Below are 57,671 nucleotides of genomic sequence, written 5' to 3'. Positions count from 1 at the left end.
ATCGGGCGCGAGCGTGCGGGCGATTGCGGCCGAGGCGGGGGTTTCCGCGGGGCTGGTCAACCACTACTTCGATGGGGTCGATGCGCTGGTCGCCGAAGCCTACGCCGAAACCGACCGCATGGTGACGCAGCATCTGGTCGACGCGGTGGAGGCCGCAGGCGAGAACCCGCGCGACCGGCTGGCCGCGTTCGTGACCGGCAGCTTTGCGGCGCCGATCGCCAGCCCCGATCTGCTCGCCACCTGGATCGCGTTCTGGTCGCTGGTCTCTGCCCGGCCCGACATCGCCGAACGGCACGAAATGCACTACGCATCCTTCCGCACGCGGCTGGAAGGGCTGCTGGCGGATTGCGGCGTGCCCGCCGACCGGTTGCGCGGCACCGCCATCGGGGTGACCGCGCTGGTCGACGGGCTGTGGCTGGAGCTTTGCCTTTCGGCCGATCAGTTCGATCCGGCCGAAGCCGACGCCATCGCCCGCCGCTTCCTGGACGCGGTCATTGCGACAGGCGGGTGAATAGCGTGTTGAAGTAGACGAGGCCGGGACGCACGTTCGACAGGCGGACGCGTTCGTTCAGTCCGTGCGAGAAGTCTTCGCTGTCCTTGGTCATCGTCGGGCTGGCGCCATAGGCGGCGACGCCGACGCTGCGATACCACATCGAATCCGATGCGCCCGACGCCTGCGCCGGGATCACCGCGACGCCGGGATAGGCGGCATGGATCGCCGCTTCCGACGCCTTCACGAAATCGTCACGCATGGGCGAGGCGGGCGAGGCGATCGAGCCTTCGGTCACGTCGGTGAACTTCACCGCCGGTTCGCTGGCGACCTTGGCCAGTTCGGCCATGATGTCGGCCGGCTTGTGACCGGGGAAAATGCGGCAGTTGATGTTGGCGGTGGCGCGCTGCGGCAACGCGTTGAGCGCATGGCCGCCCGAAACCATCGTCGGCACGCAGGTGGTGCCCACCTTGCCCACCGTTGCCGGATTGGCGCGCAGCACTTCGAGCGCCTTGGCATCGTTCGCGTTGGCGGCAAAGGCGCGCATCGCCGCCGCGGTCGCGGCATCGGATTCGAAGGCGGCAGCGCGTTCGAACCAGGCCTTCGTCAGCGGGTTCTGCTCGGCGGTGAAATGATAGGCGCCGATCCGTTCGAGCGCACGGCTCAGCTGGACGATGGCGTTGTCAGGGCGTGGCGCGCTGCTGTGCCCGCCGGCGTTGGTCACTTCGAGCTTGAAATCGGCGTAGGTCTTTTCGGCGCCGTCCCAGGTCCAGTAGACCGGCTTGCCCGTACCTTCATCGAGCTTGCCGCCGCCGCCATCGACGTTGATGACCAGTTCGGCGTCCTTCAGCCGCTGTGCGATCTGGCGCGAGGTTTCCATCGTGGTTTCCTCGTCGCCCGAGAACGCGACCACGATGGTCCGCTTGGGCTTGTACCCGCCCCGGCGCAGGTCGATCAGGCTGGACACGGCCTGCGCCGCGTTGAACTTCATGTCGGTGGCGCCCCGGCCATACAGGATACCGTCTTCCACCACGGGCACGAAGGGATCCCGCTGCCAGTCGGCGCGCTTGGCTTCGACCACGTCCATGTGGCCGGAAACCACCAGCGGCTTTAGCTTGGCGTCGCTGCCCTTCCACGTGGCGATGAGGTAGGCGGTGTCCTTGTAGGGCACGATCTCGACATCCGTGGCCGACCAGCCGCCGGCGACCAGCGCATCGCGGATTGCGGCCGCAACCTTGCCCGTCTCGTTGCCCTGCCCCACCACCGAGCGCATCGCGATGATCTGCTGCGACAGCGAAAGGACCTGCGCTTCAGCGCGCGCGGTGGGCGCAGACGGCGTGGCGGCAATGGCGAGCGTGGGGGACGAGGCACCCAGCATGAGGGCAGCGGCAAGCAGGCCACGGAAACGGGCTTGGGCGGGTGAATACATTGTAGGTGCGACTCCTTTGGCGGGGACCTTGCGGCGGCGCCGCACACAGCGCAATCCCCCATTGTTGCAGGCGTTACTGTTGCATCTGAAACCTTGCCGCGCCCAGAAAAGCGCTTCTCAATCTGTCCTAATGGGCAGGTCTTTTCGCACCTGCGTATTGCAGTGCATGCAACTTGTGCAGTTTTGGGAGAGCAAGGCATACGAATGCATGACTGATTTTGCACGGTTTTTCGCCCCCTCATGAAAAGCGACAGTATCAATTGCAAAAAATGATAGCTTTATGATTGCAAAAATCTCAATTGAACGAGCGCGTTTCGCACTTGCCGGAATCGGGTCCGCGGAGCACATGGGACGGGCCTTTCAGGCATCCTCTCCCAAACTTTCCAGGGCCGCCCCTTCGGGACGGCCCTTTCTTTTTGCCCATTTTCCGCAGGTTTTGACAGCGCACGCCAAAATTACGCGCAAAAAGCGGCCGATGGAGCACCGTCACCCGTGCCCTGATCGAATCAGATGACCGGATCAGGCGTGTGGCAGGATGATCGTGCGGCCGACCACGCTGCGATCACGCATCGCACCGTAGGCGTCCCGGAAATCGTCGAGCGGGACTTCGCGGTGGACGGTTGGGGTGATCGTCCCCTCCTCCGCCATCTTCATGATCGCGGCGACGTTTTCGCGCCCCAGTTCCGGAAACTTGCGCCCGAATTCACCCGCGCGCACGCCGACCACGGAAAAGCCCTTGATCAGCGGGATATTGGCGCGGATTTCCGGAATGCGGCCGCTGGCAAAGCCCACCACCAACAGGCGGCCCCCGAACGCGATGCAGCGCGTCGATTCGTCGAACACGTCTCCGCCGACCGGATCGTAGACGATCTGCACGCCCTTGCCGCCGGTGATCTCCAGCACCTGCTCGCGAAAGCCGGTGGGGCCGAGAATGGCATGGTCTGGCGCGAAGAGATCGCGCACGCGAGCAAGCTTGTCCTCGCTGGAGGCGACGGCGATGACCCGCAAGCCGAGGGCCCGCGCCATGTCCACCGCGGCGAGACCCACGCCCCCGGCCGCGCCGTGGACGAGCAGCCAATCGCCAGGCTCGGCCCGCCCGCAGCGCACGAGGCTGACATGAGCGGTGAGGTACGCCGCGCGCAGGCCTGCTGCCTGCCCGAACGACAGGCGGGCGGGCTTGGGCGAAACGGCGGCAGCGGGGTAGACGGCGTATTGCTGCACCGCCCCGGTCAGGCCGCCGACGATCACTTCATCGCCCACCGCAAAGCCTGCACCTTCGCCGACTGCGGCGACCGTTCCTGACGCTTCCATGCCGGGAACGAAGGGCACGGGCGGCTTTGCCTGATAGAGCCCTTCGGTCATCAGCAGGTCGGGAAAGCCGAGCGCCGCCGCCTCGATACGCACCAGAACTTCGCCTGGCCCCGGGACAGGGATCGGCTTTTCGACGATCGACAGCCCGGCAAGGTCCGGGGCAAGCGCTCCCACTTCGACGGCACGCATCATGGTCATGGCTCTTGTTCTCCCATCACCGCCATGCAGGCGCAGCGCCGACTAATCAACCGGGCAATTAAGGCATGCGCTATGGCAGCGGCGCGCCCCGGCTGGCGACGAGCACCGCGTACCATTCGGCCCGGGTCCAGCGCACGGTAAGCGCCTGCGTCGCTTCGACCACGCGGGCGAGCTGCTGCGATCCCACGATCGGCACGATGCCCGCGGGATGCGCCATGAGCCAGCTGAACGCCGCGCTGCTGCGCGAAACGCCCTGCGCATCCGCCACCGCATCAAGCGCATCGGCAACCGCCCGGTCGCGCGGGGTCTGCGGATCGAGCAGGCTGCCACCGCCCAGCGGCGACCACGCGAGCGGGGTCAGCCCCATGACCATCGCCTGGTCCATCTCGCCGTTTTCCAGCGGTTCGATCCTGAGCGGGCTGATCTCTGGCTGGGTGGCAACCAGCGGCGCATCGAGGAAGTGGCTCAGCGCCGCGATCTGGGCCGGGGTGAAGTTCGACACGCCGATGCTGCGGATCTTGCCGGCCTGCACCGCATCGTCGAGCACGCGGGCCACGTCCTGCGGGTGGGCAAGGATATCGGGACGGTGGATCTGGTAGAGATCGATGACGTCGGTCTTCAGTCGCCGCAACGACGCCTCTATCGCGCCTTGCAGGTAGGTCGGCGACTGGTCGTAGGGCAGCGGCGGCAGGATGCCGCCCTTGGTCGCCAACACCATCCGGCTGCGCAAGGACGGCGCGAGCGCCAGCGCCTGCCCCAGCAGCGCTTCGGCATCGCCAAACCCGGACGTGCCATCGAAGCCATAGATGTCGGCGGTGTCGAGCAGGGTCACCCCGGCATCGAGCACGCCCTCGACCAGTCGCGCGACCCCGGCGGCGTCCAGCCCCGCCGCCGTCAGCCGCCACATGCCCCATCCGAGCGCGGAAACCGCAATGCCGCTTCGCCCCAGCGGGCGGACGGCAGGTGGCAGGGGCAATTCGGACATGGGCAGCGGCCTTCTGCAAGGATCGGGCCGCCTGCCATGCCAGCATCTGCGCTCCATGCGAACGGAGCGGGCCTCATCGCATACGAATAAGGTCCGCTCCGTTGCCCCTCATGAAGCGGTGATCGGGGTCCTCAGGCCGCCGAAGCGCGCTGGTGCAGGCGCGTGATCGCATCGATGGAGGAGAGCAGCGCGCCTTCCTGCCAGCAGCCGTAGTACGAGCAGTGTTCGCCCGCGAGCACGATGCGGCCCTCCATCGAAACGAGGTCCTGATAGTGCGCGGCACGGCTTTCCTCGGTCCAGGCGGCGCAGCAGCCCAGGATCCACGGCATGCGGTTCCACGCGACGCTCGCGCCCGAGCGGAACTCGGCCTTGTACTCGGCCGGGTGGAAGACCGATCCCTGGTCGAGCGCGGCCTGAATGCGCTTCTCGGGCGTCATTCCGGCGAGCATGTACGCCCCTGCGCCGAACGGATAGGCGCCGAGCAGCACCGCCGGGCCATCGGTGAAGCAGCCCGCACTGGGGTACGAGATCAAGGAGATCGCCTGGTCGGTAAACGAGATCCCGCCATAGATCGCATAGTCGGTTTCCCAGAAGCGGCGCTTCATCTCGAGCCCGATCTTGACCGAGTTGCCATAGGGCAGCGCGCGGATCGCCGCCTTCTTGGCCGGCGAAACCTGGAAATCGATCTGGTTGAGCACCGGTGCGGGAATCGTGCAGACCATCCAGTCGGCATGGCTTTCGCCGGTCTGGCCGGTCTTGGTGTCGGTCCAGCTGGCGGTGACGCCGCGATCGTCCTGCGCGATCTTCGAAACGCGCGTGTTGAAGCGGATCAGCTTGCCGACCTTGGCCTGGAAGCCCTTGCCGATGTGGTCCATGCCGCCCTTGGGCTGAAACATCGTGGTCTGCATGACGTGTTCGGCATAGAAGCCGAGCGTGTTCCAGATGCCGCTGTCGAGCGTTTCGCTGAGGCTGAACGGATCGTTGGGGATCGGCGCACCGTTGACGCCGCCACCGGGCGGGCGTTCCCAGCCGCGCTGTTCGCCGACCTTGTCGCTCTTGGTGTACTTCATGTCCTTGTCGAGCACGCCCCAGGCGCGCATCGCTTCGAGCAGGCGGGCTTTGTCCTCGGCCGTCACGGTGGTGTCGAGCGCGCCGGCGTTGAGCGACTTGCCGAGCAGTTCGGAAACGTGGCCCTTCCAGTCGACCATCAGGTCGCGATAAGGCTGCGGCTTGCCGCCGAACGCCTTCTTGCCGTGGATCAGCGCGTTGTGGTTGATCTGCAGGAACGGTTCGAGCTGGACGCCCAGTTCCTTGCAGTAATGCAGCACGGTGCGGTGGTGGTAGGGAATGCGCCACGGCCCCGGGTTGAGGTAGTTGCCCGGCGCAAACGTGACCTCCTGCTTGGACCCGATCTCGTTGATCGTATCGCCGCCGCGCACGGTGTAGTTGCGCCCGCCGGCACGGCCCTGGAATTCGAGGATCTGGACCTTGTAGCCCGCCTTGGTCAGTTCATAGGCCGCGAGCATGCCGGCAAGCCCGGCGCCCAGCACCAGCACGCTTGCGCCCGGCTTCGCGCCCGAAAGCTTTGGCGGGCCGTTGAACTGGCTGTCCTTGGCGTGGCCGAGCACCGTCATCGCCTGATACAGCGCGGCGGCGCCCCCCGCCTTGCCGATCATGGTCAGCAGCTGGCGGCGGGTCGGCGGGGTAAAATCCTCAAGCATTGTAATCCCTTCGTGGTCGGATCGGGAAACTGTCTGACAGTGTAGGAGGTTGGCGGATCAATGCCCGCAGGTGTTGCATTCGGGCACGGGCGGGTTGGTCGCGACGATGCGGTCGATGTCGGCAACGCTGACCGGATCATGGTAATCGTTGAAGTGGCCGCGGACGTAGGTGATGACCGCGGCGATCTGCTCCTTGGTCAGCACGCCGTTGAACCATGGCATGCCACCGCGCCCCTTCATCACCACGATGATCGGGTAGTCCTTGTCGGCCAGGTTCTTGTTTCCGGCGAGCGCGGGAATCATCGCCCCCGGTTCGCCCCCGCCCTTGGCATCGGCCATGTGGCAGGCCTGGCAGATCTGTTCATAGACCTCCTGCCCCTGGTTCGAGACTTCCACCGTCGAACCGCCCGGTCCCGGCCGGTCCTGGGCAAAGCCAGGCGTCGCGAGACTGGCGACACCTGCGAACGTCGCCCCCGCAAGGGCAAGCACGGCAACCCTGATCTTCCTGTTCATCGCTTACTCTTGGTTGTGACCCGGAAACTGAAGTGGTTCATGCGCGCCACTCTTCGCGCTCCCTGCCCAGGCCATCGGCGAGCGGCTGGAGAAATGGTTCGAACTTGCGCCACTGGTCGATGCCCGCGCGGTAGATCGGCTGGCGCACCTGTTCGGAGCTGACGGTGCGCACGGCGCGGTCGTTCTCGAAAAAGCGCAGGGTCGCCGGATCGAACGGCACGCCCACCGCATCGAGCAGGCGGCGCACTTCGCCTTCGGTGTCCTCGACAAGGTCTTCATAGACCAGCGTGTGGACCGCACCGGGCGCGACGGCATGGAAATGGCGAACGATGGCAAGGTAATGGCGGTAGTAGGCTGCCAGATCGCCAAGGTCGTATGAGAACTCCTGACCTTCCGCGAAGAGCTGCTTATAGCCCGAGAAGCACGATGCCATCGGGTTGCGTCGCACGTCGATAATGCGCGCGTTCGGCAGGATCAGCCGGATCAGGCCGATGTGCCGGAAGTTGTTGGGCATCTTGTCGATGAAATGCGCCCGGCCAAGGCGGCGATGGACCCGCGCCCGCGCGAGATATTCCTCGCCCCAGGCGCGCAGCTCGTCGGCCGTTGCGCGCGCGATGCGTTCGGCCCCGCCCTCGCGCTCGATCCGGCCGACCAAGCTGCCGATATAGGGCAGTTCCATCGTCCCTTCAATCGCGGGGTGGCTGGCAAGGATCTGTTCGACCAGCGTGGAGCCCGAACGCGGCAGGCCGACAACGAAGATCGGTGCATCGTCCGGGGCGCCCTGCCCCGCGCGCTGGTCCAGGAATTCACGGGAATAGAGGGCGGTTACCGCATCGGCCTCGGCCGCGTAATCGCGATCGGCTCCACCGAACTTGATCCGCCCCAGCGCCGCGCCACGGGCGTAGTGGGCGAAGGCGTCTGCCGCCCTGCCCGTATCCTCGAACCGGCGGCCGAGCGCATATTCGATGCGCATGCGATCATCGTCGGACAGCGATCCTGCAAGCAGCGCGGCCATCTGCGCCTCGTCGGCATCGCTCATCGCCCCGATCTTGAGGTTGGCAAGGCCCCACCACGCCTCGCCCGCCTGTGGGCTGAGCTGCGTTGCGCGGCGATAGGCGGCGATTGCCTTGTCGCGCAGACCCGCCGTGCGCGCGGCGTGGCCGTGGTTGACCGCAACGCTCGCATTGTCGGGAAAGGCCGTCGCCAGATCGGCATTGATCGCTTCGGCGGCGCGATCATCGCCGAGCAGGCCAAGGCACGCCGCCTGCAGGTTGAGATAGGCCGGGTTTACAGGATCGGCTTCGAGCAGCGGCGCAAGCTCTGCCAGCGCCTGTTCGGCAAGGCGCGCGGCAAACAGCGCATGGGCAAGGTCGAAGCGGATGCGGGCCGAGCCGGGTTCGATGCTCAGCGCATGGCGCAGCAGCGTTTCCGCGGCGTGGACGGTGCGGTTGGCGACATGGCACGCGGCCATCAGCCGCGCACCTTCGGCATGGTTGGGATGCGTCAGGCAAAAGCGGCGCAGGATCTGCTCGGCGTCGCCATGCTGGCCGAGCGCGACGAGTTCTGCTGCCTTGCCGAGTTCAGCGTGCCCGCCTTGTTCGGGGTGGCTGGCGTCGATCCGGGCGAGCGCAGCACGGGCGCGGCGTTCGGCGCCGACATCCCCCCTCGCAAAGGCGCGCTCGGCCAGCGCGGCCCACGCTTCTGCATGGTTGGGATCGAGCGCGGTCGCCGCCTCGAGCTGCTGCTCGCCCTCGCCCGTGCGACCGACGGCGCAGAGTGTGAGGCCCAGTTCATAGCGCGTGCGCGCTGCCCTCGGAAAGGCGCGGGCCAGTTCGATCAGCAGCGGCAGGCCTTCGGCGCCGCGCGCCAGCCGCCGCAGTGCCGAGGCGAGGACCAGCCGCGGACGCGGATCGGCCGGGTTCTGCTCCACCAGCTTGCGCGCGATCCGCTCTGCAGAGGCCGGCCTTGTCGCAAGGTCCCGGGCTGCTTGGTCGAGGGGATTGGTCATCGCGGCGAGCATGGCATTTCATCTTGAATGGAGCCAGCCGGCACGGAGCCGGAGGCAAGACCGGGGCGGGATACGCCCCGGTTCGCAAGGCGCCTCTTCGTGGCTGAACTGCCGGTTCGAAGAGGCGCAACCATCATCGTTCGACCGTCAGAAGTTGAAGGTCGCGCGGGCGTAGTAGTACCCGCCGTTGATGCCCCACGGGGTGAACGTGATGGGCGGGTTATAGACGTTGCTGCCGTTGGCCGGACGCACGCCGCCCGACGGATGGGCGACCAGCGGAACGGTCGGCGCCTTCTTGTTGAGCAGGTTGTTGGCGCCGATGTCGAAGCGGATCTTCGGCGTGATCTTGTAGCCGATGTTGAGATCGGTGATCACGCTGGTGCCGATGCGCAGGACGGTGTAGCCGCTGCCATCCCCCGGCGAACCATAGCCGCTGCCGCTGAAGCTGGTGCGCTGGTGCGTGACGCCATAGAGCGTTTCGCGCAGGTTGACCGAGAAATCACCGAAGGTGAACAGCGCGTTGGCGATGACCTTCACCCGCGGGGTGGCGGTCGTCAGGCCGTCGATCGAGTTGGGATCGAGCAGCGTGGTCTGGCTGAAGGCGGTGTTCACCACCGCTGCCGGCAGCGGGTAGATCTTCTCGAGCTTGGTCTGGTTGTAGTTGAAGCCCAGCGTCCAGTTGGCCTTCGCATCGCCGCCGAAATCGCTGGTGTAGTCGATCGTCGCTTCGACGCCGCGGGTGCGGGTGTCCGCGCCGTTGGTGAAGATGTTGATGCCGGCGTAGCTGGTCGCGTCGGCCAGGCTGACGCCGCGCGCGATCAGCGCATCGATCACCGCCTGCGACACGGTGCTGGAGCCGAGCGAACCGAAGATCGCGGCCGAAGGAACGATGCGCTTCTTCAGCTTGATCTGATAGGCATCGAGCGTGATCTGCAGGTTCGGCAGCGGGTGCGCAACGAAACCGGCCGAGAAGCTGGTCGCCTTTTCGGGCTTGAGCGGCGAGAAGCCGAGAAGCTTGGCGGCAGCGGAGTTCGGCGGCAGCTGGCCGAAGGTGGAACCCGGGCCGACGTTGACCGACGAGTAGTACGATTCGGCGAGCGTCGGAGCGCGGAAGCCGTTCGAAACGGTGCCGCGGATGCCGAACGCAGGGCTGAAGTCATAGCGCGCGGTGGCCTTGCCGTTCCACACCTTGCCGAAGTCGGAATAGTGTTCGTACCGGCCGGCGAGGTCGACATGCAGGCCTTCGACCGGGTCCATGGCGACGTCGATGTAGGCGCCCCAGGCCTTGCGGTTGTACGAACCGGCATCGGTCGGCGCGAAGCCGGGATAGGACTGCGCACCGCCGCCGAAGTACGAGGCGAATTCGCCCGACTGAATGGCGTAGGTGTCCTTGCGCCACTGGCCACCAAGGGCGAGCGTCAGCGGCTTGGCCATGCCGACTTCGAAGTCCTTGGTGACGCCGGCTTCAACCGCCCACTCGCTGTTGACCAGCGTGCCGTCATAGAAATCGCGCTGCAGGCCGATCGGGTCGGCGTTCTGCGACTGCTCTTGCGCATAGAGCGTGGGGTTGGCCGAATCGATGGTGTAGAGCGCCACCGCGTCACGGCCGTAGGTCAGCGACAGATCCCAGTTCCAGCCCGATACCGCGCCCTTGAGCCCGGTGGTGAGCGAGAAGTCTTCCTCGTCCAGGTGTTCCTGCGGGTTGAAGCCGGCGGTCAGCGGATAGACCTTCTCGCCATCGCTGGTGGTGCCGGAAACGCGCGTCGCACGGCGGTAGTTTTCGTAGGCGTAGGCCTTGCGCTTGCCATAGCTGCCGAAGGCATAGCCCGACACCGCGTCCGAGAAATCGTAGCCGGCGTTGAACACGAAGTTGTACAGGCTGTACTTCGCATCGCCGTTGATGGTGTTCACGCGCGGATAGAACGGATTGGCTTCAACACCGGCCGCATCGATCGGGTTGATGTCGGTGCGCGTCTTGCAGTCCAGCGTCAGGTAGCGACGATCGCAGCCGCCGCGCTGGGTGTAGTTGTGGAACTTGTATTCGCCGGTGACATTGACGAAGCCGCGATCGCCCAGCTTGAAGCCCATGTTGAGCGCGGTGGAGGCGGTTTCGCCGTCGCCTTCGTAGTACTGGCCGCCGGTCACGGTGAACAGGCCGCCCGACGACTGGTCCTTGAGGATGATGTTGACCACGCCGGCGATCGCGTCGGAACCGTATTGCGCCGCGGCGCCGTCCTGCAGGATTTCGATGCGGCCGATCGCGTTGGTCGGAATGAAGCTGAGGTCGGTGGTCGCCGCGCCCGAATAGGGCGAGCCGCCCAGCACCGCGAGGTTGGCGGTGAAGTGGCGGCGCTTGCCGTTGACCAGAACCAGCGTGTCGTTGGGCGAAAGCCCGCGCAGCGCGGCGGTCAGCGTCAGGTTGGCGGTATCGCCACCGAAGGCCTGGAAGTTGAGGCTGGGCAGGCTCTGCGCAAGAACCTGGGTCAGGTCCTGCTGACCCACGGCCTGCATCGCCTGCGTGCCGACGACCTGGACCGGTGCGGCGCTGTCTGCCGCGCGCATGCCGGTAACGCGGGTGCCGGTAACGATAATGTCCGACGGCAGTTCGTCGGCAGCGGGCGCATCCTGCGCCATCGCCGCAGTGGGAAGCGCGGTCGAGGCGAGAAGCGAAATCAGAGCAGCTTTGGACAGTGGCGACATTGTAGGACCCCCTTGATCGTGTCGCTCCAGACATCCACTCAAGCTGGTATCGTGCGCCCAGGCTCCCTTGCCCTTGGTGCCGACCCTTTTGTTTCGCGCCTGTTTTTGGAATTTTGCGCGATGTGTCCGGCAGAGACGGCAAAGCAGGAGACTTGCCCATACGCCGATTAACGTATCACACCGGGACCGCGCCGCTTTACGGTGGCGCCGACAGGAGGGCGCCCGGCGCCGCTCCCGTTGCAACATCATGCCAAGGACTGCCCATGCGCCTTTTTACCGGCCCCCGGATTTCCGCACTCGCCCTTGCCGCAGCCGTCGCGGCCGCGCCGTTCGCCTCGGCGCAGGCGCAGGTCACCAAGATCCAGTCGAACCCGCAGGCGCTGATTCTCGATGCCGCCGACGTGAAGGCGGGCACCGACATCATCTTCCTTTCGGGCCAGCTCGCCTCGCCCGTCGATCCCAAGAAGACCTTCGCCGACGTCAAGTCGATCGATGATCTGGGCGATACCAAGACGCAGACGATCAGCGTGCTCACCAAGATCAAGGCGCTGCTCGAAGCGCGGGGCTACACCATGGCCGATCTGGTCAAGCTGACGCTGTTCGTCGCCGCCGATCCCAAGCTCGGCCACATGGACTTCGCCGGCGCGAACGAAGGCTTCAAGCAGTTCTTCAAGACCGCCGACAACCCGACAACGGTCGCACGTTCGACCTTCCAGGTCGCCGCGCTGGCTGGTCCCTACTTCCTGATCGAGATCGAAGGCATCGCTGCCAAGAAGAAGTGATTTCCCCGGCCCGGGCGTAGGCCGAAGGCAGCAGCGATTAGGGTGCGATCACCTTGATCGCGATCGCCGCAGCCGCCGCCCGGGTTTCCACGCCCAGCTTTTCGTAGATGCGCTCCAAGTGCTTCTGCACGGTGCGCGGGCTGATCGACAGCACTTCGCTGATATCGGCATTCGACTTGCCGTAGCTGATCCACAGCAGCACTTCGGCCTCGCGCTCGGTCAGGCCGAGCTTGGCCTGCATCCGCGCCGCATCGACATGCGGGTTCAGTTCGTTCAGCCGGATCAGCACTTCGTTTTCACGGTAATGCGCGATCAGCACCAGTTCGAGCGCGCCGTCGCCCTGCTCGATCCGCAGGCTCGCCCCTTGCGAATCGCGCGTCAGCAGCCGTTCGACGGTGTGGCGCAGCTCGTCGGGCAGTTCGCGCTGGTCGCGGTTCCAGCCCGGGGCCAGGCGGTTGATCGCCTGTTCGGCAAGCGGCGTGCACCACAGCAGGAAACCGCGCGTGTCGGTGGCCATCATCAGGCGGCCGGTGGCATCCAGGCTGGCCGTGCTGGCCTGCACTGCACGCGCATGGCCCAAGTGCACCCTGACGCGCGCGAGCAGTTCGTGAACGTTGACCGGCTTCCTTACATAATCGACGCCGCCAACCTCGAACCCTTCGATCACGTGCTCGCTTTCGGTCAGCCCGGTCATGAAGATCACCGGCACGTGCGCGGTCTGGGGATTGGCCTTGATCCGCGCGGTGGTCTCGAAGCCATCGATGCCGGGCATCACCGCATCCATCAGCACCAGATCGGGCACGACGTGGCCCAGCAGATCCAGCGCGGCGCCGCCCGAAGTCGCCACCAGCACCTGGATGCCGCCCGCCTCCAGCGTATCGGTCAGCAGCCGCAGCGAATTGGGCTCATCATCGACCACCAGCACGGTGTCGCGACGCTGCGGGTTGTCCTCGCTCACGGTCAAAGTCCTTCCAGCTTGCGCGCCAGCGCGGCGAGGTCGAAGCGGTCGAGGCAAGCATAAAGCGTCGCCGCGAGCGTCCCGCATTCGGGGGCCGCCTTCTCCAGCGCGCGAATTTCCGCTTCGATCCCGCGCACATGGCCGATCCGCACCAGTTCGCGCAACTTGGCCACATGGGCAAGCGCAGCTTCGGGAAGCTCCTCGCACTTGCCGAACATCGGGCGAGGCGTGCCACCTTCGCGCACCCATTGCAGCCCCAGCTGGCGCCCGATTGCGTCGATCAGCTGGCCGATCTCCACCGGTTTCAGAAGGAACAGGTCGTGCGGCAACTCCTCGTCGTCCGCTGCGGGGCCATGCCGTTCGTGCGCATTGGCCGATAGCATCACGATCTTGAGCGAACGGCCGTGGACGCTGCGCAGGTGGCTCGCTGTCTCCCACCCGCTTTGCCCGCCCATCTGCACGTCCAGCAGCACAAGATCGAACGCCTGCGCATCGCACAGCGCGATCGCGGTTTCACCATCGGGCGCGATCGAGACGTCGAAGTCCACATCCTCCAGCGCCTGGCGCACGAAGGACAGCTGCCGGATATCGTCGTCCACCGCCAGCACCTGGCGCCGCGCGCCGGCATAGCCGACGATGCGGCCAAGGTCCGGCTTGTCGGTGCCTTCGACGCGCACTTCATTGAGCATCAGCGACACGCGGAAGCAGGCGCCGCCCGACGCGCCGTCGGTCACGGCGATGTCACCGCCCAGGATCTGCACGATGGCGCGGGTGATCGGCAGGCCAAGGCCGAAGCCGCTGCTGCGCCCCTCTTCGCCTTCGCCCCGTTCGAACGGCGCGAACACCCGCTCGCGATCCTCGGGCGCGATGCCGGGGCCGGTATCCTCCACCTCGAACCGGGTCGTCTCGCCGCTGCGGCGCACGCGCAAGGTGACCGTGCCTGTGTCGGTGAACTTGATCGCGTTGCTGACCAGGTTGATCAGCACCTGGCGCAACCGCTTCTGGTCGGTGCGCACGAATTCGGGCAGCCGCAGCGGCAGGTCCACCTCGAAGACAAGGCCCTTTGCCTCGGCCGAAGGCGCGAACATGCGCGCCAGCTGGTCGATGAAGGCGGGCAGCCGCACCACGTCGCTGGCCACGCGGGTAACCCCGTTTTCGACCAGCGAGATATCGAGCAGCCCTTCGACAAGATCGGTCAGGTGCTCGGCGCTGCGGCGGATCACCTTGGCCGCTTCGGCCGCATCGACGCCCGAACCGCGTTCGATCAGCTGGGCGTAGCCATAGATCGCGTTGAGCGGGGAGCGGATTTCGTGGCTGACGTTGGCGAGGTAGCGGCTCTTGGCAGCGCTGGCCGCTTCGGCCACGGCACAGGCCCGCTCAAGCTCGGCAATTCTTCCCGCGATGCCGCCCGCCGCGATGGCGTCGCGGCGAACAAGACGGCGCAACGTGGAGACGGCGCGTCCTGCGCGGCGCGAAAGCGCATTCCATGATGAACCACGTGCGGGTTCGCGGCCTTGCGCCGGACCCTGCCCCAACGCCCTGTGCATTTTTTTGCTCGACCCCACAGCGCCGTTGGTTTGCCGGCGCCGAGGAGGGCATTGTGCACTGCAAAGCAAGGGGCATCAAGCCCCCATGCCCCTGATAGGCAAAGCTTTGCGCCGTTCCGTGCCTGCCGGTCAGATCAGATGGTCGCGCTGCAGCCGCTGCATCAGCCTTTCCGCTACGGAATGGCGGATCGCCTTGCCCTCGCGAAGCTTGACCCAAGTGTTGAGACCGATGCCGAAGTGGGTCTGGATCACTTCGGGCTTCTGGCAGGTGATGACCGAACGCATCTTGGCGACGATGTCCGGTTCAAGCTGGGTGAGTCGCTGCGCGCGCATGGTTCCTCTTCTGATGATGCGGTGCACACGAAATTATGCCGCAGCGCGGCACGGCCCATACGCCATTTACCGCATGGCCTTTCGCCGCGCTCGCATGCACCTTCGACCATTCTACCTCCGACTGGGGCTGACAGGATCGCGGCGGGTACCCCTAGGCGGCGTGGACAAATTCCACAGCGCCACGGCTGGAGGCAAAAAGCGCCAGCGCGAGAAGGCGAGGCGGAGCAATATCGGGAATATTGCGAGCCGAGCCGACGCTGCGATGGCGCTTTTTGGTCCAGCCCCGAAGGGGTTTCCCTGTAAAGGGCCCCTGCAGCGTCGCTCGGCCTTGATGGAGGCCCACTCCACCTGCGGCCTCGCTCCTTGTCGGGGCCCTTTACAGGAAAACCGTGGCGTTGCGGAATTTGTCCACGCCGCCTAGGGCCGGCGCAAAGACCAGAACATCGTGAGGATTTCCATGCGCCCCATCGTTCCGCTTGCCGTGATCGCGGCCGGCATCGCCACGCCGGCTTTCGCCGCGGAGGAGGATCAGGCGCAGCAGATCGTCGTCACCGGCGAAGGCCTGGCCGCCACGCCAGCCGCCCCCGCCTACGACGTCCAGCAGATCGAGCGTGACCGGCTGCTTTCCGCCGCTTCGGGCCGGATCGACGATGCGTTGTCCGCTGCCGCCGGGGTGCAGCAGTTCCGCCGTTCGGACAGCCGCTCGTCCAACCCTTCGGCGCAAGGCATCACGCTGCGCGCGCTGGGCGGCAATGCCACCAGCCGCACGCTGGTGCTGCTGGACGGCGTGCCGATGGCCGATCCGTTCTTCGGCTACATCCCGCTCTCGGCCATCGCGCCAGAGCGCCTCGGCAGGGTCAGCGTGATCCGTGGCGGCGGCTCTGGCGCATTCGGCGCGGGCGCGGTTGCGGGCACGATCGCGATGACCAGCGCGGGGCCCGCCCAACTCGGCCTGCTGACCGGCTCCGCGCTCGTCAATGACCGCGGCGAGAGCGAGCTTTCGGGTACGCTCGCCCCGCGCCTCGGCAGCGGTTTCGCGGTGGTATCGGGCCGGTGGGATCGCGGACAGGGGTTCTGGACCACGCCTGCAAGCCAGCGGGTCCCCGCCTCCACCCGCGCCCGCTTCGATAGCTGGTCCACCTCGCTGCGCGCCGTCGCGCCGCTCACCCCCGACATCGAGCTGCAGGCCCGCGTCGCCGCGTTCCAGGACAACCGTACGCTGCGATTCAAGGGTGCCGACACCGGGATGAACGGGCAGGACGCCAGCCTGCGCCTCGTCGGGCGCGGCGCCTGGGCGTTCGATGCGCTCGCCTACCTGCAGACCCGCGATTTCTACAACACCGTGATCAGTGCGACGACGTTCCTGCCCACGCTCGACCAGCGCAAGACGCCTTCGACCGGCGCCGGTGCCAAGTTCGAGCTGCGCCCGCCGGTCGGCGGCGGCCACGTCCTGCGGCTCGGTGCCGACTGGCGCTCCGCCGAAGGACGCACGATCGAGGATACCTACCGCCTCGGGAAGGTTTCGGGCCACCGCCGCGCCGGCGGCACCAATTCGGACGTCGGCTTCTATCTGGAGGACGACTGGACCGCCGGGCCGCTGGTGCTGACCGCCGGTGCCCGTGCCGATCGCTGGTCGGTCCGCAACGGGTTCTACGAGGTGACCAATCTGGCCGGCGCGATCCAGCCCGCCTCGACCACTTATGCCGACCGGGCGGGCTGGGAAGGCAGCTTCCGGGGCGGCGCGCTGCTCCATGCGACCCGCGCGATCGATCTGCGCGGATCGGTCTACACCGGCTTGCGCCAGCCGACGCTCAACGAACTCTATCGCCAGTTCACCGTCTTCCCGATCACCACGCTCGCCAACGCCAACTTGCGCAACGAGAAACTGTTCGGCTTCGAAGGCGGGGTTGACCTGCGCCCGCTCGAAGGCGTGACGCTTGGCCTCACCGCCTTCGACAACGAAGTGCGCCACGCGATCGCCAACGTCACCATCGATGCGACCACGCGCCAGCGCCAGAACGTCGATGCCGTCCACGCCCGCGGGATCGAGGCGAGCGCCAGCTACACCGCCAGCCGCTTCTCGCTCGCCGGCTCGCTCAGCTATACCGATGCGCATGTCCGCGCGCCGGGTCAGCCACTCGACGGCAAGCGCCCGTCGCAGACGCCGCGCTGGGCGGCGAGCGCCACTGCAAGCTGGCAGCCGGCCGAACGCTGGCGCCTGGCCCTTACGCTGCGCCACGTCGGCCTGCAGTACGAGGACGACCTGCAGAGCGACTCCCTTGCCCCGGCGACCACGCTCGACGCTTTCGCGCAAGTGCCGCTCGCCGGTCCTTTCAGCCTCGTGCTGCGGGGCGAAAATCTTACCGACGAGGTCATCGTCACGCGCAATTCGGGCTCCACGCAGGACCTCGGCACACCGCGCACGATCTGGGCGGGCCTGCGCATAGATATGCGCTGACCACTGCCGCCCTGGGCCGCAGACGTATTCCCCGTCGCCACGCTGGCGATGGCGTGGCACTGCCCTTGCCATGCGTTGCGCACGAATGTTGCGACGCGGGGGGGATTTTTTGCAATGCGCAGGGCATCGCGACTTGTGGAACGCGCCACGCCTCGCCTAGGCTCGGTTCCGGGAGGATCGTGCGGCCGCATTGCCAGGGCAGCCGCACGATGACGGGAACGAGCGGCGAATGCCGTACTGAGAGGCCGGGTCAACTGGTCCGCAGGTGCGGAGGGCGTCGCCCCTGCGTCTCCTTCGGACCCACCAGGTGGAGCGCATTGCCATGAGCCTCGACATCCCCTTGAGCACCGGCTCCAAAGCCGCCGAGATCGACGCGCACATCATCGACGTGCTGCGCCATCGCGTCGGCAAGGACGAGCGCGCGGCCAAGCCGCACGACTGGTTCACCGCCACCGTGCTCACGCTGCGCGACGCGGTCATCGACCGCTGGATGGAGAGCACGCGCAAGACCTACGACCAGGGCGGCAAGCGGGTCTATTACCTCAGCCTCGAATTCCTCATCGGTCGCCTGCTGCGCGATGCGCTGTCGAACATGGGCCTCACGCGCGAGATGGAAAAGGCGCTCGCCGCCCACGGCTTCGACCTGTCGCAGCTGGAAGACCTTGAGCCCGACGCCGCGCTCGGCAACGGGGGCCTCGGGCGGCTTGCCGCGTGCTTCATGGAGAGCCTCGCCAGCCTCGACATCCCCGCCTACGGCTATGGCATCCGCTACAAGAATGGCATGTTCCGCCAGCGCATCGACGATGGCTGGCAGGTCGAACTGCCCGAAACCTGGCTCAGCCACGGCAACCCCTGGGAATTCGACCGGCGCGAGAGCGCCTATCGCATCGGCTTCGGCGGCGAAGTGATCGATCGCGGCGATGGCGTCGAATGGAAGCCGGCCGAACGCGTCGAGGCGAGCGCCTATGACATGCCGGTCGTCGGCTGGCGCGGAAAGCGCGTCAACACGCTGCGGCTGTGGACCGCGCGCGCGCTCGATCCGATCCGCCTCGATGCCTTCAACGCAGGCGACCACGTCGGCGCGCTAGTCGAGGACGCGCGCGCCGATGCGCTGGTCCGCGTGCTTTATCCGGCAGACTCCACGCCTTCGGGCCAAGAGCTGCGCCTGCGGCAGGAGTACTTCTTCACCTCTGCCTCGATCCAGGACATCGTGCGCCGCCACGCGCAATATCACGGTGACGTGCGCACCCTGCCGGACAAGGCCGCGATCCAGCTCAACGACACGCACCCCGCCGTCGCCGTAGCCGAGATCATGCGCATCCTCGTCGACGATCACGGGCTCGAATTCAACGAAGCGTGGGAAGTGACGCGCAAAACCGTCGCCTACACCAACCACACCCTGCTGCCCGAAGCGCTCGAAACCTGGCCGCTGCCGCTGTTCGAACGGCTGCTGCCGCGCCACATGCAGATCATCTACGCGATCAACAGCCGCGTGCTGCGCGAAGCGCGCAAGGCGGGCATGGACGATGCCCAGATCGCCGCGATCAGCCTGATCGACGAACACGGCGAACGCCGCGTGCGCATGGCCAATCTCGCCTTCTGCGGCGCGCATTCGGTCAACGGCGTCGCGGCGCTCCACACCGATCTGATGAAGTCGACGGTCTTTTCGGACCTGCACGCGCTGTACCCGGAAAAGATCAACAACAAGACCAACGGCGTCACCCCGCGCCGCTGGCTGCAGCAATGCAATCCGGGCCTCGTCGGCGTGCTCAAGGACGCGATCGGCGATGCCTTCCTCGACGATGCGGAAAAGCTCGCCGACCTGAACGCGCTGGCCGACGATGCCGCGCTCGGCGAACGCATCGCCGAAGTGAAGCGCGCCAACAAGGTCGCGCTCGCCGCGCATATCAAGCAGATTACCGGCGTCCGGCTAGATCCCGATGCGCTGTTCGACGTGCAGATCAAGCGCATCCACGAATACAAGCGACAGTTGCTCAACCTGGTCGAAACGGTCGCGCTCTACGACCAGATCCGCAGCCACCCCGAACGCGACTGGGTGCCGCGCGTGAAGATCTTCGGCGGCAAGGCGGCGCCGAGCTACCACAACGCCAAGCTGATCATCAAACTCGCCAACGACATCGCCCGTCGCGTCAATTCCGATCCTTCGGTCGGCGGTCTGCTCAAGGTCGTGTTCGTGCCCAACTACAACGTCAGCCTTGCCGAACGGATCATTCCGGCGGCGGACCTGTCCGAACAGATCAGCACGGCCGGCATGGAAGCCAGCGGCACCGGCAACATGAAGTTTGCGCTCAACGGGGCGCTTACCATCGGCACGCTCGATGGCGCCAATATCGAGATCAAGGATCGCGTCGGCGACGACAACATCGTGATCTTCGGGCTGACCGCCGACGAAGTGCTCGAACAGCGTGCCGCCGGCTACAACCCGCGCGCGGTTATCGAAGGCAGCCGCGAATTGCAGCAGGCGATCAACGCCATCTCCAGCGGCGTGTTCAGCCCGGACGATCCCAACCGCTACACCGCGCTGATGGGCGGGCTCTATGACAGCGACTGGTTCATGGTCGCCGCCGATTTCGATGCTTATCACGCTGCACAGCGCAGCGTCGATGCGCGCTGGGAAAATCAAAAAGCGTGGCGCGCCAGTGCCTTGCGGAACATCGCCAACGTCGGCTGGTTCTCTTCGGACCGGACTATCGGCGAATACGCGCGCGATATCTGGGGGGTCTGAAAAGTCGACATGAAGCCCGACGCGCGTGCCATCGAAGCCTTGCTGGAAGGCACGCACGCCGACCCGTTCTCGCTCCTCGGCGTCCATCCCGGGCCCGGGGGCGCCTTTGCCCGCGCCATCCTGCCCGGCGCGCAAGAGGCGCAGGCCTTCGCGCTCGACGGCACCGCGCTAGGGACGCTCACCCGGGTCGATCCGCGCGGGCTGTTCGAAGGACTGGTCGATGGCAAGCCGCAGCCGGTGCGCTATCGCTGCAGCGCGGGCGTCCACCAGTGGTCCGTCACCGACCCCTACTCGTTCGGCCCGGTGCTCGGCCCCACCGACGATTTCCTGATCGGGCAAGGCACGCATTTCCGCCTGTTCGACAAGCTGGGCGCACATCCGATCGACCATGAAGGCGCAAGCGGCGTCCACTTCGCGGTCTGGGCACCCAACGCCAGCCTTGTCGCGGTGGTCGGTGATTTCAACGACTGGGACCACCGCCGCCACCCGATGCGCAAGCGCGCCGACACCGGCGTATGGGAAATCTTCCTGCCCGACATCGGCACGGGCCGCGCCTACAAGTACCGGATCGTGGGGCCCGACGGCACGGTTCAGCCGCTCAAGGCCGATCCTTACGCCTTTGCCGCCGAACTGCGCCCCGCCACTGCATCGATCGTGGCGCGCCCCGGCAAGCCCGACTGGGCCGACGACGCCCACCGCGCGCATTGGGCCAAGGCCGATGCCCGGCGCGAACCGGTCTCGATCTACGAGGTCCATCCCGGCTCGTGGCGCAAGCCAGACACGGCCGAATTCTACAGCTGGGATGACCTCGCCGACCAGTTGATCCCGTACTGCATCGACATGGGCTTTACCCATATCGAGTTCCTGCCGGTGTCCGAGCACCCCTACGATCCCTCGTGGGGCTACCAGACCACCGGGCTCTATGCGCCAAGCGCGCGTTTCGGCGAACCCGCCGGCTTTGCCCGCTTCGTCGACGGCGCGCATCAGGCGGGTCTGGGCGTGCTGGTAGACTGGGTGCCCGCGCACTTTCCGACCGATGCCTTCGGCCTGTCACGCTTCGATGGCACGCACCTGTACGAACACGAAGACCCGCGATTGGGCTTCCATCCCGACTGGAACACCGCGATCTACAACTTCGGCCGGCGCGAGGTGGAGGCGTTCCTTGTCAACAACGCGCTGTTCTGGGCCGAACAGTACCACGTCGACGGCCTGCGCGTGGATGCGGTCGCTTCGATGCTCTACCGCGACTATTCGCGCGAAGGCGGCGACTGGATACCCAATGCGCAGGGCGGGCGCGAAAACTGGGAGGCGGTCGGCTTCCTTCAATCCATGAACAAGGCGCTCTACGGCCAGCACCCCGGCGTGATGACCGTGGCCGAGGAAAGCACCTCGTGGCCCGGCGTCACGCTGCCGATCGAAGCGGGCGAGGTGCGGTCGAGCGCGCTCGGCTTCGGCTTCAAATGGAACATGGGCTTCATGCACGATACGCTGAAGTACATGGCCCGCGACCCGGTCCACCGCCGATACCATCATGACGAGATCACCTTCGGCCTGATGTACGCCTTCGCCGAAAACTTCGTCCTGCCGCTGAGCCACGACGAAGTCGTCCACGGCAAAAGCAGCCTGATCAACAAGATGGCGGGCGACGACTGGCAGAAGTTTGCCTCGCTGCGCGCCTACTACGGGCTGATGTGGGGCTATCCCGGCAAGAAGCTGCTGTTCATGGGGCAGGAATTCGCGCAGCGCCGCGAATGGAGCGAGGCGCGCTCGCTCGACTGGGACCTGCTGCAGTACGAACCCCACGCTGGCATCCAGCGCTGGGTCCGCGATCTCAACGGCGCCTATCGCAACTGCCCCGCCCTCCACGCCCGCGATTGCGAGCCCGAAGGGTTCGAATGGCTGGTCGTGGACGATGCGCTCGCCAGCGTGTTCGCCTGGGTGCGCAAGGCGCCGGGCACGCGCCCGGTCGCGGTCGTCTGCAACATGACGCCCGCCACCCACGGCCATTACCGCCTGCCGCTGCCGCACGATGGCGTATGGCGCGAAGTGCTCAATTCCGATGCCGCGCACTACGGCGGATCGGGCCAGGGCAACCTGGGGTCCATCGAAGCAAAGGACGGGGCGGCGCTCATCGTCCTGCCGGGACTATCCACGCTGATGTTCGAATTTGCCGGAAACGGAGAGGAAGAATGAGGGACAGGACGATCGGTCAGCCGCTGGCACGCGATGCCATGGCCTATGTGCTCGCCGGCGGACGCGGCAGCCGGTTGAAGGAATTGACCGACAATCGCGCCAAGCCGGCGGTCTATTTCGGCGGGGTCAGCCGGATCATCGACTTCGCGCTGTCGAACGCGATCAATTCCGGCATTCGCCGCATCGGCGTCGCCACGCAGTACAAGGCGCACTCGCTAATCCGCCACATGAACCGCGCGTGGAACTTCATGCGGCCCGAGCGCAACGAAAGCTTCGACATCCTGCCCGCATCGCAGCGCGTGTCCGAACACCAGTGGTACGAAGGCACGGCCGACGCGGTGTTCCAGAACATCGACATCATCCAGGCCCACGCGCCCAAGTACATGGTCATCCTGGCCGGCGACCACATCTACAAGATGGACTACGAACTGATGCTGCAACAGCACGTCAGTTCGGGCGCGGACGTCACCGTCGGCTGCCTCGTGGTGCCCAAGAAGGACGCGACCGGCTTCGGCGTGATGGCGATGGACGAAGCATCGACCATCACCGCCTTCGTCGAAAAGCCCGCCGATCCGCCGACGATCCCGGGCGATGATGCGCATTCGCTCGCTTCGATGGGCATCTACGTGTTCGAGACGAAGTTCCTGTTCGAACAGCTCCAGCGCGATGCCGCAGACCCCGCTTCCAGCCGCGACTTCGGCGGGGACATCATCCCCTACATCGTCAAGCACGGAAAGGCAGTGGCCCACCGCTTTACCGACAGCTGCATCCGCGCGGCCGAGGAAATCGAGGAATACTGGCGCGACGTGGGCACGCTCGATGCCTATTTCGACGCCAACCTCGATCTCACCGACACGGTGCCCAAGCTCAACATGTACGACCGCGACTGGCCGATCTGGACCGACCAGGTCGTCGCCGCGCCGGCCAAGTTCGTGCACGATGAAGAAGGCCGCCGCGGCATGGCGATCTCGTCGCTGATCAGCCAGGACTGCATCGTTTCGGGCGCGCTCGCCCGGCGTTCGCTGCTGTTCACCGGGGTGAAGATGGGCTCGTTCTCCTCGGTGGAGGAAGGCGTCATCCTGCCCTACTGCAACATCGGGCGCGGCGCGCAGTTGAAGCGGGTGATCCTCGATTCCGGCGTGCGCATTCCCGAAGGCCTCGTCGTCGGCGAAGATCCCGAACTCGATGCCCGCCGCTTCCGCCGCACCGAAAACGGCGTGTGCCTGATCACCAAGGCGATGATCGACAGGCTGGCGTGACCTTGCGCGTCCTCTCGATCGCCTCGGAAGCCGCCCCGCTGATCAAGACCGGCGGCCTGGCCGACGTGGCGGGCGCCCTGCCCGCCGCCCTTGCCCCGCACGGGGTGGAGATGACCACGATCCTGCCGGGCTATCCCAAGGTCATGGCCGCGCTGGGAAAGGCCAAGGCTGTCCACACCTGGCCTTCGCTGCTGGGCGAACCGGCACGGCTCATCAAGGGCAAGCTCGGCGCGCATCCGCTGCTCGTCGTGGACGCCCCGGCCTTCTTCGCGCGCGATGGCGGACCTTATGCCGATGGCGGCGGACGCGATTGGGGCGATAACTGGCGCCGCTTTGCCGCCTTCGCCCGCGCCGCCGCCGAGGTCGCCGCCGGCGCGGTCAAGGGCCTCGCCTTCGACCTCGCCCACGCGCACGATTGGCAGGCGGCAATGACGCCCGCCTACTTGCGCTACGATGGCGTTTCGCTGCCTTCGGTCATGACCATCCACAACATGGCCTTCCAGGGCCATTACGGCGCCGATATCTTCGGCGGTCTCGCCCTCCCGCGTGAGGCGTTCGCCTTCGACGGGGTGGAATATCACGGCGGCGTCGGCTTCCTGAAAGCGGGGCTCGAAGCGGCGAGCGCGATCACCACCGTCAGCCCGACCTATGCGCGTGAAATACGCGAGGCCCAATTCGGCATGGGCCTCGAAGGCCTGATCCGCAGCCGGGGCGCGCGCGTCCATGGCATCGTCAACGGCATCGATACGGCCGAATGGAACCCCGAAACCGATCCCGCGCTCGCCCAGCGCTTCTCGGTCCGCACGCTACCCAGGCGCATCGCCAACAAGCGCGCGCTCGAAGCCGAATTCGCGCTCGATAGCCATGATGGCCCGCTGTTCGTCGTCATCACCCGCCTCACCTGGCAGAAGGGCATGGACGTCCTGCTCGAAGTGGTCGACCACCTCGTCGGCCTCGGCGGCCGGCTCGCGGTGCTCGGCTCTGGCGATGCCGCACTGGAAGGCGCGCTGCACGCCGCCGCAGCGCGCCACCCGGGCAAGGTTTCGGTGCGCATCGGCTATGACGAAGCCCTGTCGCACCGCATGCAGGCGGGCGGCGACGCCATCCTGGTGCCCAGCCGCTTCGAACCTTGCGGCCTGACCCAGCTCTATGGCCTCGCCTACGGCTGCGTGCCCGTGGTCAGCCGCACCGGCGGGCTGGCCGATACCGTGGTCGATGCCAACCTCGCCGCGCTGGCGGCGGGCGCGGCCACCGGCGTCCAGTTCAACGCGGTGCACTACTCCGCGCTCGCCGATGCGATCGACCGGACCATTTCACTCTATAGCCAAACCGACGTCTGGCGCGGCCTGCAGCGCGCCGGGATGAAAAGCGACTTTTCATGGAGCCGCAGCGGCAACGCCTATGCCGATCTCTACGCCGCGCTGGTGGAGGACCGATGACGACGACCGTAGCGACCACGCCTTACGAAGGGCAGAAGCCCGGCACTTCCGGCCTGCGCAAGAAAGTGCGCGTGTTCGCGCAGGCCAACTATGCCGAAAACTTCATCCAGTCGGTGTTCGACGTCGTAGGCCCGGTCACCGGCAAGACGCTCGTGATCGGGGGCGACGGGCGCTACTACAACCGTACCGTCATCCAGCAGGCGATCCGTATCGCCGCCGCCAACGGCTATTCCCAGGTGCTGGTCGGCAAGGGCGGCATCCTGTCGACGCCCGCGGCCAGCCACGTGATCCGCAAGTACGGCGCAAGCGGCGGGCTGATCCTTTCGGCCAGCCACAACCCCGGCGGCCCGGACGAAGACTTCGGCATCAAGTACAACATCGCCAATGGCGGGCCCGCCCCCGAAGGCGTGACCGACGCGATCTTTGCCCGCACCCAAGTGATCGACCGCTGGCTGACGGTCGAGGCGCCCGACGTCGATCTGGACACCTGCGGTTCTGTCGCGGTCGGCGGCATGACCGTGTCTGTGATCGATCCAGTGGCCGACTATGCCGACCTGATGGAAACGCTGTTCGATTTCGCCGCGATCCGCGCCAAGGTCGCTGCGGGCTTCACCATGGCGTTCGATGCGATGCACGCGGTGACCGGCCCCTATGCGGTCGAAATCCTTGAAAAGCGTTTGGGCTTCGCGCCCGGCACCGTGCGCAACGGCGTTCCGCTCGAAGATTTCGGCGGGCATCACCCCGATCCCAACATGGTCCATGCCAAGGCGCTGTTCGACCTGATGTTCTCTGCCGCCGCCCCCGATTTCGGCGCGGCATCGGATGGCGATGGCGATCGCAACCTGATCGTCGGGCGCGGCCGCTTCGTCACCCCGTCGGACAGCCTCGCCATGCTTGCCGCCAATGCGCACCTTGCCCCCGGCTATCGCGCGGGGCTGAAAGGCATCGCCCGCTCGATGCCGACCAGCGCGGCGGCGGACCGCGTGGCTGAGGCGCTGGGCGTGCCCTGCTTCGAAACCCCCACCGGCTGGAAGTTCTTCGGCAACCTGCTCGATGCCGGCATGGCGACGATCTGCGGCGAGGAAAGCGCCGGCACCGGCAGCGACCACGTGCGCGAAAAGGACGGCTTGTGGGCCGTGCTGCTGTGGCTCAACATCCTCGCCGTGCGCGGGCAGAGCGTCGATGCCATCGCGCGCGAACACTGGCAGCGCTTCGGCCGCAACTATTACGCCCGCCACGATTACGAAGGCCTGCCCACCGATACGGCCAACGCCCTGATCGCGGAGCTGACCGCCGCGCTTCCGGGCCTGCCCGGCAAGTCCTTCGGCCCGCTGGTCGTGGCGAGCGCCGACAGCTTCGCCTATCTCGATCCGGTCGATGGCTCCACCAGCGCCAACCAGGGCCTGCGCGTGCTGTTCGAAGGCGGTTCGCGCATCGTCTTCCGCCTGTCGGGCACCGGCACCGAAGGCGCCACGCTGCGCGTCTACCTAGAGCGCTACGAACCGGCCGAAGGCCTGCTCGATCGCGACACGCCCGATGCGCTGGCCGACCTGATCGCCGCCGCCGAAGCCGTTGCCGGCATCGCCCGCCACACCGGCCGCACCGCGCCCGACGTGGTGACGTGACCGCCACGGTCGAACAGGGCCAGACCCGCTTCTCGGTCCGCGCGCCCCGCGCCGAAGCGGTGTGGCTCTGCCTGTTCGACGGCGGGCAGGAGCGCCGCTTCGAAATGGCGCGCAGCGGTCCCGGGTGGGAGATCGTCCTTCCCGGCAACCTGACGGGCGCGCTATACGGCTTTCGCGCCGATGGCGTCTGGGCGCCCGAACGCGAACTGTGGTTCGATCCCGCCAAGCTGCTGGTCGATCCCCACGCGGTCGAACTCGATCGGCCCTTCGCCTATGACCCGCGCCTGTCGACATATGGCGCGGACACCGCCGCGATCGTGCCCAAGGCGCGCGTCACCGGCCCCCTGCCCGAAGCACCGCCGGCGCCGCCATATTTCACGCGCGGCGGCCTGATCTACGAAATCAACGTGCGCAGCTTCACCATGCTGCATGCGCAGATACCGGAGGCACAGCGCGGCACCGTGGCGGCGCTCGCCCATCCGGCGGTGATCGCGCACTTGCGCAAGCTGCGGGTCAGCGCGGTGGAACTGATGCCGATCGTCGCCTGGATCGACGAACGCCACTTGCCGCCGCTCGGTCTGTCGAACGCCTGGGGCTACAACCCGGTCGTGCCGATGGCGCTCGATCCGCGCCTGTGCCCGGGCGGCGTTGCCGAACTGCGCGATACCGTCGCCGCGCTCCACGCCGCCGGGATCGGCGTGCTGCTCGATCTGGTGTTCAACCACACCGGGGAAAGCGATGTGCTGGGCCCGATCCTCAGCTTTCGCGGGCTCGACAACGATACGTACGCCCACGCGCCCGATGGCAGCCTGGTCAACGACACCGGCTGCGGCAACACGCTCGATTTCGCCAACCCGGCGGTGCGCGCCCTGACGCTCGATAGCTTGCGCCATTTCGTGCGCCATTGCGGCATCGATGGCTTCCGCTTCGATCTGGCACCGGTGATGGCCCGCTCGCCCGGCTTCGACCGCCACGCGCCCATCTTCGCCGAGATTGCCGCTGACCCGCTGCTCGCCGACCGCATCCTGATTGCCGAACCATGGGACATCGGCCCCGGCGGCTACCAGTTGGGCGCGTTCCCGGCGAACTGGCTCGAATGGAACGATCGCTTCCGTGACGACGTCCGCCGCTTCTGGCGCGGCGATGAAGGCGTCGGCGCGCTCGCCACGCGGCTGGCGGGCTCGGCCGACATTTTCGGCAAGGGCCCTTCCCGCTCGGTCAACTTCCTCGCCGCGCACGATGGCTTCACCCTCGCCGACACGCTCGCCTACGAACACCGCCACAACCACGCCAATGGCGAGGGCAACCGTGACGGGCACGGCGAAAACTTCAGCTGGAACAACGGCATCGAGGGCCCCACCGACGATCCGGCCGTCCTTGCCGCCCGCGCTGCCTTCGCGCGCGCCATGTTGGCCACGCTGTTCATCTCGACCGGCACGATCATGCTGACCGCGGGCGATGAATTCGGCCGCAGCCAGCGCGGCAACAACAATGCCTATGCGCAGGACAACGAACTGACCTGGATCGACTGGCAGGCCCGCGACCTTGCGCTTGAAGACCATGTTGCCGCGCTTGCCGCATGGCGGGCCGACCGCTGCACCTACGCGGTCGCATTCCCCGAGGACGGCTGCTGGCTCACGCCCGATGGCGCGCCGATGACGGCGGAGTTGTGGGAAAGCCCATCGACCACCAGCGTGCGGTGGCAACACGATGGACCGGACGGCAGCGAACCGGCGCGCATCGATGGCTTTGCCATCGATCGCGCCGGTCCCCGTGCGGTGCCGCTGGCTGGCCCGTCAGGCGCCCAGTCGGCGTAGCGCCGGATCGATGTACCGGCGCTCGCCCGTGCCATAGCGCGCCGGACCTTCGTCCAGCGACAGCGGACGCGGCAGCAGCCGGTTGAGCAGCAGTCGCCCAAACGTCCAGTCGCCCAGGTCCGACCGCGCGTTGATGTGGCCCGCCGCGCCCGCATCGGCAAAGCTCGCGCCCCACTGCCGCGCCAGCGCCCGCGCCTGCCCGAACGGCATGTACGGATCGTCGCGGCTGGCGACGAGCACGCTGCGGAACGGCAGTTCGCCTGCCGGCACCGGTGCAAAGCGGGTCAGGCGGCGATCGATCGGCGTGTCCTCGACATCGGGCGGCGCGACCAGCAGCGCGCCAATCACCTTGGAAAGGCTGCCACCGCCCGAAAGCCGCTCGTACTCGGCCCACCACGCCACCGCATGGCAGCCGAGCGAATGCGCCACCAGCACGACCGGGCGCTCGGCACGCTCGACCGCGAGGTTGATCTTGTTCACCCAGGTGTTGCGGTGGGGATCGTCCCACAGCCCCAGGTCCACGCGCCGGCAGTCCGGCAGGGTGTCTTCCCAGCGCGTCTGCCAGTGGCCCGCGCCGCTGTTGCCCAGCCCCGGAACCGTCAGGATCACCGGGTCGCGCGTGGTTGCATGTGTCTGTTCGAAGGCCATCGCATCGTCTCCATCGAAGAAGCGGCCGGTCGACTCGGTTTACGTCCCGACTAAGGCTCTCAACATATATCTACCTTTGCGATAGACAATGAACTTGCGACCACCCGCGCGGTATCCTCGCCAGACCGAGCGGCGCAAATAATCGTTGCAAAATTGGCCCCCTTGCGACAGGCCGCGCGACGGAACCGGGAACGCACACCCCTGCAGCACGCGCCGCATCACGGGCTTCAGCCGGCATGGGCCTTTTTCCGGCACTTGAAAGATCGGACCGCCCCCGCCACCTGACGCCAACGCGCCAGAGCGCCGGGAAAAGTCCCGTCATGCGGATAGTCGAAACTTGGATCGAACGGCCTCACCGTCCCCTGCACACAGCGACAAGCGGCGCCTTCTGGTTTCGATCCACGACGTCTCGCCGCGCTCGGAAAGCCAGGTCGATCGCCTTGCCGAACTGATCGAGCGGCACACCGGCCCCGCCCGCTTTGCCATGCTGGTGATCCCCGATCATTGGCGCGAAGCCCCGATCGCCGGCAACGCCGCCTTTGCCACGCGCCTGCGCGGCTGGGCCGATGCCGGTATCGAGATGTTCCTGCACGGCTGGTCCCATCGCGACGAAACGCCCGCCACCGAAGGGCTCGCCGGGTTCAAGGGCAAGCACATGACCGCGGGCGAAGGCGAATTCCTCAACCTGCCCCCGTCCGAAGCGCTGGTGCGCATGCGCGAAGGGCGCGACCTGCTGGAAGACATCCTCGGCCGCCCGGTCACCGGCTTCATCGCCCCTGCCTGGCTCTATGGCGAAGGCGCCCACGCCGCGCTGCGCGCCCTCGGCCTGCCGCTTGCCGAAGACCACATGAAGGTGTGGCGCCCCACCACCGGCGAAGTCGTCGCGCGCGGCCCTGTCGTCACCTGGGCCAGCCGCAGCAAGGGCCGCATCGCCAGTTCGCTCGCCTTCGCGCGCCTGGCGCGCACGGTGCTGCCGCTCGCGCTGCCGACGCTGCGACTTGCCGTCCACCCCGGCGACACTACGGTGCCGGCCCTGATGGACAGCATCGACCGCACGCTTGCCCGCTTCGTCCGCAGCCACGCGCCGGCGCGCTACGCCGAGCTCGGGTCCTCGGGCTGAGGCGCGGACGGGGACCGATGGCTCGCGAAGAACTTCCGGCGTCACGCGGTCTGCGCGTGCTGACGTTCCTGCACAGCTTCGAGCCCGGCGGGGTCGAGCGCGTCGCGCTGCGCCTGCACAGCGCGTGGGTGGAACTGGGCGCCGACGCCCGCCTCGTCATGGGCCGCGAACAGGGCGCCATGCGGGCCGAATGGCCGGGCCTTGCCTACGAAGTGCTCGATCGTGCGGGCATCACCGGCCCGCTCGAAACGCTGTGGATGATCGCCAGCCTGCCCGGTGCGATCCGCCGCCACCGTCCCGACGTGCTGTTCTGCGCGGGCAATTCCTACACCGTCGTCTCGGTCGCGATGAAGCTGCTGCTGGGCCGCCGCTGCCCGCCGATCGTCGCCAAGATCAGCAACGACCTGATGCGCCCCGATCTGCCGCGCATCGCCATGCCGTTCTATCGCCTGTGGCTGCGTATCCAGGGCCGCCGGCTCGACCGCATCGTCGCCATCGCGCCGGCCATGGCCCAGGAGATCACCGAGATGATGGGCGTCGCGCCCGACAAGGTGCCGGTGATCGACAACCCCGCCCTGTCCAATGCGGAGCTCGAACACCTCGCCGCCCTGCCCCGCCCGGCGCATGTTGGCCCCGCCCGCCGCTTCCTCGCGATCGGCCGGCTGGCGCCACAGAAGAATTTCCTCGGCCTGCTCGACGCTTTCGCCCGCATCGCACGCGCCGGTGACCGCCTGACGATCTGCGGCGAAGGCCCGCAGCGCGCCGCGCTCGAAGCGCGCGCCGCGCGCCTCGGCATCGCCGAGCGGGTTCACCTGCCCGGCCACACCTTCCCGCTCGACGACGAACTCGCCCGCGCGGATGCGCTGGTGCTTTCGTCCGATTACGAAGGCCTGCCCACCGTCGTGCTTCAGGCCTATGCTGCCGGAATCCCGGTCGTCGCCACCGATTGCAGCGTGTCGATGGCCTCGCTGCTGGGCCATGGCCGCTTCGGCGCACTGGTACCCCCGCGCGATCCGCAGGCGCTGGCCCAGGCGATGGACACCGTGCTCGACCACCCGTTCCAGGCGGAGGCCGCCCATGCCGAAGCCCGCCGGTTCACCGTAGATTTAGCTGCCCACCGCTACCTGCGGGCGATGGAGGACCTCGGTCCATCGGCGGCGCTTTCGCGCGCACCGCGCTTCCAGTTCCGCTAAAGGTCCGATTCGATGTCCGACTCCTCGATCGTCCAGCCGCCGCTGCCTGCTGCGGCCGAGCCCGCCCAGTCTTTGCTCCGCAAATGGGGCGGCTACCTGGGGCCTGCGATCTCCGCCGCGATCCTGATCGCGGTGCTGATCGAGCTGCGCAAGCTCAACTGGGGCATCGTCCAGTCGATCCTCCCCACCAACCCGTTGATCTGGCTGGTGTTCCTTATCAGCTATTTCCTCAGCCCGCTCGGCGATTTCATGATCTTCCGCCGGCTGTGGCAGATCCCCTATACCGGGATCCTGCCGCTGCTGAAGAAGCTGGTCGGCAACGAACTGCTGCTCGGCTACATCGGTGAAGTCTACTTCTACGACTGGGCGCGCCGCCACGTGAAGATGGAGGGCTCGCCCTTCGGAGCGGTCAAGGACGTCGCCATCCTCTCCGCCCTTGCCGGCAATATCATGACCGTGATCATGCTGGTGCTGACCTGGCCGGTGATCGGCACGCTGGGCCTTGGCGTCAGCGCCAATGTCATGGCCGCCTCGCTGGGTCTGGTGCTCACCACCTCGGCGGTGATCATGTTCTTCCGCAACGGCCTGTTCAGCCTGCCTGCGCGCGATCTGTGGTTCGTGTTCGGCGTGCACTGCGGCCGCATCGTGCTCAAGACCGGGCTGACCGCGCTCACCTGGGCGCTGATCCTGCCCGAAGCGCCGCTCAGTTCCTGGCTGCTGCTCTCCACCGTGCGCCTGCTGCTCTCGCGCCTGCCCTTCCTGCCCAACAAGGATATCGCCTTTGCCGGGGTCACCGCGCTGCTCGTGGGCGCGCAGGTTAAGACCGGAGTCATGATCGCTATGCTTTCGATGCTGACGATATCGATGCACGTGGCGATCTTCATCGTCCTGCTGCTGATCGATCTCGCCGCAAGGGAACGAACCGCATGACCATCCGCCCGCTCTTCCTCGCCGCCGCCCCCGCGCTGCTGGCAGCAGCCGCCGCGCCGCTCCTGCTCGGCAACGGTCCGCTGCGCTCGACGCCGGATCTGGGCAAGGCAGAAGGCCAGTGCCGCCCGGGCGAAAGCGGGCCCTCGTTCATGGTCGAAGTCGTCGGCCTCAAGGATCACACCGGCAGCCTCAAGCTCGAAGTCTATCCCGACAACGACAACGACTTCCTGGCCGATGACAACGTGCTGATCATGGCGGGCAAGACGTTCCGCCGCGTCGAAGTCGCTACCCCGTCCGCCGCCGTGCCGCGCCTGTGCGTGCGCCTGCCCGGCCCCGGCACCTACGCGGTGACGCTGCTTCACGATCGCGATGGCAACCGCAAGTTCAACTGGACGCGCGATGGCATCGGCTTTTCGGGCAACCCGAAGCTCGGCTGGTCCAAGCCCAAGGCCCGCAGCGTGGCCGCGCAGGCCGGCAACGGCCCCACCCCGTTGCGCATCGTGCTGAATTACCGTAACGGCCTCGCATCGGTGGGACCGATCACGAGGAGCTGAGCCAGCTCTATGAAACTTGTCGATGTCTGCGCGTTCTATGCGCCCAAGGGCGGCGGCGTGCGCACGTACGTGGATCGCAAGCTCAAGGCCGGTGCGGCCATGGGGCACGAAGTCGTCGTCATCGCGCCCGGCAGCCGCGATCATGTCGAACATCGCGGCCCCAACGCGCGGATCGTCTGGCTGAAATCCACGCTGTTCCCGCTCGATTTCAACTATCGCTACTTCTCCGACATTCCCGGGCTCTATGCCGCGCTCGATCGCGAACAGCCCGATTTCATCGAAGCCTCCTCGCCCTGGCGCAGCGCTTCGGTCATCGCCGATTGGCCCGGCGCCGCGCCACGCGCGCTGATCATGCATGCCGATCCCCTGTCGGCCTATGCCTACCGCTGGCTCGATCCGATCGCCACGCGCCCCACAATCGACACTCTGTTCGATCGCTACTGGCAGCACCTGCTCCGGCTCGACACCCGCTACGACATGATCGTCAGCGCCAGCCAGGGGTTGAGCGACCGGCTAACGGCCGGGGGCCTCACCCGCGTCGTCACCAATCCGATGGGCGTCGATCCCGGCGTGTTTTCGCCCACGCTGCGCGATGAAGGCTTGCGCGCCGGCATGCTCGCGATGGCCGACCTGCCTCCCGAAGCCACGCTGCTGCTCGGTGTCGGCCGCTTCGCGCCTGAAAAGCGCTGGCCGATGCTGGTTGAAGCGGTAACGGCGGCTGGCACCCGCACCCCGGTCGGCATGGTGCTCGCCGGACAAGGGCGCGATCGCAAGGCGATCGAGCGCAAGATCGGCGAAAACCCGCACATCCGCATCCTCGCCCCGATCACCGAGCGGTCCGAACTCGCCCGCGTCATGGCCAGCGCCGATGCCCTGATCCACGGTTGCGAGGCCGAAACCTTCTGCATGGTCGCTGCCGAAGCGCGCGCCAGCGGGCTGCCACTGATCGCGCCCGACGAAGGCGGGGCCGCCGACCAGGCGCGCACCTCCGGCGGGTTCATCTACGAAAGCGCCGATGCCGCCGCCGCCGCCGATGCGGTGGTCGATTACGCCACCCAGCGGCTTGCGGGCCTCGCTGGTCCCCGCGCCGACCTGCCCCCCCCGCGCACCATGGACGATCACTTCGCCGAGCTGTTCGCCAGCTACGAAAAGATCATCGCCCAGCACCGCCAGGGCCTGCGCGCTGCCTGAACCGCACCCACGCGGGGCTTGGGTCGACATCAGTATCCCACCCGCCCGTGCTGAGCTTGTCGAAGCACCGCTCTTGTTCTTGGGAACCCTGGCGCAAGGCCGCAAGGCCTAGGGCAGCCAATCGACGAGCTCAGGGCGGACGGACGGGCGCGGCGGAAGGGTGCGCGCCAGTTCGGACGCCCAAGCGTTTGGTCGAAGGCTTTCGCGACCCTCCGCGGACTCCCCCAACCCGCCCGTGCTGAGCTTGTCGAAGCACCGTTCTTGCCCCCTCAGCCGCCACCTCGACCCAAGAGCAGATACCCTGTTGCATACGCAACTTGCAATGTCCTGATCCCGGGAAGACTGTCCTACAACCCGGACCGGCGCTAAATCTGCGCGCCCCGCTCCTTGAAGCCAAGTCAATCAATCACTTGCGCGGCCAGCGCGCGCCACCGGCCGGAAAATGCAGTTTTGCTTTAGAAGTCTGTCAACTTTGTCAACTTGGGCACCCCTTCATCACGAAAAAGCGGCGACAGGATCGCTCCTGCCGCCGCCAGTCTCAGGGTGGAACTTGGTGGGCCCGGACAGCCGGTGAGCCGGCCGGGCCTTTCGATCAGAACTTGATCGAAGCGTCGATGCCGAAGGTGCGCGGCATGTTGAAGTTGCCGTAGTCACCCAGGATGTTGCCGTTGTTGCCGATCACCACAACGTTCGGCACGCCGCTGGCTGCGGTCGACTGAACGGCGGGCAGGCTGTTCGACGGGTCGCGGCGATAGACCAGCTGGTTGTTGAACAGGTTACGGCTCCACACGCCGATGTTCATCTTGTTGGCGTTGCCGCCAAGACCGATGTCGAGCAGCGAAAGGCGCGCGTTGACGATGAAGCTGGCATCGGCCTTCGTCGCGAACTGGTCGAAGCTCTGCGTCGCCTGCGAATAGTTCGCATCGATGTGGAACTTCGGACGGGCACCGCCGAGGATCTGCGGGAACTCGTAGTCGATCGCGGCGCTCGCGGCGTTGCGCGGGGTGTAGACGATGTAGAACTTCTGCAGCACCGTGGTGCTGTTGCCGGTGGCAACGCCGGCCGAAGTGAATTCCCGATACGTCACCGGCACCGCGGGGATGTCGGTGTAGGTATAGGCATAGGACAGGTCGATCTTCAGGCCTTCGGTCGGCTTGATCGTCAAGTCCGCCTCGATGCCGCGGATCTTGGTGGTGCCGGGGGCATTGAAGGTGACGAGGTTGTTGAAGTTGCCCGTCGCCGTCGGCTGGATGGTCGAAAGGTCGACCTGGCTGCCCTTGCGGTCCATCATGTAGGCGGCAAGGTTGATGCGGGCGTGACGGTTGAACAGGTCAGCCTTCAGGCCGACTTCGTAGTTCTTCACGTCTTCCGGGTTGAACGCCTGGTAGTTCGAGGTGCGCGAGCTGGCACCGCCGGCGCGGTAACCGGTCGAATACTTGACGTAGCCGTGGACATCGTCGTTGAAGTCATAGGCAACCGTCGCCATCGGGTTGAAACGGCGCCACTTCTTGTCGAGGCGGTTGTAGCCGTTTGCCGTCGCCGCAGCGGTATTCACGGCGTAGTTGATGTTGCGCGACCAGGTCAGATCGCCCTGCTTTTCGTCCCAGGTGTAGCGGCCGCCAAGCGTGATGTGCAGCGCTTCGGTGGCGTTCCAGGTGGCCTGGCCGTAGACCGCGTAGCTCTTCGACGTGACCTGCGAGGCGCGGTCGATCGAGCAGCCGTTGACAGCCTTGCCCACGAAGGCGGGTGTGCTGCCGGTGCAGAACGGAATGGTCACATACTTGGCTTCGGTCGGCGAAACATAGACCACGCCCATCGAGTTCGGCGTCGCCGCGTCGTCGCTGACGTGTTCGTTGAAGTAGTACAGACCGGCGACGTAATCGACCGAACCCACGGTGCCGACAGCCTGGAATTCCTGGCTGAACTGACGCTGGCGCAGGTCGGCCAGGCTGTAGCGGCTGAACGCGCAGGGAGCAGCGGCGGTGCAGGCCGTGGTGTAGTTGATGACCGGCACGCGGTGCGCGCCGCCCGAGTTATCCCACTGCTGCACGTCGACGCCGCGCCATGCGGTAATCGAGCGCAGTTCGACTTCGGGCGAGACCTTCCACTTCAGCACGTTGGTGAAGCCGTGGGTCTTGTCCACGCTGTTGCGCTGGGGAACGCCGATGTCGGCCGTGCGCATCAGGCTGTTGCCATTGACCACGATCCCGGGAGCCAGCGGCTTGATCGTGCCCTGCGTGCCGGTGAAGGCGGTGCCCGGCGTCACGCAGGTGCTGCCGCTGGGAATGGCGATCGGCGCCCTGTTGGTGCCGCCGCTCAGGCAGTTGTTCGGGTTGTAGTTCAGAAGCTGGCTGTAGAACGGGGTGTTCTCGTCGCGGGCAACGTCATACGAGAAATCGTTGGTCACGCCGTCAACCGGCTGCCAGCGCACGGCGGCGCGGAAGCCCTTGCGGTTGAAGTAGCCCCAGCCAGCCTGGTCGGCGAGCGGGTTCTTCGTGATCGCGTCCTGGTGCTGGTACACGCCGTCGAGCTTGATCGAGAAGCCGGCAAACTTGGGCAGGTTCAGGTGCAGCGCGGCGTTGCGCGAACCGATGTTGCCCACGCCGCCATCGATGCTGCCACCGAATTCGCCGGTCGGCGTCTTCGAGACAAGCGACAGCGCGCCGCCTTCGGTGTTGCGGCCGAACAGGGTGCCCTGCGGCCCCTTGAGCACTTCGACGCGCTCGATGTCGAACAGGCCGGTGTTGAGGCCGTGCTGGCGACCGAGGTACACGCCGTCGATGTAGACACCGACGCCCTGTTCGCGGGCGGGCTGGTTGGCGTCGAGCGGAACGATGCCGCGGATGCCGATGGTCAGCGCCGACTGGCGGGCTTCGAAGGTCGCCACGCGCAGCGACGGCACGCCGCCGTCGGCCAGGTCGAGCAGGCTCTGGACCTTGCGTTCCTTGATCGTTTCGGCGCCCATGACCGAGATCGAGATCGGGGTCTTCTGGAGGTTGGTTTCACGCTTGGTCGCGGTGACGACGATTTCGGTCAGGCCCGAGTTGCTGCCCGTACCACCCGAAACGTCGGCAGCCTGTTCATCGGCGGGCGCGACGGAGATCGAGGACTGGGCGAATGCGGGGCTGGCGGCGAGCGCGATGGCGCCCGCTCCAACCAGCAGGCCGGCGCGAATCTGGTGATTGAAAGTCATGGTTCCCTCACTTGCGAGGAGTTAATTCCCCCCTCGGGTGAGGCCCAACTAGGCGCAGCCAAAGACAGTTGTGTTACATACGGCGAAGAAAATCGCAGCATTCTTTGCCGACTGTTGACCGTCCCGTGACGATTCAACGTACTACGGCGGAATTCCGATAAAAAATTTCGGAACCCCGCCGGAACGATTTCAATTATGACAATTTCATTTCATGTTTTTGACAGCGATTTTACTTAAGTCGAGTGACCGGGATTGCGCATCGGGAAGGCTTGCACCCATCAGCTGCGCCAGAGTCGGCGCGATTGCGCGCATGTCCACTTCGCCAAGGCTGCCACCGCCCGCAATACCCGTGCCCGTCAGCAGGAACGTCGATCGCATGTCGGCAAGGCCGGGGAAGTAGCCGTGCATGCCCTTGACCCGGGCGGGCCGGACGAAGGGTGCAGAAGCGCCTGCAAAGGGCGAGGCAACGGCGCCGGGGCGCAAATCGAGATAGAAGTCTGCCTGCGGATTGCCGCCTGCCGCTGCGATCGCCGACCGCTCGATCACCGTCGCGATGCGCGCCTGCGGATCGGCGGCGAGCTTGGCGACTTGCGCCCGCACCTTGTCCTTCAGCCCCGCATCGTCACGCCGCGCCAGCACGATGGCGACCGAGCCGCCCGAGCTCCACGGCATCGCTTCCCATCCGGTGACCTTGCCATCGGCATCGAGGGTGATCAGCCCGGCATCGATGAAGGCCCGGAAAAAGTTCACCTCGGTATCGGTGGCGGCGAAGCCGTGGTCGCTGACCAGCGCGATGGCGGCGTCGGGATGCGCGGCGAGTTCGGCATCGCGCAGTCGTCCCACCAGCGCATCCAGCCGTTCGAGCACGGCATTCGCCTCTGGCGAGCCGGGACCCGTGGCGTGTTCCTGGTGGTCCAGCCCGGCAAGGTAGACGGTGACGAAGCCGGGCTTGTGCCGGGCGATCAGCGCGGCGGCGAACCGTGCCCGGTTTTCATCGCCATCGGCGGATTCGTCGATGCCCTGGGCATAAGGACCGGCGCAATCGTGTTCGAGTTCATCCACCAGGCCCTCGGTCGAGAGCGCCTTGACCAGCTTGGCGTCATCCTCGTGGCCCGAGCGCCAGATCTGCGGCAGGTTCCACGTCAACGACTTCGCCGCGACGCTCACTGGCCAGTGCACGTTGGCGGTGGTCAGCCCGGCATCGCGTGCCGCGTCCCACAGCGTGCGCGCCTTCTGGTCCTGCGCATACCAGTACCAGCCGCCATAGTTGATCTGCCTGGGATCGAACGTGGTGTTGCTGACGATGCCATGGCGCGCCGGGGCGACGCCGGTGATCAGCGTGGTGTGGCTGGGATAGGTCAGCGTCGGCAGCACGCCGGTGACGCCCGTGGCCGAAACGCCTTCCTTCACCATGCGGCGAAGGTTGGGCACCTTGAGCCCGCGCTTGTCCGCTTCGAGCACATCGCCGGGACGCAGCCCGTCGATCGAGATCATCAGGACGGGACGCGCGAGAGACAGCCCCGGGGCAACAAGAAACGCCGCGCTGCAAAGCAGCGCGGCGCTCTTGAGGAGGCGACGATCGATGAGACGATGGTTCATCGCTTCCTTGTGACGCATCAGAAGCCAGCCTTCAACGTGACGAACACCTGGCGCGGCGCCCCGGCCAGGAAGGTCTGGTTGTCGCCGATGTTGCCAAAGCCGTTCGATCCGATCGTGGCGATGTAGCGCTTGTCGAACAGGTTGGTGACGTTGGCCTGGATTTCGAGCGGCTGGCGCAGGCCCGCATCGAAGCGATAGCCGATCGCGGCATCGACCAGCGCGCGGCTGGGGACGAAGCCCTTGCCATCGCCCGCCGCGACGAGATCGTTGGTGTAGGTGAAATACCGCTTCGACATGTAGTTCACGCTGATCCGGCCGAACACCGAAGTGCTGTCGTAGGCGATTTCGGCATGGGCCAGATGCTTGGGCGAATCCACCACCGTCTTGCCCCGGGTCAGCACCGTGCTGGTGACATTGCCGGCGCTGTCGCGGACGACGACGTTATCGCGGTAGGTGTTGTCGTTGTAGCTGTACGAGGCGAACAGCGAGAGACCGAAGTCGAACTTGTATTCGCCGCTCGCCTCGATGCCCTGCGCACGCACGTTGCCGACGTTCTGCAGCGCGTTCGCCGCGCCGACGATGCCGACCGAAGTCGGAATGGTCAGCAGGCGGTTGCGGAAATCGACGTGGTAGGCGCCAAGCACGCCGCGGAACGCGCCTTCGGTAACGCGCAGGCCCAGCTCGTACGTGTCCGACTGTTCGGGCTTGAGGTAGGGCTTGATCGCATCGAACCCGGCTTGGGTCGAAGAGAACGGACCCGCCGTGGTGGCCGACGCAAAGGCGCGGGTCACCTGCGTGAAGCCGGCGAAGGCTTCGACCCCGCCACCGAACCTGTAGTTCACGCCGGCATGCGGCTGGAACCAGTCCTTGGTCGAAAGATCGCCCACGGTGCGGCCACCCGCGACAATGGCGCGGGCCTTGTTGTCGACCTTGAAGCCCTTCCAGCCGAGGCTGATCGTCGCATCACCCAGCTTGATCTCGTCTTCGACGAAGTACTGGTAGGTCTTCGTGTTGAAGGCGATGTCCCACTGCGTGAAGAACGGATTGCGCATGAACTTCAGGTGGTCGCGACCCGGGTTCGAGCGGCTTTCGTAAGCGTAGAACCGGCGTGCCTGTTCGAAATCGTTGTTTTCGTACCAGGCGCCGGCGGTCAGCTTGTTGAAGGCGACGTCGAAGGCGAGGCTGCCGAACACGCCCTTGCGGTCGATGTCGTATTCGGTGGTACGCACGGCCATCGGCACGCCGGTCGGGCTGTTGACATACGGCGTGCCCCAAGTGCCCTGGCCTTCGTTCTTGTGCAGGTAGGTCTTGAGCTTGAAGGTCACGTTCTCGCCGATCGGCGCCTTCAGCCCGATCGAGGCGAGCGTATCGCGACGCAGGCCCGAGGCATCGTAGTAGGCATCGTCGACCGACTTGATCTTGCCCGGATAGGTGGTTCCGGCGGCGGGGTTGAGCGGGGTGGTGCCGCTGTCGCCCCGGTTGGCGGCGATATCGGCAACCTGAAGCGCGAGCTGATAATTTGCCGGACCGAAGTTGTCCCAATCGTACCCGAGACGATTGATCATCTCGAGGCTGAGATCCTGATAATCCTGCTCGGCGCGGTCGGAGTGGCTGAAGAAGCCTTCGAAATCGACGTTGCCCACCGGCACGATCGCCTTGGCGTTGACCGCCCACTGGCGCTGCTTGCCATCGCCCTTCCACTTGTCGGCGGTGCCATAGGCGAACGAGGCCATGATGCGCGCGGCATCAGCCTTGCCGATCGCGCCACGGACGAAGCCGCGATAGGTGTTGTCGGAACCGGCGGTGGCGTTGAAGTCCAGCGCCTGGTTGGCGGTGCCGAGCATCGCGGCCGGGTCCATCGAGGTGAATTCAAGCGTGCCGCCAAGGTTGTTGGTCGACTGCGTGTCGATCGAACCCGAACCCTGGCTGACCGTGGTCGAGGCGATGTTTTCGGGGCTGATGGCGCGGCTGATGTGCAGGCCGTTGTAGTTGCCATAGCTCATGTCGCCCAGCGGAATGCCATCGAGCGTGAAGCCGAGCTGGTTCTGGTTGAAGCCGCGGATGGTGATGCGCGTCGACCATTCGTAGGCGCCGAACGGATCGGCCGACTGGAAGTTGACGCTGGGCAGCTTCTCGACCGCCTTCAGCGGGCTGGACCCGGCGGCGAGGATGGCGATGTCGGCATTCGACAGCTGCTGGACCTGGCGGGTCTGGCCCTGGCCGAACACGACGATTTCAGGCGAAGTGCCCGCGTCCTCGGCGGCAGGAGCGGCCTGCTCCTGGGCGAGCGCGGGAGCGCTGGCGGAAAGCGCGGTGCCGGCGAGCAGGATAAGTCCAAGACGCATTATGTAGTACCCCTCATGCGCAGTAGTTCTGCGCTGGGGCCGCTAGCCGCCTTGCGTTGCACGCAGGTTCCAGTTCGGTGACCGTTTGAAGTCAGCCCAAAAGAACTGGGTCATCGGGCAGCAAAATTCACTTTTCCAATCCATCGAACGTTTTGGATGCTTTTATCTGGATTTCGGGAAGTTGCTGCGTGGCGTAGCTCCGCACTCGCCGGACGGACTGCCCCGCCCGCCTGCATCACGCGCCAAAGGATCCCGACCCATGACCACCGCCGACCTCACCTCCAGCCAAGTTTCTGCATCGACCCCCGCCACCCAGAACGCGCTCGCCTTCACCGGGCGCGTACTGATCGCCGCGATCTTCGTGCTGAGCGGCCTTTCCAAGCTGACCGCGCCGGCCGCCACGATCGGCTATATCGAGCACGCTGGCCTGCCCTTCCCGCAGCTGGCGCTGGCGCTGGCCGTGCTGGTCGAACTGGTCGGCGGCCTCGCGCTGATCGCGGGCTATCGCGTGCGCCTCGTCGCGCTGGCGCTGGCCGGGTTCTCGATCGTCACCGCCCTTGCCTTCCACGGACAGCTTGGCGACCAGAACCAGTTCATCCACTTCTTCAAGAACGTGTCGATGGCTGGCGGCCTGCTGCAAGTGGCCGCTTTCGGCGGCGGGCGGATTGCGTTCCACCGCAACTGACACCACCCTTTGCCCCGACCGGGGTGGCCGAGCGCCTCCCCGGCTTTTCCGCTTCACGCCTCTTGCGCAAGGATTTTGCCATGACTGCCCGCAGCGCCCACCCGCTCGTCCTGCCGCTGATCGCCGACCGCTGGTCTCCTCGCTCGTTCGATGCCGCGCCCGTGCCGGAAGCGGACCTTCACGTGATCCTTGAAGCGGCGGGCCTTGCCCCTTCGGCATACAATCACCAGCCCTGGCGCTTCCTCTATGCGGTGCGCGGCGATGCCAACTGGGAGCATTTCGTGTCGCTGCTGGTGCCGGGCAATTCGGTCTGGGCCAAGGACGCGGGCGCGTTGGTGTTCGTGCTTTCGGAAAGCACGTTCCCGCGCCCCGACGGCGCCAAGACCAACCGCAGCGCAAGCTTCGATGCCGGCGCGGCCTGGGCACTGATGGCATTGCAGGCAACGCACATGGGCTATCACGCCCACGCGATGGTCGGGATCGAGTTTCCCCGGGTGCGCGAAGAGCTGGGCATTCCCGAAGACGTCCGCATCGAGGCAGCGGTCGCGATCGGTCGGCGCGATGCGCCAGACAAGCTGCCCGATGGCTATCGCGAACGCGAAGCGCCGTCAGCGCGCAAGCCGCTTGGCGAGATCGCCGCCCGCGGGAAATTCAGCGACCTGCCGGCCTGATTTCGCGCGAATCGCGGGACGGTCGCATTCCTTGCGGCCGTCCCGCTGTCCCTGCGGCAGGCGGTTGCACACGCGCGACAGGACAAATCGTTCCCGCTTCGGGACAACGTCCGATGGCATGAGGAGCACGTCCTGCCGCAGGAGTGTCCTTTCATACTTTGCATCAACCATTGGCCCCCTAAGTCAGTCCACAAGATCGGACACAACAGATCGGGGTCTCGCATCATGACGTTGGGTCGGCGCCAGTTTCTTGGCGCCATGGCGGCTACGGCCACCACCATGCTTTTTCCGCGTTCCGCAGCCGAAGCTATCGCGCCGCAAGTGCCGGGCGGCAACGGCCTGGTCGTGCCACCGACAACGCCCTGGGCGACGGGCAGGGAAAGCGCGCTTGGCGCGCCGGCCGGGCTCGACATCCCGGGCGCGCCCAAGCTGCTGCCGCAGGCGCTGGCCGCATTGCAGCAGCATCACGGCCGCGTGGCCGAGCGCGATGTGATCGGCATCGTCGATTTCTCGGTCCCCTCGCGCGAGCCGCGCTTCCACCTTGTCGACATCGCGGGCGGGCGCGTGCTGTCCACCCATCTCGTCTCGCACGGCAAGGGATCGGACCCGGCCAACAGCGGCTGGGTCGAACGGCTTTCGAACCGCCCAGGTTCGGAAGCATCGTGCAGCGGGGCGTTCCTGACCGGCCCGACCTACTACGGCAAGCACGGCCGCTCGCGCCGCCTGTTCGGCCTCGATCCCGAAAACAACCTTGCCGACGAGCGCGGGATCGTGATCCACGCGGCAAGCTATGTCGATCCGGGCCTTGCCGCGTCGCAGGGCCGCATTGGCCGCAGCCAGGGCTGCTTTGCCGTTTCCCAGCGCGAAATCGCGAATGTGCTCGAAGCGCTGGGGCCCGGACGCCTGCTTTACGCTTCGCGCTGAAAAAGCGGCGTGACGCAAGCATTTCCCGCGACATGTAACATTCTGTCGTAGGCCCGCAATATCGGGATAAAGGGCGATGCCAAGCGCCCGATCTGTGTTAACGGACCGGCGTCGACTCAAGGCGATGCCGCACTGCACCATGGTGCAAAATGATGCTGGCGACACCGCCTCGGGAACCGGATCCGTCGAAATCGTTTTCGTCGCCGACGCGCCGCAAATGGCGGCGCCATCGTTCCGACGGGACGCGATCTCGCTGGACATAGCCTGAAGAGTATCTGCCTTGCGCCAGCCGTCCCGCTTGCTCGCCTTCGCTCCTGCACTCCCTCTGATTGCCATGGTCGCCTCGCTCTCCGCGTGCGGCGCCAAGGCCGATGACAAGCAGATGCCCACGCCGGTCGTCGGTGTGGTCATCGCCAAGACGCAGGCCGTGCCGCTGGAGACGGAGCTTTCGGGCCGGACCGAAGCGTCGCTGGTGGCCGAAGTGCGGCCGCAGGTTTCGGGTATCGTGCTCGAACGCCTGTTCGCCGAAGGCAGCCGGGTGCGCGCGGGCCAGCCGCTCTACCAGATCGACAGCAGGCTCTATGCCGCGTCGGCCAACCAGGCGCGCGCCACGCTGGCCAATGCCGAAGCCACGGTCGAAGCCAACCGGCTCAAGGCCGAACGCTACCGCCTGCTCGCGCAGGAAGGCGGCGTCAGCAAGCAGGACGCGGCGGACGCGGCGGCCACATACAACCAGAGCAAGGCGCAAGTCGCCGCCAACCGCGCCGCGTTGCAGACGCAGCAGGTCAACCTCGGCTTCACCCGCGTGACCTCGCCCATCACCGGACAGATCGGCCGGTCCACCGTGACCAAGGGCGCGCTGGTCACGGCAAGCCAGGCCGATGCGCTGGCCAAGGTCCAGCAACTCGATCCGCTGTTCGTCAACATCCAGCAATCGAGCAACGATTTCCTGGCCTTGCGGCGCTCTCTTCAGAAGGGTTCGCTGAAGCCCGTGGGGTCGGTGCCGGTGCGCATCGTGCTGGCCGACGGGACGGAGTACCCGGTCGAAGGCCGGCTGAACTTCGCCGACGTCGATGTCGGCACCGATACCGGCACTGTCACCCTGCGCGCCACCGTGCCCAATCCGCAAGGGTTGCTGCTGCCCGGCCTGTTCGTGAAGGCGCGCCTTGCCCAGGCGACGGTGCCCGATGGCATCCTGATCCCGCAGCAGGCGGTGACCCGCACGCCGCGCGGCGATGCATCGGTGCTGCTGGTCAATGCCGAGGGCAAGATCGAATCCCGCGACATCACCGCCGATACCGCCATCGGCGACAAGTGGCTGGTGACCAAGGGCCTCAAGCCCGGGGACAAGGTCGTGGTCGATGGCCTGCTCAAGGCCAAGCCCGGGGCCAAGGTCAAGGCGGTGATCGCCGGATCGCCCGCCAACTCCGCGGCGAGCAAGTAGGACACCCAGGCGATGCTCTCCCGCTTTTTCGCCAACCGCCCGATCTTTGCCTGGGTGGTTGCCATCGTCATCATGGCGGCGGGCGCGCTCGCGATCACCCAGATGGGTGTCGAGCAGTACCCCGATATCGCCCCGCCGACGATCTCGATCAACGCGACTTATCCGGGCGCCGACGCCCAGACGATCGAGAACAGCGTCACGCAGGTGCTCGAACAGCAGCTGAAGGGCATCGACGGCCTGCTCTACTTCACGTCGAGCAGCAACCAGGGCTCGGCCTCGATCACCGCCACGTTCGAAAAGGGCACCGATCCCGATACCGCGCAGGTCCAGGTCCAGAACGCCACCAGCCGCGCGCTGAGCCGCCTGCCCCAGGCCGTCCAGCAGCAGGGCGTGAACGTCAACAAGTCGCAGAGCGATGCGCTGATGGTCGTGGGCCTCTACGACAGCAGCAACAAGAGCACCAACGCCGACATCGCCGACTATCTCGCCACGCACTTCCAGGACCCGCTCTCGCGCGTCGAAGGCGTTGGCAGCGCCGACATCTACGGCGGGCAATATGCGATGCGGATCTGGCTCGATCCGGCCAAGCTTGCCGCCGTCAGCCTGATGCCGTCGGACGTGATCACCGCGCTCCAGGCGCAGAATACGCAGGTTTCCGCCGGTGAAGTCGGCGCGCAGCCAGCGCCCGAAGGCCAGCGGCTGAACGCCACGGTCACCGCGCGTTCGCGCCTGCAGACCGTGCCTGAATTCGAGAACGTGATCGTCAAGTCCGACAGCAACGGCGTGCCCGTTCGCCTGAAGGACGTCGCCCGCGTCGAACTCGGCCAGGAAAGCTACGGCAGCTACAACCTGTTCGACGGTTATCCGTCGACCGGCCTTGCCGTCAGCCTTGCATCTGGCGCGAACGCGATGAAGACGGCCAAGCTGGTCAAGGAAAAGGTGGCCGAACTCTCGCGCGACCTGCCCGCCGGCTACGCGGTGTCCTATCCGCGCGACAGCAGCCTGTTCGTGAAGATCTCGATCGAGGAAGTGGTCAAGACGCTGTTTGAAGCCATCGCGCTGGTCGTGGTGGTGATGTTCGTGTTCCTGCAGAACTGGCGCGCCACGCTCATCCCGGCGATCGCGGTGCCGGTCGTGCTGCTCGGCACGTTCGGCATCCTTGCCCTGTTCGGCTACACCATCAACACCTTGACGATGTTTGGCCTGGTGCTCGCGATCGGCCTGCTGGTCGACGATGCGATCGTCGTGGTCGAAAACGTCGAACGCGTGATGCACGAGGAGCACCTGCCGCCGCTGGAAGCGACGGTGAAGTCGATGGACGAAATCACCTCGGCGCTGATCGGCATCACGCTGGTGCTGTCCGCCGTGTTCGTGCCGATGGCCTTCTTCGGCGGTTCGACCGGCGCGATCTACCGCCAGTTCTCGGTCACCATCGTTTCGGCGATGGCGCTTTCGGTGCTGGTCGCGCTTTCGCTTACCCCGGCGCTGTGCGCCACGCTGCTGCGGCAGGAGGAAAAGCCGCGCGGCCGCTTCTTCGATGGCTTCAACAAGCGCTATGACCGGCTGCAGGGCGGCTATCACAGCCGCCTTGGCCGCTTCGTCGATCGCCCGCGTCCGTGGATGCTGGTGTTCCTCGGGCTCTCGGCCGTCATGGCGTTCCTCTACGTCCGCCTGCCGACCAGCTTCCTGCCCGACGAAGACCAGGGCAACCTGATGCTCGCCATCACGCTGCCGCCTGGCTCGACGATGGAGCAGACCCAGAGCGTGGCCGAACGCGTCAACCGCTATATCCGCGAAAGCGAGAAGGAAGACGTCGTCCACGTGTTCACGGCCGCCGGTCGCGGCAACCAGGGCAGCGGCCAGAACATCGCCATGGGCTTCGTCATGCTGAAGGACTGGGACGAACGTGGCAGCTCCAAGCAGAGCGCCAGCGCGATCGCGCAGCGCATCAGCAAGCACTTCATGGGCGATCGCGAGGCGCAGATCCTCGTTCTGTCGCCGCCCGCCATCCGCGGCCTTGGCAGTTCGAGCGGGTTCGAGATGTGGTTGCAGGACGCAGCCGGCAACGGCGTGCCCGCGCTGACCGCAGCACGCAAGAAGTTGATCGAGGCCGCCAATTCCGATCCCAAGCTGGCGCAGGTGCGCTTCAACGGGCTTGAGGACACGCCCCAGCTCAAGGTCGATCTCAACGACGACGCGGCAACCGCCTATCGCATCTCGCCCGCCAACGTGAATTCGACTCTGGCGACTGCCTGGGGCGGCACTTACGTCAACGACTTCGTGGACCGTGGCCGCGTCAAGCGCGTCTATGTCCAGGGCGATGCGCCCTATCGCTCCAACCCGTCCGACCTCGGCCAGTGGTTCGTGCGCAGCGACGATGGCACGATGGCGCCCTTCTCCGCCTTCGCCACCGCCAGCTGGGGCAGCGGTCCGCCGATCCTCAAGCGCTTCAACGGCATCGCCGCGCAGCAGATGCAGGGCGCGGGCGCCCCGGGCACCAGCTCGGGCGACGCGATGAAGCTGATGGAGCAGAAGGCGGGCGAACTTGGCAGCGGCTACACCGTTGCGTGGAGCGGCCTGTCCTATCAGGAACGCGCGGCCAGCTCGCAGTCCGGCCTGCTCTATGCCGCCTCGATCTTCTTCATCTTCCTGTGCCTTGCCGCGCTCTACGAAAGCTGGTCGGTGCCGGTGTCGGTTCTGCTGGTCATCCCGCTCGGCGTGATCGGCGCGGTGCTCGCGGTCACTTTGCGGGGCATCGACAACGACATCTACTTCCAGGTCGCGCTGCTCACCACCATCGGCCTTTCGGCCAAGAACGCGATCCTGATCGTGGAGTTCGCCGAAGCCGGTCTTGCCCGTGGCCTGTCTCCGCTCGAAGCGGCGATGGAAGCGGCGGAACTGCGGTTCCGTCCGATCGTGATGACCAGCGTCGCCTTCATCGCCGGCGTCGTGCCGCTGGTGATCGCCAGCGGCGCGGGCGCCAACGGACGCCAGGCAATCGGCACGGCGGTGATGGGCGGCATGCTCTCGGCCACGGTGCTGGCGATCTTCTTCGTGCCGCTGTTCTTCGTGGTGGTGAAGAGCATCTTCTCCCGCAAGGCCAAGCCCGCCGGCGAAACCCACGAGGAGGCCACGGCATGACCACGATGCGCACCCTGATCGCGACCGTGTCGGCGCTCTCGCTCGCCGGATGCAACCTCGCGCCCAAGTACATCCAACCGGCGGCGCCGGTCCCACCCGCCCTGCCGCAGGGCACCGCGTTCCCGGCGCTGACCCCGGGCGACGGCGCCATCGACAAGATGGGCTGGCAGACGTTCTTCACCGACCAGCGCCTGCGCGACACCATCGCGCTTGCGCTGACCAACAACCGCGACTTGCGCGCCACGATCGCCAATGTCGAAAAGACCCGCGCGCAGTACCGCGTGCAGCGCGCCGGGCAGTTCCCGACCATCGGCGCGACGGCGACGGCGAGCGCCACGCACAACGCCTCGAGCCAGGCGGCAAGCGGGGCCGGCACGGGCAACAACTTCGGCGCCGGTACCAACGAAAGCTACAGCGCCTCCGCCAGCATTTCCGCCTTCGAACTCGACCTGTTCGGCAAGGCGCGCAACCTGTCCAAGGCCGCGTTCGAAACCTATCTTGCCAGCGACGAAGGCCGCAAATCGGCGCAGATCGCGCTCGTCGGCGAAGTCGCGACCGCCTGGCTGACCTATGGCGCCACCGCCGACGCGCTGGCCGTCGCGCGCGAAACGCTGGCGAGCCAGGAACAGTCGCTGCGCGTCAACACCCGCCGCGAACAGATCGGCATCGGCACCGGGCTCGATACCGCGCAGGCGCAGACCCAGGTCGATACCGCGCGCGCTGCAGTCGCCGATTACGAAACCGATCTTGCCCAGGCAAAGAATGCGCTCGATCTGCTGGCGGGGGCGCCTGTGAACGCCGACCTGCTGCCCACGACGCTCGGCAATGGCGACCAGGTGCTCTCGAGCCTGCCCGTCGGGCTCGATTCAAGTGTGCTGCTGCGCCGTCCCGACGTGCTGCAGGCCGAACACCTGCTCAAGGCGGCCAATGCCAACATCGGCGTGGCGCGGGCCGCGTTTTTCCCCTCGATCTCGCTGACCGGCCTGCTCGGCCTTGCCAGCCAGAGCCTGTCTTCGCTGTTCAGCAGCGACAGCTTCCGCTGGAGCGCCAGCGGCACGGCGAGCCAGACGCTGTTCGATTTCGGCAAGAACAGCGGCACGCTCGCCGCGAACAAGGCCGCACGCGATGCCGCGGTTGCAACGTACGAAGGCACGATCCAGACGGCGTTCAGGGAAGTGGCCGATGCCCTCGCCCGGCGCGGCACGATCGACGCCAAGGTTGCCGCGCAGGAATCGCTTGCGCTCAACGCCACGCGCGCGGCCAGCATCTCGCAATCGCGCTTTGCCAACGGCATCGCCAACTATCTCGAACCGCTCGACGCACAGCGCACCGCCTATACCGCCCGGCAAGCGCTGGTCACGGCGCGCCTTGCCAAGGCGACCAACATGGTCACGCTCTATCGCACGCTGGGCGGCGGGCTTCAGCCCTGACGCGCTGACAAGCCGCTGCCCTTAACCTGCGTCGCGCCCCCGCCGTGCGCGCTGCGGGTGTCGGGGTACTTCAGCAGGAAGCTGCCGGCAGCGGAAACCTCGGCGCACAGCAGCGCGCCGTCGGCGCGAAACGCGATGTCGCGGCCATCGAAGCCGCGTAACCCGACACGCGAGGAATCAGGCGCATCGCCTTCGAAGCGCAGGAAAATCCGCGCCGTGCAGCCGTCCTGTCCGTCGAGCCGGAAGCTCACCGTGGTTTCGTCGAAACGCTTCCATGCGCGCACGAAATGGTCGCAGAACAGCACGAACGGCGCGCCTTCGATGCGGTGGAAGGCACGCGTCGCGTAGACCAGCGCCGCGCCCGCGCCATAGATTTCCTGCCCCACCTGCCCTGCCTGCTGACCGTCGGGGTAAAGGTCTTCAAACGGGAAGTTAAGGCCGCGCTGGATGTACCCGTTGCGCGGGTCGTCGCTGATCGCGTGGGCCGGCAGGGCGTCGGGGTAATAGAACCACGCCCGGCTGAGGGCATGGCGGCAGTATTCGCCCACAAGCAGCCGCACCGACGTGATCAGGTCCGGCCCGCCCAGGTCGAGATAGCGCTCGAATGCCGAAAAGCTGTCGAAGCATTCGTAGGCGGCCATGTACGGCGCATCTTGCAGGCAGGTGACACCCAGGAAATTGGTATAATGCCGCGCAAGCGCGATCTCGCTTTCCCACAGTTGCGCATTGTGGAAGAAGCTCGCCAGATAGACATAGCTTTGCGTCAGGTAGCTTTTGTCGCCGGTGATGCGCCACAGGCGGATGCAGGCCGTGGCACCCCACGCCGTCAGGTTGGCCTGGTAGTTCAGGTCGAAGCGCATGCCCTTGGCGGCTTCGATCGCAAGCACGGCCTCGTCCAGGAAGCGCTTCTCGCGCGTCAGCTCGAACGCCTGCAGCATCACCCAGGCATAGATCCCGCCAACGTCGGTCTGGCCGCGCTGGTCCGATTCCGCGACGGCACGGATGACGCTGAAATCGCGCGCATTGTAAAGGATCGGCCAACGATAGGCGAAGTGCTGCGCCGCGCGGATGCCATAATCGATGCTGGGCAGGAAAAGGTCTCGCGCCTGTTCATTGCCGGCAAGTGCCACGTTCGAAAGGTTGAGCAGCGGGTGGTAGAGATACCACGAATCCACCGCATCCGCGTCCTTGTCGTTGCCGACATTGGGCAGGTAGCGCCGGATCGTGCCCAGCTCGGCGTCATAGAAACGCTCGATGCCGGCAAGGATCTGCGCCGACAGCGGCTGCGGCTCGTCGCTCCACACCTCCCAGTCACGCAAGGCGGACAGCAGCGACAGCTGGACCATCACGTCGGGATATTCGCTGGCGGTGTAGGGGTGGAAGTACGACAGCCCGTAATGCTCGATCCGCGCCTCGGGCGCGGTTTCCAGATCGGCGAGCGTGCGCTGCGAGCGATCGACCCAGTCGCGCCAGGCGGGCACCGGTGCGCCCAGCCAGCGATAAGCGGCGCCAAGCATGTCGAGGAACTGCCACGCTGAATCGGCCTCGTCGTTTTCGGCATAGCGGCGGATGACCAGGATCGTATCGTAGAGCGTGATCTCGCGCCCCGCGACAAGCAGCGCAGCGCCCGTCTCGTGGTCAACCGGCGGGCGATAGCCGAGATCGGGCCATTCGCCGCCCACTGCATTTTCGGGCTTGCTGCCGGTCAGGTTGAAGTAGTCGTTCAGGGCGGACAGGTTCTGGATATAGAGCACCTTGCCGAAGGCGGGACGGTCGAATTCGAAATAGATCAGCCCCGTGTTCAGCCGCCGCTGCTCCGCCTCGATCCGGCCCGAAGCGCCCGTGGGATCATCCTGCGCATCGAGCGGCACCAGATCGCGCGGCAGGTCGCGCAACGCGATGTCCTGTGCCGGACGGATGCGCAGGGTTATGCGAAGCTGTTCCAGATCAAAGTCATCGCCTTCGAACGCGATCCGCACGGTGCCGGCCACGCTGTTGCAGGCGATCTCGATCCCGCGCGTGGTTTCCTCGACGGTGCATTCATCAGGTTCGGCGAACAGCGGCAGCCGCAGGGCAACGCCGCCGCGGTCCTGGCGCCGCAGGACCAGCCACAGCTCGGTCGCGTGGCGGACGAAGGCGAGGTCGAGCCCGCCCTGGCGACGGGCGTGGAGGGTCGATGCCGCTGGACTGCGCAGCGCAGCAGCGGCCGCGAACGTGGCTGCAGTGGGCACCGAACGTAACGCGGCCTTCGCCATGGCTCGTGTCTTCCTCGCTCTCAGCGCGAAGGAAACGATTTTATATCAGATATTTATCCCGACGATTTAACCAGCTCGATGGGTGCAGCGACCACCTCGCCGCTTTCCCGCATCGACGCGAGGGCCGCGTCGGTATGGGGCAGCGCGCCGACCGACCAGGCGCGGCGGTCCAGCTCCCCGATCGTCCTGTCTGGGGCGGTACGGGCCAGTGCGCGCAAGTACTGCACCTTGATCGGGATGATCAGCACGGCCAGCGTTGCCGCCGTCACCGCCCAGCGCCACAGGTCGAAGCCGCCGGTCTGCACCGCCGACATGAACTCCGCCGTGGTCGCCCAGATCGCGATCGCCCCGAGCAGTTCGGACGCGCGCTGGTCCGGAAAGGCCAGCATCAGCAGCGTGCCGAGCCCGAAGGCGCCCAGCGCCGCTGTCTCCAGTGTCAGCCACCCGTCGGCATAGCCGAGCATCAGCGTGAGCAGGGTCAGCAGCGACAGCCCGCGGGCAAGGCGGACGATCAGGCCAGGCGTGAGTCGGGCGATCGGGCTCTTCATGGGTCACAGCTTCGCGCAGAGAGGTCGCCACAGCCTTTCGGGGTATGGTTAACACCGGGCTAAACCGTCGGGAAAACCCGCTTCCGCATGGTCAAAGGACGGCTAACGACAGCGCGTGGACAACGCGTAGCGCCTCCTTCTCGGATTTATATTGCACACAATCCAATTGTTCACCATATAGAGGCTCAGCGGCTCACGCCGCATAGCGACAAGGAGTTTCCGCGATGACCACTCTCTACACTGCCCGTGCCAAGGCCGTCGGCGGCCGCAGCGGCCGCGTCAGCACCGACGACGGCCTGCTCGACGTCAACCTCGCCCTGCCCACCGCGCTTGGTGGCAAGGGCGGTGCCACCAACCCCGAACAGCTCTTTGCAGCGGGCTATGCCGCCTGCTTCGAAAACGCGGTGATCCACGTCGCGCGCGGCATGGGCGAAAAGATCCCCGACGATGCCATCGTCGTCGATGCGGTGGTCGGGATCGGCCCCAATGCCAGCGGCGGATTTGCGCTCAGCGTCGATCTCAACGTCGCCATCACTGGCCTGTCGCAGGATCGCGCCGAGGAGCTCGTCGCCGCCGCCCACGCGACCTGCCCCTATTCGAACGCGGTGAAAGGCAATATTGACGTAGGCCTCAACGTCACTACGGCCTGAAGCATGAGCAACACGGAAAGCACGGCAAACCCGGCGGACGAGGTCCTGCGTCTCGATCGCCAGCTGTGCTTTCCGCTCTACGCCGCGTCGAACATCCTGACACGCGCGTATCGGCCCCTGCTCGACGAGCTGGGCCTGACCTACCCGCAATACCTGGTCCTGCTGGTGCTGTGGGAACGTGCCCCGCGCGCGGTGGGCGAAATCGGCCAGCAGCTGTTCCTCGACACCGGCACGCTCACCCCGCTGCTCAAGCGGATGGAAGCCGCCGGCCTCGTCAACCGCCAGCGCGATGCCGAAGACGAACGCCGCGTGATCGTGTCGCTCACGCCCAAGGGCGATGCCCTGCGCGTCCAAGCCCGCAGCGTGCCCGAACGCATGGTAACCGCGCCGTGCCTCACCCTGGCCGAAGCCCAGAACCTTCACGAGACGGTCTGGAAGCTAATTCGTGGTTTGCAACCGGGTACTTAGCACAAAAGCGCCCATTTCTGGCACAATTCCGCCGCTGTAACGTTGCAGATTTACGACAAGGCGGATATTTTCGTGCTTGACCGTCCTGGATGGCGTAATGCCGTTTTCGGCAAACGTTCTACCAAGGGCGTGGCTGACGATGAAAAGTGAACTGGGCCGTCATTGCGGACCCGGTCACGGTAAGGGACGCAGAGAGATGACCAAGGCATTCAATATTCATTACACGCTGACCGGCTCCCACACGCCGGTTCACCCAGAAGGGGTCGAGGCGACCAAGGGCCTGCTCATCGGCCTAGCACTCAGCCAGATCCTCTGGATCGGGATTGCGCTGCTCGTCTTCTGAGCGCGGAATCTCAGCGTAGCGCCTGGATTCCCCAGATGATCGCGCTCCACAACACGGCCGACGCGCCGACCGGAAAGGCGACGCGGAACCAGCCGGGATAGCGGTATTCGCCGTCCGCCGCCGCGGCCGCAGCCACCTCGCCCCGTTCGAACATCGAAAGTTCGTGCTGCAGGCGATGGACCGGCGAGACGATCGGCACGTCGCCATCGCCCGCCAACCGCGCAACGCGGGCAGCCTCTCCAGCCGGATCGAGATAGCGTTCGGGCGAGGGGCGAAGTTTGGGCATCGGCATGACGGACCTCCACTTGCGAAGGTACGCTTACGATCCTTGCCAGCCGGTACGTGAAGCGCGATGTTATCCCTAAGGGATTTTACGCATCACAGCCCTTCGCCAACGCCGATCTCATGCGCGGCTCGCCTGCTCCAGCGGTTCGCCGTCGTAGGGGTATCCGGCCTCGACCGGGATCGTCAGCCACTTGACCCCGTCGCGCACTTCCACACGCGGGGTGATGATCGAAACCGGCGTTGCCAGCGCATGCGCGCGCGCCGCCTCGAAATCGGGATAGGCCGCCAGCCGTTCCAGATTGCGCCGCGTCGGGAAGATCACCTTGATCGCGCCCTCGTCGGCCAACCGCAGCGCCTCCTGCGCGCTCGCCCAGAACAGGTGGTGGTTCTCGGTCGCGTCGACCGTGATGTCGACCGCCCCGGTGCCAAGGTCCGCTAGATAGAAGCGCGTGTCGAACACCCGGATGTGGCGGTGACGCGGCCACCAGCGGGCCCAAGGTACCAGCCGGTCGAGATCGAGCGTCCAGCCCAGCGCATCCAGCGCATCGGCCAGCCGCCCGCTCGAAATCGCGATCCGCCGCGCCTGCGCCGCCGTTTCGGCGGTCACCTCTCCGGCAATGCCCACGGCAAGGCCCGTTTCCTCCAGTGATTCGCGCACCGCCGCTACGCGCGCGGCGGCATCGTCGGGATCGAGATGGCTGCCATACCGGCGGGCCAGGTCGTGGTCGTCGGGATCGATCTTGCCGCCGGGAAACACCGTCGCGCCCCCGGCAAAGCGCATCTCGCTCGATCGTTCTACCATCAGGATCTGTGCCGGCCCCCCGGCGGGATCGCGACGGAACACGACGACGGTGGCAGCAGGCGTTGCGGTCGGCGGGGCTTCGTTGTCCCCCAGGTCATCCATCTCATCCATGACCATACCATGCCGGTGGCCCATGCCCTTGCCAAGTGCATCTTCGGGTCCCCTCGGCATCACCTGTCGGCACGGCTTACAAACCGCTGCCATGGTTGCCGGGTATTAACTATCGTGATGGGCGGTTTTTCATCCATCGGCCGGATTGGCACGCACCATGCAAAGAGTGTGTCGTCCCGAAGATGTCTTCTTCATCGGGGCGGAGCCGGTCTTCAGTCTCCCGGCTCCGCCCCTCCCGGGACCTCCCGAAATCCCCGTTCCCCAAGCGCCGCACGCACCGCGCAACGAAAAAACGCGGCCCCTGGTGCAGGAGCCGCGTTCGCATTCGTGCAAGTCTGCCGGGCGATGCCCGCGGCGATGGCTCAGGCGGCGCCCTTGACGCCCTGTTCCTGCATCAGCTGCTGCAGTTCGCCAGCCTCGTACATCTCCATCATGATGTCCGAACCGCCGACGAATTCACCCTTCACGTAAAGCTGCGGGATGGTCGGCCAGTCCGAAAAGGCCTTGATGCCCTGGCGGATTTCCTGATCCTGCAGCACATCGACGCTGGCGTATTCCACGCCGAGGTGGTCGAGAATGGCCACGGCGCGGCTGGAAAAGCCGCACTGCGGGAACAGCGGCGTGCCCTTCATGAACAGCACGACGTCGTTGTCGCTGACGATCTGGGAAATGCGGTCTTGGGCCATGGCGGTTCTGGTTATCCTGGTTGCGCGCGACCGCCCCTCGCAGGGACCATCAGCCGCGCCTTATCGGTTGATCAGGTGGGGACCCCGGTGGTCAGTTGCAAGGCATGGAGCACACCGCCCATGCGCCCGCCGAGTGCGGCATAGACCGCCTTGTGCTGCGCCACGCGCGAAAGCCCCTTGAACGCGGGACTGACGACGTGGGCCGCATAATGATCGCCGTCCCCGGCAAGGTCGGTGATGGTCACTTCGGCATCGGGCAGCGACGCCTTGATCATCGCCTCGATGTCGGCCGCCGCCATCGGCATCAGACTTCGCCCATCAGCTGGCGGCGCGCGTCGACGGCCTTGGCATCCATCGCCGTGCGAATCTCGCTCTCGTCGATCTCGACACCGGCCGAAACCAGATCGCCCAGCAGCTTGCGGATCACGTCCTCGTCGCCGGCTTCCTCGAAATCGGCCTGGACCACCGCCTTGGCATAGGCTTCGGTCTCCGCGGCATCCAGCCCCATGCGTTCCGCCGCCCACTGGCCGAGCAGACGGTTGCGGCGGGCATGGACGCGGAACAGCATTTCCTCGTCATGCGCGAACTTGGCTTCCTCGGCGCGTTCGCGATCGTCGAACATGGTCATCGTGCTGGATCCTTTTGCAGGGTCGTCTTGCAGAGTGCTCTACAGGGGCTTGCCTAGCGGATAGTCGCAGGCCGCGCGGGCGGCAAGCGCGTAGACGCATGGTTTTGCGCTCGCGCAAATCGCACGCCACAAAAGGGTGTTTCCGCCGTAGCCGCGCCCGGCACCGCCGCCGGACGGCCGTTCACGGCGCCGTGACCGCTGCCCCGGTCTTGAGCCCGGTCCAGTAGGCAAGGAAGGCCAGCGTATCGGCGCCGCTGGCAATGGTCTTGTCGAGCGGCTTGCCCGCGCCGTGCCCTGCCCTGCTTTCCACGCGCAACAGGTGCGGCCTGTCGCCGATCTTCGCCGCCTGCAGCGCGGCGGCATACTTGAAACTGTGCGCCGGCACCACGCGATCGTCGCTGTCGCCGGTCGTCACCAGGATCGCTGGATAGTCCGTGCCATCGGCGATGTTGTGATAGGGGGAATAGCGGCGCAGCACCTGCCAGTCGGCCTCGTTCTCCGGCCGGCCATAGTCGCCGGTCCATAGCCGCCCCGCGGTGAAGCGGTCGAAGCGCAGCATGTCCAGCACGCCGACATCGGGATTTGCCGCCGCGAACAGGTCCGGGCGCTGGTTCACCACGGCGGCAACCAGCAGCCCACCGTTGGAGCCGCCCTGCACCGCCAGGCTGCCCTTGGCGGCAATCCCTTGCGCGATCAGGTATTCCCCGGCGGCGATGAAGTCGTCGAAGCTGTTCTGCTTCTTGTCCAGCCGCCCGGCATCGTGCCACGCGCGGCCGAATTCTCCCCCACCACGGATATTGGCCAGCGCGAATGCGCCCCCGGCTTCCAGCCAGGCCATGCGTACCGGCGAAAACGTCGGCGTCATCGCGATGTCGAACCCGCCATAGCCATAAAGCAGCGTCGGCACCGCACGGCCGACGAGCGATCGCTTGCGCACGATGTACATCGGCACTTTCGTCCCGTCCTTCGACGGATAGAAGCGCTGCTCGACCAGATAGTCGTCGGGGTTGAAGCTCATCCGCGGTTGGGCGAACGGGGTCGTCTCGCCGGTGCGCAGGTCCATGCGATAGATCGTCGGCGCGCGGTTGAAGCTGGCGAACTGGTAGAAGGTTTCCTCCTGCCCCGGACGTCCGCCAAAGCCAGAGGCGGAGCCGATGTCGTTGAGCGTGATCGCGCGGCTGGGCTTGCCCTTCAAGTCGGTCACCACCGCCACGCTCGACCCGCCGTTGAGGTAGGACAGGATGAACCGGTCGCCCACCGCATTGGCGCCGGCAAGCTGCTGCTCGCGCTCGGGCACCACCACCTTCCAGGCGGG

At 66.3% G+C, this 57,671-nt stretch carries 45 protein-coding genes (2 of these 45 cut by a window edge); 23 read left to right on the top strand and 22 right to left on the bottom strand.

The window, feature by feature from the left end; all coding sequences use genetic code 11:
• Positions 1-511, top strand: partial view of a transcriptional regulator BetI gene (betI, locus tag HHL27_RS06200; RefSeq protein WP_169492503.1) — the 3' portion only. 92 nt of this gene lie to the left of the window's left edge; 511 of the gene's 603 nt are visible here — the last part of the coding sequence; the start codon falls outside the window, past its left edge; it ends in the stop codon at positions 509-511.
• Here the strand turns inward: betI and HHL27_RS06195 are convergent.
• The 7 genes from HHL27_RS06195 to HHL27_RS06165 all read right to left on the bottom strand — a co-directional run bounded on the left by HHL27_RS06195 (position 492) and on the right by HHL27_RS06165 (position 11,355).
• A complete protein-coding gene (locus HHL27_RS06195) occupies positions 492-1,919 on the bottom strand; it encodes a M20/M25/M40 family metallo-hydrolase (protein WP_169492502.1) in 1,428 nt (475 codons plus the stop codon). The two genes, betI and HHL27_RS06195, sit on opposite strands and share 20 nt — an antisense overlap.
• Positions 1,920-2,438: 519 nt before the next feature.
• Positions 2,439-3,428, bottom strand: a complete 990-nt coding sequence (locus HHL27_RS06190; RefSeq protein WP_338114836.1) for an NADPH:quinone oxidoreductase family protein — start codon at positions 3,426-3,428, stop codon at positions 2,439-2,441.
• A 70-nt stretch (positions 3,429-3,498) separates the two neighbouring features.
• Positions 3,499-4,413: an aldo/keto reductase gene (locus HHL27_RS06185; RefSeq protein ID WP_169492501.1), complete on the bottom strand. Its 915-nt coding sequence runs from the start codon at positions 4,411-4,413 to the stop codon at positions 3,499-3,501.
• Positions 4,414-4,544: 131 nt separating this feature from the next.
• Positions 4,545-6,134, bottom strand: coding sequence for a flavin monoamine oxidase family protein (locus HHL27_RS06180; RefSeq protein ID WP_169492500.1), 1,590 nt, complete (start codon positions 6,132-6,134; stop codon positions 4,545-4,547).
• 57 nt (positions 6,135-6,191) lie between these two features.
• Entirely contained in the window at positions 6,192-6,647 is a 456-nt protein-coding gene (locus HHL27_RS06175; RefSeq protein ID WP_169492499.1) for a c-type cytochrome, read from the bottom strand.
• A gap of 37 nt (positions 6,648-6,684) precedes the next feature.
• Positions 6,685-8,667, bottom strand: coding sequence for a tetratricopeptide repeat-containing sulfotransferase family protein (locus tag HHL27_RS06170; RefSeq protein ID WP_240959418.1), 1,983 nt, complete (start codon positions 8,665-8,667; stop codon positions 6,685-6,687).
• Positions 8,668-8,802: 135 nt separating this feature from the next.
• Positions 8,803-11,355, bottom strand: coding sequence for a TonB-dependent receptor plug domain-containing protein (locus HHL27_RS06165; protein ID WP_169492498.1), 2,553 nt, complete (start codon positions 11,353-11,355; stop codon positions 8,803-8,805).
• A 263-nt stretch (positions 11,356-11,618) separates the two neighbouring features.
• Here HHL27_RS06165 and HHL27_RS06160 point away from each other — a divergent pair, with 263 nt between their 5' ends.
• On the top strand, positions 11,619-12,137 hold the full coding sequence (locus HHL27_RS06160; RefSeq protein ID WP_169492497.1) for a Rid family hydrolase: 519 nt from the start codon (positions 11,619-11,621) through the stop codon (positions 12,135-12,137).
• 37 nt (positions 12,138-12,174) lie between these two features.
• Here HHL27_RS06160 and HHL27_RS06155 read toward each other — a convergent pair whose 3' ends face one another.
• From HHL27_RS06155 to HHL27_RS06145, 3 genes are all read right to left on the bottom strand, one after another.
• Positions 12,175-13,101 (bottom strand): response regulator, encoded by a 927-nt coding sequence (locus HHL27_RS06155; RefSeq protein ID WP_240959417.1) that lies wholly within the window; start codon positions 13,099-13,101, stop codon positions 12,175-12,177.
• A complete protein-coding gene (locus HHL27_RS06150; protein WP_169492495.1) occupies positions 13,098-14,642 on the bottom strand; it encodes an ATP-binding response regulator in 1,545 nt (514 codons plus the stop codon). The genes HHL27_RS06155 and HHL27_RS06150 overlap by 4 nt, the downstream gene beginning before the upstream one ends.
• Before the next feature lie 129 nt (positions 14,643-14,771).
• Positions 14,772-14,975 (bottom strand): hypothetical protein, encoded by a 204-nt coding sequence (locus HHL27_RS06145; RefSeq protein WP_169492494.1) that lies wholly within the window; start codon positions 14,973-14,975, stop codon positions 14,772-14,774.
• Between the two features lie 457 nt (positions 14,976-15,432).
• Here HHL27_RS06145 and HHL27_RS06140 point away from each other — a divergent pair, with 457 nt between their 5' ends.
• The 7 genes from HHL27_RS06140 (at position 15,433) to glgX (ending at position 28,512) form a co-directional block, all read left to right on the top strand.
• Positions 15,433-17,433: a TonB-dependent receptor plug domain-containing protein gene (locus HHL27_RS06140; RefSeq protein ID WP_169492493.1), complete on the top strand. Its 2,001-nt coding sequence runs from the start codon at positions 15,433-15,435 to the stop codon at positions 17,431-17,433.
• A gap of 322 nt (positions 17,434-17,755) precedes the next feature.
• On the top strand, positions 17,756-20,179 hold the full coding sequence (locus HHL27_RS06135) for a glycogen/starch/alpha-glucan phosphorylase (protein WP_169492492.1): 2,424 nt from the start codon (positions 17,756-17,758) through the stop codon (positions 20,177-20,179).
• A 9-nt stretch (positions 20,180-20,188) separates the two neighbouring features.
• Positions 20,189-22,372, top strand: coding sequence for a 1,4-alpha-glucan branching protein GlgB (gene glgB, locus HHL27_RS06130; RefSeq protein ID WP_169492491.1), 2,184 nt, complete (start codon positions 20,189-20,191; stop codon positions 22,370-22,372).
• Positions 22,369-23,631, top strand: coding sequence for a glucose-1-phosphate adenylyltransferase (glgC, locus tag HHL27_RS06125; RefSeq protein WP_169492490.1), 1,263 nt, complete (start codon positions 22,369-22,371; stop codon positions 23,629-23,631). Before glgB ends, glgC begins: the two co-directional genes overlap by 4 nt.
• On the top strand, positions 23,628-25,070 hold the full coding sequence (gene glgA, locus HHL27_RS06120; protein ID WP_169492489.1) for a glycogen synthase GlgA: 1,443 nt from the start codon (positions 23,628-23,630) through the stop codon (positions 25,068-25,070). Before glgC ends, glgA begins: the two co-directional genes overlap by 4 nt.
• Complete coding sequence (locus HHL27_RS06115) at positions 25,067-26,695, top strand: alpha-D-glucose phosphate-specific phosphoglucomutase (protein WP_169492488.1); 1,629 nt, start codon at positions 25,067-25,069, stop codon at positions 26,693-26,695. Before glgA ends, HHL27_RS06115 begins: the two co-directional genes overlap by 4 nt.
• Positions 26,692-28,512, top strand: coding sequence for a glycogen debranching protein GlgX (glgX, locus tag HHL27_RS06110; RefSeq protein ID WP_169492487.1), 1,821 nt, complete (start codon positions 26,692-26,694; stop codon positions 28,510-28,512). Before HHL27_RS06115 ends, glgX begins: the two co-directional genes overlap by 4 nt.
• Here glgX and HHL27_RS06105 read toward each other — a convergent pair.
• On the bottom strand, positions 28,492-29,160 hold the full coding sequence (locus HHL27_RS06105; RefSeq protein ID WP_169492486.1) for an RBBP9/YdeN family alpha/beta hydrolase: 669 nt from the start codon (positions 29,158-29,160) through the stop codon (positions 28,492-28,494). The genes glgX and HHL27_RS06105 overlap by 21 nt on opposite strands.
• A gap of 337 nt (positions 29,161-29,497) precedes the next feature.
• Here HHL27_RS06105 and HHL27_RS06100 point away from each other — a divergent pair, with 337 nt between their 5' ends.
• Genes HHL27_RS06100 through HHL27_RS06080 form a run of 5 tightly spaced genes read left to right on the top strand, consistent with a single transcriptional unit; the run spans position 29,498 to position 34,148 of the window.
• Positions 29,498-30,280 (top strand): DUF2334 domain-containing protein, encoded by a 783-nt coding sequence (locus HHL27_RS06100; RefSeq protein ID WP_169492485.1) that lies wholly within the window; start codon positions 29,498-29,500, stop codon positions 30,278-30,280.
• A 17-nt stretch (positions 30,281-30,297) separates the two neighbouring features.
• The gene (locus HHL27_RS06095) at positions 30,298-31,473 is read left to right on the top strand and encodes a glycosyltransferase (RefSeq protein WP_169492484.1); all 1,176 of its coding nucleotides are present in this window, start codon (positions 30,298-30,300) and stop codon (positions 31,471-31,473) included.
• A gap of 12 nt (positions 31,474-31,485) precedes the next feature.
• Entirely contained in the window at positions 31,486-32,403 is a 918-nt protein-coding gene (locus HHL27_RS06090; RefSeq protein WP_240959415.1) for a hypothetical protein, read from the top strand.
• Positions 32,400-32,957 carry a DUF2141 domain-containing protein gene (locus HHL27_RS06085; protein WP_169492483.1) on the top strand — a complete coding sequence of 186 codons (558 nt, stop codon included), beginning with the start codon at positions 32,400-32,402 and terminating at the stop codon, positions 32,955-32,957. Before HHL27_RS06090 ends, HHL27_RS06085 begins: the two co-directional genes overlap by 4 nt.
• A 9-nt stretch (positions 32,958-32,966) precedes the next feature.
• Positions 32,967-34,148, top strand: a complete 1,182-nt coding sequence (locus HHL27_RS06080) for a glycosyltransferase (RefSeq protein ID WP_169492482.1) — start codon at positions 32,967-32,969, stop codon at positions 34,146-34,148.
• A gap of 592 nt (positions 34,149-34,740) precedes the next feature.
• On the opposite strand, the gene HHL27_RS06075 is transcribed toward HHL27_RS06080, so the two are convergent.
• The 3 genes from HHL27_RS06075 to HHL27_RS06065 all read right to left on the bottom strand — a co-directional run bounded on the left by HHL27_RS06075 (position 34,741) and on the right by HHL27_RS06065 (position 41,285).
• Complete coding sequence (locus HHL27_RS06075; RefSeq protein ID WP_169492481.1) at positions 34,741-37,341, bottom strand: TonB-dependent receptor; 2,601 nt, start codon at positions 37,339-37,341, stop codon at positions 34,741-34,743.
• A 204-nt stretch (positions 37,342-37,545) separates the two neighbouring features.
• Positions 37,546-38,940 (bottom strand): alkaline phosphatase family protein, encoded by a 1,395-nt coding sequence (locus HHL27_RS06070; protein ID WP_169492807.1) that lies wholly within the window; start codon positions 38,938-38,940, stop codon positions 37,546-37,548.
• Positions 38,941-38,957: 17 nt separating this feature from the next.
• Positions 38,958-41,285 carry a TonB-dependent receptor gene (locus HHL27_RS06065; protein ID WP_169492480.1) on the bottom strand — a complete coding sequence of 776 codons (2,328 nt, stop codon included), beginning with the start codon at positions 41,283-41,285 and terminating at the stop codon, positions 38,958-38,960.
• 259 nt (positions 41,286-41,544) lie between these two features.
• Between HHL27_RS06065 and HHL27_RS06060 the strand changes: the two genes are divergently transcribed.
• From HHL27_RS06060 to HHL27_RS06035, 6 genes are all read left to right on the top strand, one after another.
• Entirely contained in the window at positions 41,545-41,970 is a 426-nt protein-coding gene (locus HHL27_RS06060; protein ID WP_169492479.1) for a DoxX family protein, read from the top strand.
• 80 nt (positions 41,971-42,050) lie between these two features.
• Entirely contained in the window at positions 42,051-42,641 is a 591-nt protein-coding gene (locus HHL27_RS06055) for a nitroreductase family protein (protein WP_169492478.1), read from the top strand.
• 225 nt (positions 42,642-42,866) lie between these two features.
• Entirely contained in the window at positions 42,867-43,565 is a 699-nt protein-coding gene (locus HHL27_RS06050) for a murein L,D-transpeptidase catalytic domain family protein (protein ID WP_169492477.1), read from the top strand.
• A 280-nt stretch (positions 43,566-43,845) separates the two neighbouring features.
• Positions 43,846-45,009 carry an efflux RND transporter periplasmic adaptor subunit gene (locus HHL27_RS06045; RefSeq protein ID WP_240959413.1) on the top strand — a complete coding sequence of 388 codons (1,164 nt, stop codon included), beginning with the start codon at positions 43,846-43,848 and terminating at the stop codon, positions 45,007-45,009.
• A gap of 12 nt (positions 45,010-45,021) precedes the next feature.
• The gene (locus HHL27_RS06040; RefSeq protein ID WP_169492476.1) at positions 45,022-48,150 is read left to right on the top strand and encodes an efflux RND transporter permease subunit; all 3,129 of its coding nucleotides are present in this window, start codon (positions 45,022-45,024) and stop codon (positions 48,148-48,150) included.
• Positions 48,147-49,580, top strand: coding sequence for an efflux transporter outer membrane subunit (locus HHL27_RS06035; RefSeq protein ID WP_169492475.1), 1,434 nt, complete (start codon positions 48,147-48,149; stop codon positions 49,578-49,580). The genes HHL27_RS06040 and HHL27_RS06035 overlap by 4 nt, the downstream gene beginning before the upstream one ends.
• Here the strand turns inward: HHL27_RS06035 and HHL27_RS06030 are convergent.
• Positions 49,571-51,835, bottom strand: a complete 2,265-nt coding sequence (locus tag HHL27_RS06030) for a hypothetical protein (protein WP_169492474.1) — start codon at positions 51,833-51,835, stop codon at positions 49,571-49,573. The genes HHL27_RS06035 and HHL27_RS06030 overlap by 10 nt on opposite strands.
• Positions 51,836-51,888: 53 nt before the next feature.
• Positions 51,889-52,383 (bottom strand): hypothetical protein, encoded by a 495-nt coding sequence (locus HHL27_RS06025; protein WP_169492473.1) that lies wholly within the window; start codon positions 52,381-52,383, stop codon positions 51,889-51,891.
• A gap of 224 nt (positions 52,384-52,607) precedes the next feature.
• Between HHL27_RS06025 and HHL27_RS06020 the strand changes: the two genes are divergently transcribed.
• The 3 genes from HHL27_RS06020 to HHL27_RS06010 all read left to right on the top strand — a co-directional run bounded on the left by HHL27_RS06020 (position 52,608) and on the right by HHL27_RS06010 (position 53,844).
• Positions 52,608-53,033 carry an organic hydroperoxide resistance protein gene (locus HHL27_RS06020; protein WP_169492472.1) on the top strand — a complete coding sequence of 142 codons (426 nt, stop codon included), beginning with the start codon at positions 52,608-52,610 and terminating at the stop codon, positions 53,031-53,033.
• A 3-nt stretch (positions 53,034-53,036) separates the two neighbouring features.
• Positions 53,037-53,501, top strand: coding sequence for a MarR family winged helix-turn-helix transcriptional regulator (locus HHL27_RS06015; RefSeq protein WP_169492471.1), 465 nt, complete (start codon positions 53,037-53,039; stop codon positions 53,499-53,501).
• Positions 53,502-53,697: 196 nt separating this feature from the next.
• Positions 53,698-53,844: a hypothetical protein gene (locus tag HHL27_RS06010; RefSeq protein ID WP_169492470.1), complete on the top strand. Its 147-nt coding sequence runs from the start codon at positions 53,698-53,700 to the stop codon at positions 53,842-53,844.
• 10 nt (positions 53,845-53,854) lie between these two features.
• On the opposite strand, the gene HHL27_RS06005 is transcribed toward HHL27_RS06010, so the two are convergent.
• The 6 genes from HHL27_RS06005 to HHL27_RS05980 form a co-directional block, all read right to left on the bottom strand.
• The gene (locus HHL27_RS06005) at positions 53,855-54,136 is read right to left on the bottom strand and encodes a hypothetical protein (protein WP_169492469.1); all 282 of its coding nucleotides are present in this window, start codon (positions 54,134-54,136) and stop codon (positions 53,855-53,857) included.
• A gap of 111 nt (positions 54,137-54,247) precedes the next feature.
• On the bottom strand, positions 54,248-55,042 hold the full coding sequence (locus tag HHL27_RS06000) for an NUDIX domain-containing protein (RefSeq protein ID WP_338114834.1): 795 nt from the start codon (positions 55,040-55,042) through the stop codon (positions 54,248-54,250).
• A gap of 362 nt (positions 55,043-55,404) precedes the next feature.
• Positions 55,405-55,728, bottom strand: a complete 324-nt coding sequence (gene grxD / locus HHL27_RS05995; protein WP_169492468.1) for a Grx4 family monothiol glutaredoxin — start codon at positions 55,726-55,728, stop codon at positions 55,405-55,407.
• 71 nt (positions 55,729-55,799) lie between these two features.
• On the bottom strand, positions 55,800-56,033 hold the full coding sequence (locus tag HHL27_RS05990) for a BolA family protein (RefSeq protein WP_169492467.1): 234 nt from the start codon (positions 56,031-56,033) through the stop codon (positions 55,800-55,802).
• Entirely contained in the window at positions 56,033-56,356 is a 324-nt protein-coding gene (locus HHL27_RS05985) for a DUF1476 domain-containing protein (RefSeq protein WP_169492466.1), read from the bottom strand. The genes HHL27_RS05990 and HHL27_RS05985 overlap by 1 nt, the downstream gene beginning before the upstream one ends.
• 181 nt (positions 56,357-56,537) lie before the next feature.
• On the bottom strand, positions 56,538-57,671 hold the final stretch of the coding sequence (locus HHL27_RS05980; protein ID WP_338114833.1) for a prolyl oligopeptidase family serine peptidase. It continues 1,191 nt past the right edge of the window; only the last 1,134 of its 2,325 coding nucleotides appear in the window; the start codon falls outside the window, past its right edge; its stop codon occupies positions 56,538-56,540.

This window comes from Novosphingobium olei (assembly GCF_012927405.1).
GTDB lineage: Bacteria > Pseudomonadota > Alphaproteobacteria > Sphingomonadales > Sphingomonadaceae > Novosphingobium > Novosphingobium olei.
Note: the sequence above shows the minus strand (reverse complement) of the source record. Positions and strands in the feature narration are given on the sequence as shown.

Excerpts from the sequence above, each read along its gene's own strand:
- HHL27_RS06195 (WP_169492502.1), bottom strand. The coding sequence starts at position 1,919 with ATGTATTCACCCGCCCAAGCCCGTTTCCGTGGCCTGCTTGCCGCTGCC.
- HHL27_RS06190 (WP_338114836.1), bottom strand. The coding sequence starts at position 3,428 with ATGACCATGATGCGTGCCGTCGAAGTGGGAGCGCTTGCCCCGGACCTT.
- HHL27_RS06185 (WP_169492501.1), bottom strand. The coding sequence starts at position 4,413 with ATGTCCGAATTGCCCCTGCCACCTGCCGTCCGCCCGCTGGGGCGAAGC.
- HHL27_RS06180 (WP_169492500.1), bottom strand. The coding sequence starts at position 6,134 with ATGCTTGAGGATTTTACCCCGCCGACCCGCCGCCAGCTGCTGACCATG.
- HHL27_RS06175 (WP_169492499.1), bottom strand. The coding sequence starts at position 6,647 with ATGAACAGGAAGATCAGGGTTGCCGTGCTTGCCCTTGCGGGGGCGACG.
- HHL27_RS06170 (WP_240959418.1), bottom strand. The coding sequence starts at position 8,667 with ATGCTCGCCGCGATGACCAATCCCCTCGACCAAGCAGCCCGGGACCTT.
- HHL27_RS06165 (WP_169492498.1), bottom strand. The coding sequence starts at position 11,355 with ATGTCGCCACTGTCCAAAGCTGCTCTGATTTCGCTTCTCGCCTCGACC.
- HHL27_RS06160 (WP_169492497.1), top strand. The coding sequence starts at position 11,619 with ATGCGCCTTTTTACCGGCCCCCGGATTTCCGCACTCGCCCTTGCCGCA.
- HHL27_RS06150 (WP_169492495.1), bottom strand. The coding sequence starts at position 14,642 with ATGCACAGGGCGTTGGGGCAGGGTCCGGCGCAAGGCCGCGAACCCGCA.
- HHL27_RS06145 (WP_169492494.1), bottom strand. The coding sequence starts at position 14,975 with ATGCGCGCGCAGCGACTCACCCAGCTTGAACCGGACATCGTCGCCAAG.
- HHL27_RS06140 (WP_169492493.1), top strand. The coding sequence starts at position 15,433 with ATGCGCCCCATCGTTCCGCTTGCCGTGATCGCGGCCGGCATCGCCACG.
- HHL27_RS06135 (WP_169492492.1), top strand. The coding sequence starts at position 17,756 with ATGAGCCTCGACATCCCCTTGAGCACCGGCTCCAAAGCCGCCGAGATC.
- glgB (WP_169492491.1), top strand. The coding sequence starts at position 20,189 with ATGAAGCCCGACGCGCGTGCCATCGAAGCCTTGCTGGAAGGCACGCAC.
- glgC (WP_169492490.1), top strand. The coding sequence starts at position 22,369 with ATGAGGGACAGGACGATCGGTCAGCCGCTGGCACGCGATGCCATGGCC.
- HHL27_RS06115 (WP_169492488.1), top strand. The coding sequence starts at position 25,067 with ATGACGACGACCGTAGCGACCACGCCTTACGAAGGGCAGAAGCCCGGC.
- HHL27_RS06105 (WP_169492486.1), bottom strand. The coding sequence starts at position 29,160 with ATGGCCTTCGAACAGACACATGCAACCACGCGCGACCCGGTGATCCTG.
- HHL27_RS06095 (WP_169492484.1), top strand. The coding sequence starts at position 30,298 with ATGGCTCGCGAAGAACTTCCGGCGTCACGCGGTCTGCGCGTGCTGACG.
- HHL27_RS06090 (WP_240959415.1), top strand. The coding sequence starts at position 31,486 with ATGTCCGACTCCTCGATCGTCCAGCCGCCGCTGCCTGCTGCGGCCGAG.
- HHL27_RS06085 (WP_169492483.1), top strand. The coding sequence starts at position 32,400 with ATGACCATCCGCCCGCTCTTCCTCGCCGCCGCCCCCGCGCTGCTGGCA.
- HHL27_RS06080 (WP_169492482.1), top strand. The coding sequence starts at position 32,967 with ATGAAACTTGTCGATGTCTGCGCGTTCTATGCGCCCAAGGGCGGCGGC.
- HHL27_RS06075 (WP_169492481.1), bottom strand. The coding sequence starts at position 37,341 with ATGACTTTCAATCACCAGATTCGCGCCGGCCTGCTGGTTGGAGCGGGC.
- HHL27_RS06070 (WP_169492807.1), bottom strand. The coding sequence starts at position 38,940 with ATGAACCATCGTCTCATCGATCGTCGCCTCCTCAAGAGCGCCGCGCTG.
- HHL27_RS06065 (WP_169492480.1), bottom strand. The coding sequence starts at position 41,285 with ATGCGTCTTGGACTTATCCTGCTCGCCGGCACCGCGCTTTCCGCCAGC.
- HHL27_RS06060 (WP_169492479.1), top strand. The coding sequence starts at position 41,545 with ATGACCACCGCCGACCTCACCTCCAGCCAAGTTTCTGCATCGACCCCC.
- HHL27_RS06055 (WP_169492478.1), top strand. The coding sequence starts at position 42,051 with ATGACTGCCCGCAGCGCCCACCCGCTCGTCCTGCCGCTGATCGCCGAC.
- HHL27_RS06050 (WP_169492477.1), top strand. The coding sequence starts at position 42,867 with ATGACGTTGGGTCGGCGCCAGTTTCTTGGCGCCATGGCGGCTACGGCC.
- HHL27_RS06040 (WP_169492476.1), top strand. The coding sequence starts at position 45,022 with ATGCTCTCCCGCTTTTTCGCCAACCGCCCGATCTTTGCCTGGGTGGTT.
- HHL27_RS06035 (WP_169492475.1), top strand. The coding sequence starts at position 48,147 with ATGACCACGATGCGCACCCTGATCGCGACCGTGTCGGCGCTCTCGCTC.
- HHL27_RS06030 (WP_169492474.1), bottom strand. The coding sequence starts at position 51,835 with ATGGCGAAGGCCGCGTTACGTTCGGTGCCCACTGCAGCCACGTTCGCG.
- HHL27_RS06025 (WP_169492473.1), bottom strand. The coding sequence starts at position 52,383 with ATGAAGAGCCCGATCGCCCGACTCACGCCTGGCCTGATCGTCCGCCTT.
- HHL27_RS06020 (WP_169492472.1), top strand. The coding sequence starts at position 52,608 with ATGACCACTCTCTACACTGCCCGTGCCAAGGCCGTCGGCGGCCGCAGC.
- HHL27_RS06015 (WP_169492471.1), top strand. The coding sequence starts at position 53,037 with ATGAGCAACACGGAAAGCACGGCAAACCCGGCGGACGAGGTCCTGCGT.
- HHL27_RS06010 (WP_169492470.1), top strand. The coding sequence starts at position 53,698 with ATGACCAAGGCATTCAATATTCATTACACGCTGACCGGCTCCCACACG.
- HHL27_RS06005 (WP_169492469.1), bottom strand. The coding sequence starts at position 54,136 with ATGCCGATGCCCAAACTTCGCCCCTCGCCCGAACGCTATCTCGATCCG.
- HHL27_RS06000 (WP_338114834.1), bottom strand. The coding sequence starts at position 55,042 with ATGGATGAGATGGATGACCTGGGGGACAACGAAGCCCCGCCGACCGCA.
- grxD (WP_169492468.1), bottom strand. The coding sequence starts at position 55,728 with ATGGCCCAAGACCGCATTTCCCAGATCGTCAGCGACAACGACGTCGTG.
- HHL27_RS05990 (WP_169492467.1), bottom strand. The coding sequence starts at position 56,033 with ATGCCGATGGCGGCGGCCGACATCGAGGCGATGATCAAGGCGTCGCTG.
- HHL27_RS05985 (WP_169492466.1), bottom strand. The coding sequence starts at position 56,356 with ATGACCATGTTCGACGATCGCGAACGCGCCGAGGAAGCCAAGTTCGCG.